52 protein-coding genes, 1 tRNA gene and 1 riboswitch (2 of these 54 running past the window's edge) are annotated in these 57522 nt (G+C 60.6%); of the genes, 25 read left to right on the plus strand and 28 right to left on the minus strand.

The features are described from left to right. The 8 genes in view from I6L47_RS12330 to I6L47_RS12365 are tightly spaced (at most 19 nt apart) and all read left to right on the plus strand, a layout consistent with a single transcriptional unit that may run on beyond the window. Positions 1-134, plus strand: partial view of a DUF2590 family protein gene (locus I6L47_RS12330; protein WP_139462135.1) — the 3' end only. The gene continues 190 nt to the left of window position 1, outside the view; 134 of the gene's 324 nt are visible here — the last part of the coding sequence; its start codon lies beyond the left edge, outside the window; its stop codon occupies positions 132-134. Next, positions 131-1318: a baseplate J/gp47 family protein gene (locus tag I6L47_RS12335; protein ID WP_216947516.1), complete on the plus strand. Its 1188-nt coding sequence runs from the start codon at positions 131-133 to the stop codon at positions 1316-1318. The genes I6L47_RS12330 and I6L47_RS12335 overlap by 4 nt, the downstream gene beginning before the upstream one ends. Further along, positions 1311-1913 carry a phage tail protein gene (locus I6L47_RS12340; RefSeq protein ID WP_216947517.1) on the plus strand — a complete coding sequence of 201 codons (603 nt, stop codon included), beginning with the start codon at positions 1311-1313 and terminating at the stop codon, positions 1911-1913. The genes I6L47_RS12335 and I6L47_RS12340 overlap by 8 nt, the downstream gene beginning before the upstream one ends. Continuing rightward, on the plus strand, positions 1910-3922 hold the full coding sequence (locus tag I6L47_RS22520; protein WP_254204739.1) for a phage tail protein: 2013 nt from the start codon (positions 1910-1912) through the stop codon (positions 3920-3922). Before I6L47_RS12340 ends, I6L47_RS22520 begins: the two co-directional genes overlap by 4 nt. A gap of 19 nt (positions 3923-3941) precedes the next feature. Beyond that, the gene (locus tag I6L47_RS12350; protein ID WP_216947518.1) at positions 3942-4466 is read left to right on the plus strand and encodes a tail fiber assembly protein; all 525 of its coding nucleotides are present in this window, start codon (positions 3942-3944) and stop codon (positions 4464-4466) included. After that, on the plus strand, positions 4463-5344 hold the full coding sequence (locus I6L47_RS12355) for a hypothetical protein (RefSeq protein ID WP_216947519.1): 882 nt from the start codon (positions 4463-4465) through the stop codon (positions 5342-5344). Before I6L47_RS12350 ends, I6L47_RS12355 begins: the two co-directional genes overlap by 4 nt. Further along, positions 5341-5901 carry a hypothetical protein gene (locus tag I6L47_RS12360; protein WP_216947520.1) on the plus strand — a complete coding sequence of 187 codons (561 nt, stop codon included), beginning with the start codon at positions 5341-5343 and terminating at the stop codon, positions 5899-5901. The genes I6L47_RS12355 and I6L47_RS12360 overlap by 4 nt, the downstream gene beginning before the upstream one ends. After that, positions 5898-7508: a hypothetical protein gene (locus I6L47_RS12365; RefSeq protein WP_216947521.1), complete on the plus strand. Its 1611-nt coding sequence runs from the start codon at positions 5898-5900 to the stop codon at positions 7506-7508. Before I6L47_RS12360 ends, I6L47_RS12365 begins: the two co-directional genes overlap by 4 nt. Before the next feature lie 877 nt (positions 7509-8385). Here the strand turns inward: I6L47_RS12365 and I6L47_RS12370 are convergent. Together I6L47_RS12370 and I6L47_RS12375 are read right to left on the minus strand one after the other, a co-directional pair. Further along, positions 8386-8886 carry a PBECR2 nuclease fold domain-containing protein gene (locus I6L47_RS12370; RefSeq protein WP_236287719.1) on the minus strand — a complete coding sequence of 167 codons (501 nt, stop codon included), beginning with the start codon at positions 8884-8886 and terminating at the stop codon, positions 8386-8388. 225 nt (positions 8887-9111) lie between these two features. Next, a tRNA-Leu gene (locus I6L47_RS12375) sits at positions 9112-9197 on the minus strand. Positions 9198-9340: 143 nt separating this feature from the next. On the opposite strand from I6L47_RS12375, the gene I6L47_RS12380 reads away from it, so the two are divergent. Continuing rightward, a complete protein-coding gene (locus tag I6L47_RS12380; RefSeq protein ID WP_005336420.1) occupies positions 9341-9874 on the plus strand; it encodes an RDD family protein in 534 nt (177 codons plus the stop codon). A gap of 74 nt (positions 9875-9948) precedes the next feature. On the opposite strand, the gene lptG is transcribed toward I6L47_RS12380, so the two are convergent. Both lptG and lptF read right to left on the minus strand, forming a co-directional pair. Next, on the minus strand, positions 9949-11019 hold the full coding sequence (gene lptG, locus I6L47_RS12385) for an LPS export ABC transporter permease LptG (protein ID WP_021231808.1): 1071 nt from the start codon (positions 11017-11019) through the stop codon (positions 9949-9951). Between the two features lie 25 nt (positions 11020-11044). Further along, complete coding sequence (gene lptF / locus I6L47_RS12390; protein WP_005356742.1) at positions 11045-12157, minus strand: LPS export ABC transporter permease LptF; 1113 nt, start codon at positions 12155-12157, stop codon at positions 11045-11047. Between the two features lie 172 nt (positions 12158-12329). On the opposite strand from lptF, the gene pepA reads away from it, so the two are divergent. From pepA to I6L47_RS12405, 3 genes are all read left to right on the plus strand, one after another. Continuing rightward, entirely contained in the window at positions 12330-13838 is a 1509-nt protein-coding gene (gene pepA, locus I6L47_RS12395; RefSeq protein WP_033138248.1) for a leucyl aminopeptidase, read from the plus strand. 174 nt (positions 13839-14012) lie between these two features. Beyond that, positions 14013-14468, plus strand: a complete 456-nt coding sequence (locus tag I6L47_RS12400; RefSeq protein ID WP_021231806.1) for a DNA polymerase III subunit chi — start codon at positions 14013-14015, stop codon at positions 14466-14468. A gap of 64 nt (positions 14469-14532) precedes the next feature. Next, positions 14533-17385, plus strand: a complete 2853-nt coding sequence (locus I6L47_RS12405; RefSeq protein ID WP_216947522.1) for a valine--tRNA ligase — start codon at positions 14533-14535, stop codon at positions 17383-17385. A gap of 67 nt (positions 17386-17452) precedes the next feature. On the opposite strand, the gene I6L47_RS12410 is transcribed toward I6L47_RS12405, so the two are convergent. Next, positions 17453-18439 (minus strand): sodium:calcium antiporter, encoded by a 987-nt coding sequence (locus I6L47_RS12410; RefSeq protein ID WP_042053581.1) that lies wholly within the window; start codon positions 18437-18439, stop codon positions 17453-17455. 88 nt (positions 18440-18527) lie between these two features. Continuing rightward, positions 18528-18634: riboswitch (yybP-ykoY riboswitch) on the minus strand. Between the two features lie 172 nt (positions 18635-18806). Between I6L47_RS12410 and I6L47_RS12415 the strand changes: the two genes are divergently transcribed. After that, positions 18807-19394, plus strand: coding sequence for a superinfection exclusion B family protein (locus I6L47_RS12415; RefSeq protein ID WP_005336432.1), 588 nt, complete (start codon positions 18807-18809; stop codon positions 19392-19394). Between the two features lie 96 nt (positions 19395-19490). On the opposite strand, the gene I6L47_RS12420 is transcribed toward I6L47_RS12415, so the two are convergent. Then, positions 19491-20351, minus strand: a complete 861-nt coding sequence (locus I6L47_RS12420; RefSeq protein ID WP_216949353.1) for a GyrI-like domain-containing protein — start codon at positions 20349-20351, stop codon at positions 19491-19493. 4 nt (positions 20352-20355) lie between these two features. Then, on the minus strand, positions 20356-20853 hold the full coding sequence (locus I6L47_RS12425; RefSeq protein ID WP_216947523.1) for a GNAT family N-acetyltransferase: 498 nt from the start codon (positions 20851-20853) through the stop codon (positions 20356-20358). A gap of 161 nt (positions 20854-21014) precedes the next feature. On the opposite strand from I6L47_RS12425, the gene I6L47_RS12430 reads away from it, so the two are divergent. Then, a complete protein-coding gene (locus I6L47_RS12430; protein WP_005336438.1) occupies positions 21015-22463 on the plus strand; it encodes a catalase in 1449 nt (482 codons plus the stop codon). Positions 22464-22772: 309 nt separating this feature from the next. On the opposite strand, the gene I6L47_RS12435 is transcribed toward I6L47_RS12430, so the two are convergent. Further along, positions 22773-23090: a YnjH family protein gene (locus I6L47_RS12435; protein ID WP_216947524.1), complete on the minus strand. Its 318-nt coding sequence runs from the start codon at positions 23088-23090 to the stop codon at positions 22773-22775. Between the two features lie 226 nt (positions 23091-23316). Here I6L47_RS12435 and I6L47_RS12440 point away from each other — a divergent pair, with 226 nt between their 5' ends. After that, complete coding sequence (locus tag I6L47_RS12440) at positions 23317-24549, plus strand: hypothetical protein (RefSeq protein WP_216947525.1); 1233 nt, start codon at positions 23317-23319, stop codon at positions 24547-24549. Positions 24550-24658: 109 nt separating this feature from the next. Beyond that, a complete protein-coding gene (locus tag I6L47_RS12445) occupies positions 24659-25435 on the plus strand; it encodes an ABC transporter substrate-binding protein (RefSeq protein WP_043821827.1) in 777 nt (258 codons plus the stop codon). Positions 25436-25447: 12 nt separating this feature from the next. Here I6L47_RS12445 and I6L47_RS12450 read toward each other — a convergent pair whose 3' ends face one another. Beyond that, positions 25448-26296 carry a response regulator transcription factor gene (locus I6L47_RS12450; RefSeq protein WP_216947526.1) on the minus strand — a complete coding sequence of 283 codons (849 nt, stop codon included), beginning with the start codon at positions 26294-26296 and terminating at the stop codon, positions 25448-25450. A 146-nt stretch (positions 26297-26442) separates the two neighbouring features. Between I6L47_RS12450 and tyrS the strand changes: the two genes are divergently transcribed. The 3 genes from tyrS to I6L47_RS12465 all read left to right on the plus strand — a co-directional run bounded on the left by tyrS (position 26443) and on the right by I6L47_RS12465 (position 29534). Continuing rightward, positions 26443-27708, plus strand: a complete 1266-nt coding sequence (gene tyrS, locus I6L47_RS12455) for a tyrosine--tRNA ligase (RefSeq protein WP_216947527.1) — start codon at positions 26443-26445, stop codon at positions 27706-27708. 168 nt (positions 27709-27876) lie between these two features. Continuing rightward, entirely contained in the window at positions 27877-28788 is a 912-nt protein-coding gene (locus tag I6L47_RS12460) for a triacylglycerol lipase (protein ID WP_136501650.1), read from the plus strand. Further along, complete coding sequence (locus I6L47_RS12465; RefSeq protein WP_216947528.1) at positions 28785-29534, plus strand: lipase secretion chaperone; 750 nt, start codon at positions 28785-28787, stop codon at positions 29532-29534. Before I6L47_RS12460 ends, I6L47_RS12465 begins: the two co-directional genes overlap by 4 nt. Before the next feature lie 36 nt (positions 29535-29570). Here I6L47_RS12465 and I6L47_RS12470 read toward each other — a convergent pair whose 3' ends face one another. From I6L47_RS12470 to sgrR, 4 genes are all read right to left on the minus strand, one after another. After that, positions 29571-30272, minus strand: a complete 702-nt coding sequence (locus I6L47_RS12470; RefSeq protein ID WP_042081272.1) for a hypothetical protein — start codon at positions 30270-30272, stop codon at positions 29571-29573. Between the two features lie 44 nt (positions 30273-30316). Then, the gene (locus I6L47_RS12475) at positions 30317-30712 is read right to left on the minus strand and encodes a thioesterase family protein (RefSeq protein WP_005336457.1); all 396 of its coding nucleotides are present in this window, start codon (positions 30710-30712) and stop codon (positions 30317-30319) included. A gap of 266 nt (positions 30713-30978) precedes the next feature. Continuing rightward, positions 30979-33156: a catalase/peroxidase HPI gene (katG, locus tag I6L47_RS12480; protein WP_216947529.1), complete on the minus strand. Its 2178-nt coding sequence runs from the start codon at positions 33154-33156 to the stop codon at positions 30979-30981. A gap of 145 nt (positions 33157-33301) precedes the next feature. Beyond that, a complete protein-coding gene (gene sgrR, locus I6L47_RS12485; protein ID WP_216949354.1) occupies positions 33302-35005 on the minus strand; it encodes an HTH-type transcriptional regulator SgrR in 1704 nt (567 codons plus the stop codon). Positions 35006-35105: 100 nt separating this feature from the next. On the opposite strand from sgrR, the gene I6L47_RS12490 reads away from it, so the two are divergent. From I6L47_RS12490 to I6L47_RS12500, 3 genes are all read left to right on the plus strand, one after another. Next, positions 35106-35282 (plus strand): hypothetical protein, encoded by a 177-nt coding sequence (locus I6L47_RS12490; protein WP_110303950.1) that lies wholly within the window; start codon positions 35106-35108, stop codon positions 35280-35282. A gap of 150 nt (positions 35283-35432) precedes the next feature. Beyond that, complete coding sequence (locus I6L47_RS12495; protein WP_216947530.1) at positions 35433-36701, plus strand: O-acetylhomoserine aminocarboxypropyltransferase/cysteine synthase family protein; 1269 nt, start codon at positions 35433-35435, stop codon at positions 36699-36701. A gap of 106 nt (positions 36702-36807) precedes the next feature. Next, on the plus strand, positions 36808-37434 hold the full coding sequence (locus tag I6L47_RS12500; RefSeq protein WP_216947531.1) for a glutathione S-transferase family protein: 627 nt from the start codon (positions 36808-36810) through the stop codon (positions 37432-37434). Positions 37435-37500: 66 nt separating this feature from the next. On the opposite strand, the gene I6L47_RS12505 is transcribed toward I6L47_RS12500, so the two are convergent. Together I6L47_RS12505 and I6L47_RS12510 are read right to left on the minus strand one after the other, a co-directional pair. Next, complete coding sequence (locus I6L47_RS12505; RefSeq protein ID WP_216947532.1) at positions 37501-38400, minus strand: DMT family transporter; 900 nt, start codon at positions 38398-38400, stop codon at positions 37501-37503. Between the two features lie 137 nt (positions 38401-38537). Next, positions 38538-38978, minus strand: a complete 441-nt coding sequence (locus I6L47_RS12510; protein WP_005355246.1) for a DUF2214 family protein — start codon at positions 38976-38978, stop codon at positions 38538-38540. 83 nt (positions 38979-39061) lie between these two features. On the opposite strand from I6L47_RS12510, the gene I6L47_RS12515 reads away from it, so the two are divergent. Continuing rightward, positions 39062-40696 (plus strand): sensor domain-containing diguanylate cyclase, encoded by a 1635-nt coding sequence (locus I6L47_RS12515; RefSeq protein ID WP_216947533.1) that lies wholly within the window; start codon positions 39062-39064, stop codon positions 40694-40696. Positions 40697-40811: 115 nt separating this feature from the next. On the opposite strand, the gene I6L47_RS12520 is transcribed toward I6L47_RS12515, so the two are convergent. From I6L47_RS12520 to I6L47_RS12545, 6 genes are read right to left on the minus strand one after another with little or no spacing between them, the layout of a single operon-like run. Continuing rightward, positions 40812-41465 carry an HAD family phosphatase gene (locus I6L47_RS12520; protein ID WP_216947534.1) on the minus strand — a complete coding sequence of 218 codons (654 nt, stop codon included), beginning with the start codon at positions 41463-41465 and terminating at the stop codon, positions 40812-40814. A gap of 39 nt (positions 41466-41504) precedes the next feature. Continuing rightward, the gene (locus I6L47_RS12525; protein WP_216947535.1) at positions 41505-42512 is read right to left on the minus strand and encodes an ABC transporter ATP-binding protein; all 1008 of its coding nucleotides are present in this window, start codon (positions 42510-42512) and stop codon (positions 41505-41507) included. Positions 42513-42518: 6 nt separating this feature from the next. Continuing rightward, positions 42519-43295 carry an ABC transporter permease gene (locus tag I6L47_RS12530; RefSeq protein WP_216947536.1) on the minus strand — a complete coding sequence of 259 codons (777 nt, stop codon included), beginning with the start codon at positions 43293-43295 and terminating at the stop codon, positions 42519-42521. Further along, a complete protein-coding gene (locus I6L47_RS12535) occupies positions 43288-44187 on the minus strand; it encodes an ABC transporter permease subunit (RefSeq protein ID WP_216947537.1) in 900 nt (299 codons plus the stop codon). Before I6L47_RS12535 ends, I6L47_RS12530 begins: the two co-directional genes overlap by 8 nt. Beyond that, on the minus strand, positions 44187-45020 hold the full coding sequence (locus I6L47_RS12540; RefSeq protein WP_216947538.1) for an alkaline phosphatase family protein: 834 nt from the start codon (positions 45018-45020) through the stop codon (positions 44187-44189). Before I6L47_RS12540 ends, I6L47_RS12535 begins: the two co-directional genes overlap by 1 nt. A gap of 9 nt (positions 45021-45029) precedes the next feature. Next, positions 45030-46091 (minus strand): ABC transporter substrate-binding protein, encoded by a 1062-nt coding sequence (locus tag I6L47_RS12545; protein ID WP_005355254.1) that lies wholly within the window; start codon positions 46089-46091, stop codon positions 45030-45032. A gap of 198 nt (positions 46092-46289) precedes the next feature. Here I6L47_RS12545 and I6L47_RS12550 point away from each other — a divergent pair, with 198 nt between their 5' ends. Continuing rightward, entirely contained in the window at positions 46290-47120 is an 831-nt protein-coding gene (locus I6L47_RS12550) for a UTRA domain-containing protein (RefSeq protein ID WP_227274335.1), read from the plus strand. Between the two features lie 40 nt (positions 47121-47160). Here I6L47_RS12550 and I6L47_RS12555 read toward each other — a convergent pair whose 3' ends face one another. Together I6L47_RS12555 and I6L47_RS12560 are read right to left on the minus strand one after the other, a co-directional pair. Continuing rightward, positions 47161-47925 (minus strand): helix-turn-helix transcriptional regulator, encoded by a 765-nt coding sequence (locus I6L47_RS12555; RefSeq protein WP_005336490.1) that lies wholly within the window; start codon positions 47923-47925, stop codon positions 47161-47163. Positions 47926-48179: 254 nt separating this feature from the next. Next, positions 48180-48380 (minus strand): hypothetical protein, encoded by a 201-nt coding sequence (locus I6L47_RS12560; RefSeq protein ID WP_139126133.1) that lies wholly within the window; start codon positions 48378-48380, stop codon positions 48180-48182. 821 nt (positions 48381-49201) lie between these two features. On the opposite strand from I6L47_RS12560, the gene I6L47_RS12565 reads away from it, so the two are divergent. Beyond that, positions 49202-49828 (plus strand): porin family protein, encoded by a 627-nt coding sequence (locus tag I6L47_RS12565; RefSeq protein ID WP_216947539.1) that lies wholly within the window; start codon positions 49202-49204, stop codon positions 49826-49828. 86 nt (positions 49829-49914) lie between these two features. Here the strand turns inward: I6L47_RS12565 and I6L47_RS12570 are convergent, their stop codons facing one another. From I6L47_RS12570 to recB, 5 genes are all read right to left on the minus strand, one after another. Continuing rightward, positions 49915-50913: a sensor domain-containing diguanylate cyclase gene (locus I6L47_RS12570; protein WP_216947540.1), complete on the minus strand. Its 999-nt coding sequence runs from the start codon at positions 50911-50913 to the stop codon at positions 49915-49917. 386 nt (positions 50914-51299) lie between these two features. Next, complete coding sequence (locus I6L47_RS12575; protein WP_216947541.1) at positions 51300-51926, minus strand: hypothetical protein; 627 nt, start codon at positions 51924-51926, stop codon at positions 51300-51302. A 505-nt stretch (positions 51927-52431) separates the two neighbouring features. Next, a complete protein-coding gene (locus tag I6L47_RS12580) occupies positions 52432-52902 on the minus strand; it encodes a hypothetical protein (protein WP_216947542.1) in 471 nt (156 codons plus the stop codon). Positions 52903-53393: 491 nt separating this feature from the next. Further along, positions 53394-55457, minus strand: coding sequence for an exodeoxyribonuclease V subunit alpha (recD, locus tag I6L47_RS12585; RefSeq protein WP_216947543.1), 2064 nt, complete (start codon positions 55455-55457; stop codon positions 53394-53396). Continuing rightward, positions 55454-57522, minus strand: the 3' portion of a protein-coding gene (recB, locus tag I6L47_RS12590; protein WP_216947544.1) for an exodeoxyribonuclease V subunit beta. It continues 1540 nt past the right edge of the window; the window shows 2069 of its 3609 coding nt (coding positions 1541-3609); its start codon lies off the right edge, out of view; the stop codon is at positions 55454-55456. Before recB ends, recD begins: the two co-directional genes overlap by 4 nt.

Genomic DNA, 57522 nt, shown 5'->3' on the forward strand with positions numbered 1-57522 from the left:
CCGAGATCGAACTGTTGGTTGAGAACGACGAGCGACTGGTGCCCGGCACCATCGTGATCCGCGAAGAAGCCCCCGAACGAGTGCTGGTCACCGCCCGCACCTATGAATTTGGCGATCTGGAGGTAACCCTGTGAACCTGCGCCCCAACGTGGATTTTATGGCCCTGCTGGCCGAGACCGGCGTACCGACCACCGAGCAGGCCATGGAAGCCGAGCTTAAAAAAGAGGTCGAGGCCGCCGGATCCCTTATCACCAACGACAGCGATGTGAGCCCCTTCTGGCGGCTGGTACGCGGCGTGGTGATCACCCCGGCGCTCTGGCTTATCCGCACCATCTTGGCCGGCCATGTGCTGCCCAACACCTTTGCCGCCACCGCCACCGATGCCTATCTCGACCTCAAGGCATGGGATGTGGACTTGACCCGCAAGGGCGCCCAGAAGACCCGCGGGGTGATCAACTTCGTCAAGGCCAACCCGAGCGAAGCGGTCACCATCCCGGCCGATATCTGGGTCAGCACCGAGCGCATCAACGGCACCATCTACCGGGTCAAGCCGTTGCAGGCGGTGGTGAGCCCGGCCGGTGAAGCGGTGGCCCGGGTGGTGTGCGAGGCCGAGTTCGCGGGCGCGGCCTGGAATCTGGCCCCGGGCTACTACAACCTGCTGAGCGAACCGGTCACCGGCATCTTGTCGGCCCGCAACGATGACAAGGAGTGGATCACCACCCAGGGCGCCGATGCCGAGAGTAACGATGCCCTGGGCCTGCGTATTCAGAACCAGTTCTCGGCGGTGGGTCGCTATCACATTGATGCCATTTACCGCTCCATGCTGGCGAGCATCGCCGGCATTCGCGCCGATCACATCTTCTTCGAGCATGAAGCGCCGCGGGGCCCGGGCACCGCCAACGCTTACATCCTGCTGGAGGTGGGAGCTACCCCGGCCAGCCTGATTGCCCAGCTTAACGACTACGTGGGCCGCCAGGGCAACCATGGCCACGGCGACGACCTGTTCGTGATGGCGATGCCAGAGACTCAGCACAGCCTCACGCTGGAGCTGTGGCCAGTGGCCAACCTCACCGACGAGCAGAAGGCAGCCCTCAAACAGGGCGCTGAATCGCTGGTCAAAGCGGCGTTTCGTCAGTCGGGGGATTTTCCGAGTGTCACTCGCACCTGGCCGCGCTCACGTTTTTCCCTCTCGCAGCTGGCCCGCGAGCTGCACAGCCAGTTCCCGCAGCTGCAAAGCCTCAAATTTGCGCAGGATGACATCGTCTCGGGCCTGGCCATCCCGCGTCTGAACACGTTGGAGGTAACCCTCTATGACTAACCCGACCCCGCTTGAACACGGTAGTCAAGCGCCGCAGCTCCCCGACGCCAGCGCCCCCTGGTGGGAGGATGGCTACACCATCAGCCCGGCCCACGCCGAGCCCAGTTTTTTGGCCAAGGGCATCAACGCCTTCTGGCAACGGCTCAAGGGGTGGCTGTTGCTGCCGCTCGCCCAGCAAGACCCGCTCACCTGCTCGGAGTCACTGCTGGCGCTGCTCGCCTGGGAGCGGGACATCAGCCGCTTTAATGGCGAGCCGCTGCCGCTCTTTCGCAAGCGGGTCAAGTTCGCCTTTGTGAATGCCCGGGACGCCGGCGAGGTGGCGGGCTTTAAGCGCATCTTCGAGCGCCTTGGCATCGGCTGGTGCGACATCCACCAACGGCAAGAGGGCGCGCCCTGGGACGTCATCACCATCGAGGTGACCGACAGCGCCCTCGCCGGCAACCAGCAACTGATGGAAACCCTGATCCAACACTATGGCCGCACCTGCCGCCGCTATCGGTTTCAGGTGGTTTACCCGGTCGCCAGTACCTTGAGCTTTGGTCGCATCGACATGAGCCAGCAGGTGTTTGGCGCGACGCTTAAGAGGAACCCATGAGCCAGATCATTACCAACGCCTTCTCCCGCTACTGGCAGGAGTGCCTTGCCAACCAGACGCCGGTGGTGCTCGATGAGTTCGTGCTGGCCAACGTGCCAGACCTCGATCCTGCCGCCCCCATCGACCCGGACAGCGGCCTGCCGCCAGCGGGCCAGATTGTGCACCGCCACAAGGTTGACCAGCGCGGGCGCATCAACAACGACTCGGTGGCCTACACCATCGTGATGGACACCACGGTCGGCGATTTTGGCTTCAACGCCATGTACCTCATCAACAGGGCCACCGGCATGGTGGGGATGATTGTGCACAAGGGGCTGGAGACCAAGCTCAAGACTGATGAGGCGGCCGGCCAGACCGGCAACAGCCTGGTCAAATCCATGCTGATGGAGTACGACCGAGCAGCGGAGGCGACCGCCACCCATGTGGACGCCAGCACCTGGCAGATTGACTATGCCGCGCGCCTGCGCGGAATGGACGACGACCTGCGCCTGCAGGCGCTGCAGTTCTTCGGGCCGGCCACCTTCTACGGAGATGGCTTTAACCTTGTTAACACATCGGGGGTCTACAAGGTACAACCCGGGGTGGCCTATGTCGGCGGCCTGCGTGCCGAGCTCAACGAGGTGAAGAAAATCACCCCGGGCGCCAAGCCAGTGGGTCTCTGGCTCGATATCTACCGGGCGGGCTCGCTGCTCGATGCCTGGGTGAACCACTTCACCCTAACCTTGAGCGTGCCGGATATGGTGGATTACCTGGACAGCAACGGCTATCAGCACCATGTTGCCAAAGTGGCGATCATCAACGCCGATGGTAGCGTGACCGACGTGCGCCGCAAGCGCACCATCGAGCTGACCGGCGATGTCACCGGCAAAGGCATTCTGGAGGATGCCAAGGGCGTCACCATCGCGGTGGAGATCAAGGACGGCAGCCATCGCCACAAATGGGGCGATCTGGACGATGTGCCGGAGCTCGCCCTCAAGCGTCACCGTCACCCTTGGGAAAATATCGACGAGGTACCGGCCGGTCTTGGTACCTATGCCGCGGCCACCACCAATGTGGCTACCCAGTTAAGAGAGAAGAGCGGGTTTTATAACGCGTCGAACGCCGCCAACGGCATGCCGTTTGGGAGCGAGTGGAAGTATTACTTCAACGCAGCCCACGCCAATGCCAGCGGATACAACGGCATGGTCGGGCTCGATTTTGCCGGCTCAGAAATGGGGTTTGCCACGGTTGAGAACGGCATTTTCAAAGGCTGGCGCCAGCTGTGGCACTCCGAAAGCAAGCGGATCCAAGTCAAGGCCGATGCCAACCCCATGTTCGAGATGCACATCCCGGGCAGACACGCCAGCGCGATGACTCTCCAACCAGATGGCTCTATTCATTGGTGGGGTACCGATGGTGCGGGGGGATGGGCAAATACAAGAGCCATCATGGCTTCAGGTTCCTTCCAGGTTGTCGGGTCTCATTGGGCGGCCAGTAACTCTCACGCCTATGCTGCCCAATGGGCAAACAATGCACCTTTTCACGTCGATTTTGGCGAAGTGCCGGGCGTGTCGGATTACTACCCGATCGTGAGGGGACGCAGCAGTGCAGCCAATGCCGGTTATCGAACCCAGGTTGAGCTCGGCATGCTGCGCTCGGGGAACGTTTGGGGGCAAGGCGTCCTTATGGTCGGAAGTGCTGAGCGAGCCACACCACAAGCAGTCTACACCTTTGACATCAACGGCAAATTTTATGCGCCGGGTGGAGTGCATGACGCAGGCCAGCGAGTCTACAGCCCAAATAATCCGCCCTCATGGTGGTCTATTACCAACAGGCCCCAGGTTGTTGAAGATATCCGCTTTACCGCCATGGTCATCAGGCAATACCCCGAAAGCGCCTCTATCTCCGAGTTTGGCAGTGGCGTCATTGTGACTGCAGCGACCTATGCCGAATTTGCCGATGTGTGTACTCAAGCGACGCGCCAGTTACAAAAGCTCATTAATGGCACTTGGGTGACGATCGCCTACTAAACCAAGGGGGAGTAAAAAATTGAAAGTTATTCACCATTACCTCGGATTTGAGACCTACCAGATTGAGCAAGGCGTGATGTTTTGCCGAGACAGTCAAAACAACGACTGGTACGACATATCCCGCACCATGTCCAACGATGTAAAGGTGCTTCATATGTTACTGGACGACAACCGGGTGTGTTCAACGTCTCGAGACCACACCATGCTCTATCCGGCTGGTTTTGACGTAGTGAGCGTTCGGTTAAACAAGTCAGACAAAGAACCTGTTTGTGGCGATTTCATTGAAATCGTCGGTGACGAGCTAACGATTGTCCCGCCGCCAATCCACATCGTTGAAGCTACCGCCAATAACGAACGAGCGCGGTTACTCAACATTGCTGATGCGTATATCGGACCACTACGGGATGCAAAAGAGATGGGACAGGCAAGCGAAGAGGAATTGGCTCGCCTGTTTGCCTGGCAGGAATACCGCATTGAGCTGATGCGCCTCCCCCAATCGGAGGGATGGCCTAGCGATGTGACTTGGCCGGACACCCCGCAATGAGTTGGACGAAAGGCATGCTGCACTGGCCTGCCAGCACCGGGACGATACATACCCGCGCCAGCGGGGTACTTGGCCAACTTCATGACAGCCAATCCGGTGCTGTGGCACGCTTGCAAGCTCTGGCGTCCAGGGCGCAATACCGCCCCACCCCCATCAGCCAGGCCGCTGCCGCGCTGGAAGGTCTGCGCGGTGAGCTCGACCGGCTGCTGGTCACCGGCCGCTGCCTGACCGTAACCCCCTATCAGCATGGGGTGGGCCAGCACCAGGGCAATCAGTACAGCCTCGCCGCCCCCAATGCAGTGGCAACGCTTGCCACCAAGCTGCAGGACGGAGCCGACCCATTGCTGCCGACTGGCCAGCTGCACGCCATCGCCTGGCTGGTCACCGGGAACAGCGAAACCGCGCTGGCCGAGGCTTTGACGCCGCTTTGCGCCATCCTGCCGCTACCGGAGTGGTGCGCAGCCCTGCGTCGCCTATCGGCCCACAACGATGCCATGAGCAAGCCTACCGCGGCCAAGGTTCCACGCTGGAAAGCAGATGAGCCGCTGGTATGGGATCCGCTGCGCTCGACTCGCTCACTGCTCGGGGCCGAGCTCGCCCAACTGGAGAGCCTGGCACAGGGGACTTCCACCCCGATCACCCAGCTGGCCATCCTGGCAGAACGCCGCGCGGCCAGACTTGCCGAGCTGCAGCAGGCTCTCGACCAACTGGCTACCATTCATGGCCAGCTGTGGCATTGGCAAGCACAAGGTGATGCAGCAAGCCTGGCCGCCCAACTGGGCCAGAGCAGCCCGCCAGACCATAGCCACAGCATGACGGTTGGCGCCCTGCTGCTCTCCTCCTCCCCGCTCACCTTCTGGCAGGAGTTAACCCGATGAGCCAAACCGCCATGCTCACCCTGGACGGTGAGCCCATTGTGATGAAGTCGATGCGGATCACCGCATCGATGCAGTTTCAGGACAAGGACAGTAGCGGCCAGACCAGCTCGACCAGCAGCTCGGAGCAAGGGGCCAAAGCCAAGGAGCTCGATATCTCGGGCCTTATCCCCTTCAAGGATGAGCAGACCCTGAGCCGGTTGTTTGAGCTGGCCGATGCCAAAGGGGATGGCGGCAAGCGCCATATCTACCGGGTCGGGTCGCTCCTGGCCAAGTCAGTGAAGGTGCGTCAGGCCAAGTTCGCAGGGCGTATCACCGCCAGCGAACAGGAGGGGCTGCTGGCGTGGCAAGTGCAGTTCACCCTGCGCGAACACAACTCGGTACCCGAGAAGCGGGAACAGCGGATGCCAAAGGCGCCCGCTACCGTGGGCCAGGGCAGCGCCAACACCAAACCGGCCAAGCCATCAGAGGGAGCGCCCGCCTCCGAGCAGGAACAGCTGAGCTCGTGGGAGCAAGCCATCAAGGGGCTGGATAACAAACTGGGAGACCTGATGGCGTGAAACTCTCGACTAACCTCACCCTGGGCGGCCAACCAGGCAACCTCATCGACCACGATATCGTGCTGGATCTCTGCGCCGGCGGCCGCGCCGCCCTCACCATCGAGGGGAGCGCGGAGAAGGGGCAAACCCTGACCGTGGATCTGGGCTACAACGGCGAGCTGCGCCGCTGGTTTACCGGATACGTCTATGACGTGCAACCCGCCAGTAATGGCGCCTGCAAACTGCTGTGCCGCGAGTTGGCCGGTATGTTGGGAAGCACGTTTCCGGTCAGCCTCCAGCATGCCACCCTGCGCGGCCTGCTGGCCTGGCTGAGTGACCAGACCCTGCTCACCTTTTTGCTGCCTGACGGGGCCGACTATACCGATCGGCCTATCCCCAACTTCACCAGCGCCGGCACCGGCTATCAACTGCTCAACAACGCTGGCCGAGCCTTTGCGGTGCCGGACTTCATCTGGCATCAGCAACCGGATGGCGCCATCTTCGTGGGCAGTCACGCCCACAGCCGCTGGGCCGATCGGGCGGTAGAGCTGGATCCGGCATTCTCCGGCCGCCAGGCGGGCAATACTCTCACCACCGCGCCAATCCCGGCCATGCGCCCAGGCGCGATCGTCAACGGCATGCGGGTTGTGCGGGTACGCCTCAAGGGCGACGAGATGACCCTCACCACGGCAACACCAGGTAAACCGGTGAAGTCGCCGGAGCGGCGCAAGATGGAGAGCGAATTCCCAGAGCTGGCCGACCAGATGCACCTGCCCAAGTTCGGGCGGGTCGAGGCCATCAGCGACAGCGCGGCCGCTGGCCAGCTTAATGATCCGTTTCGCCCGCGCTATGCGGTGGACGTGCAACTGCTGGGCGAAGATGGCCAACCGGACAAGGTCGCCCCGCTCTATCGCGCCGTACCGCTGCCGGTGATGTTCGGCGGGTCCGAGCAGGGGCTGCTGCAGTTCCCCATTGAGGGGACAATCGTCGAGCTGGGGTTTGCCTTCGGCCGCGCTGACAGGCCATTCATACGCACCGTGCTGGGTTCGGGCTGGCCGCTGCCGGATATCTCCCCTGGCGAGCAGCTCCTGCAGCAACGGGCCGAAGTGTTCAGCCGCACCGATACCGTGGGCAACCAGCGCCGCCATACCGACCGCACCCAGCATGACAAGGCGCAGCTGATGCACCGCGAGGCGGATGGCTACCAGGGCGAGTTCGGCCAGCACCGACTCACTACCCTGCAGCACAGCGTGGAGCAGATCGGGGCGATGAAGCGCATCGAGGCGCTCGGGGCCATCGAGCTGCTGGCCGGTGATGACTTGGTGGCGGGGTGCCTGGGCAACATGAGCCACACCGCAGCCGGTGATCTGGTGGAGGTGATCGGGCAACTGCGCCGCAGTGTGGCCGGAGAGCTGCAGCACTTCGAGGCGCCACGTTCATGGATAGGTAGCGAGGGGGTGAACATCTTCGGGCTGCTACTGCAGCTGATGAACCTGGTAGAGCAGCTGGCCGCAACCACCGCGAACCATACCCACGGCGGGCCAGCCCCCACCAATGCCGAGACGTTTAATGGCCAGAGCAAGCAGGCCGGCCAGTTGGCCAAGACCCTCTCCCCCATCATCGGGTAACCTGGGGGGAATTGAAAATGAATTCCCCCTGCTTATACCTTCTCCCCCATCATAGGGTAACCGACCAAGCAAAGAAGGCCCCACATCGTGGGGCCTTTTTCTATCTGCCTGACAGTACCAAAGCATGGCCAGGGAAAGGCGCCGCATGTAGGGCACCGTCAGGCAGGCGCACATCATACGTGAGGCACAGAACCAAGCACAGCAGCCAGAGCCCCACGGAAAAGCCCACGGCGGCGTCTGCGCCACGGAATCCGCGCTCATCCGCTCCCGCCTGCGGGCTTCATCAGGAAAAATTTTTGCAAAAGTGGATTACTGCAAAACCATATGCCCAGACCGCGCCAGATAAAGGATTCGCTGGACGTTGAGGATCTGCAAAGAAGGATCTTTTTTGTAGGGTTTTACAGTTTTAGAGGGCACGAACGGGAATGAGGAACAATGTAAGCCATTGAAAAAACTGATCTATAATCACTTTCCGTCAATCTGTGAGGCGCAACAATGGATCCGGTGGGGCAACAGGGGGAAAAGTGTAAAGCCTTATGAGGCAAGGCTGAACAAGGTGTTTTAGCAAGGATCTAAAATTTCCTGAATGACAATATTCTTATCTACAGCAGGAATGGGCGGTGTTCGTGAAATGTAAAAAAACGACTCATCCAGTTAGGCGGAAACCGCCTACAAATCTTGACGAAATCGTCATTTCATTATAGTGTTCTAGTCGAAAGCGCAAAGTCGGTGGCCAGTTGGGGCAATGACCGATAGAGGAACCCCGGAATGTCCAACTGCATTGTGAGGGTGAGACCTTTCCTCACCAGCTTGGGTGAGTACAAAGTACAAGCAGAATGAAAGATTCAAAATTGAGGCAACCATAGGTTGCCTCTTTTCATTTATGGCGAGCATACACTAGCTTGCCATGTCTATGTTTGTTCATCGATTTTGCTTCACTTTGCATGAAGTTCCACAAGATCTTGTCTGGTGTAATTGTGGCCACAACGAGCATCATGTTGCGCTCTTCGAAGGTACCTATGAAGGCATGCCGGTAGCTTCCATCATCATAAGCGACCTCCCAAACCTCAAAGGGGCTCTGCAGGGTTGCGATAGCATGATTTACATAACGCTCTCGGGCATGTGGCCTTTTCTCGACAATGTGTGGCAGAGAATCTCGACAAACCTGAATATCCCCGACTGGCGTAGCCATCGTCACGGATGCCTCGTTGTCAACAAAACCAAACTTACTTACCAACACCGCAACTGCGTCTTCTTGAGTAGCAGCCGGTGGTTCTTGCTGAATGGCAGGAAGCCTCTTCTCTACCCCAAGGCTCTTTAAGTCTTCCAACTCCATGCTTTTCCAATCAAGCTGATCGGGGCACTCTTTTACTGTCACGAAAAAATCTCAGTTGGATGCTCAAGACGGGGGGACATTCTAACAGAAGGCTAAAAAAAAATGGGTAGGACACACTTGGAATTGTGATTAACTGAGCCACGGGACATAAGAATCGAGCATAGGTTTGCGCCGATCATCTAAATGCCTGCCGCCATTCTGCCGCCACCAGGCAACAGAAAAACAAAAGGCCATCCGTGAGGATGGCCTTAAGTCATTGAATTCTAATGGTGCCCGGGGTCGGACTCGAACCGACACGGTTATTCACCGGCGGATTTTGAATCCGCTGCGTCTACCGATTTCGCCACCCGGGCAACTGCGAGGGATTATACGAATGGCGCGATGCCATGCAAGGTGTTTTTCGATTGAACACTCCCGTTTGTTCATTTATTCAACGCCTTGCCGATGCGGGGCCAGTTACATAGAATGCCGCCATCATCTTAATGGAATAAAAACGATGGCCAAGCCTAAAAAAGTCCAACAAAAATCCCCCTCTCCCGCCACTCAGCCATACCCGTCAGCGGGTCTGCTACGCCGCCTCGGCGCCCTCATCTATGATGCGCTGGTGGTGACTTCGCTGCTGATCATCGCCGGCTTTATCGGCATGGGTGTCGCCAAGCTGCTGCTGGTCACCGGCATGGCCAGCGTACCGGCGGGTGAAGATACCGTCTGGTTGCTGACCCGCCACCACCTGAGCCTGATCTACACCCTGTGGCTCGCCTTCGTCATCTGCGGTTTCTACACCTGGTTCTGGACCCGCGCTGGCCAGACCGTCGGCATGCGCGCCTGGCGGCTGCGTATTCAGAACGAGGATGGCAGCCACATCCGCGTTACCCAGGCTCTGATCCGTCTCGCCACCGCCGCCTTTGGTCTGGGCAACCTGATGTGCCTGTTCAACCGCCAACGTCCGCGGGCGTTTCAGGATATCTGGGCCGAGTGCGAAGTGATCGTGCTGAGCAAGCAGGAAAATCTGGAATTGTTGAACAAGTAATCCCGGATCAATGCAGCAACGAAAGAGGGCACCAACAGGTGCCCTCTTTGCATTTCCTCATAATCCCGTGCGGATTACTGCTTGCGGCTGAGGATGTAGAAGGAGATGCCGCCAAACAGCAAGCTGGGCGCGATAGCCGCCAGAATCGGCGGTACCGCATAGACCAGACTGATGGGGCCAAACACCCGATCACTCACGTAGACGGCGAAGCCGGTCATGATCCCCATCAGCATCCGTGCCCCCATGCTCACCGAGCGTAGCGGGCCAAAGATGAAGGAGGAGGCCAGCAGGATCATCGCCACCACCGAGAGCGGTGACAGCAGTTTGCGCCACATCTCCAGCTTGTAGCGACCAGCATCCTGCTTGTTGGCATCGAGATAGCCGATGTAGTCGAGCAGACCGGAGACCGAGAGGTTCTCGGGGTCGATACTCACCACACCCAGCTGTTTGGGCGTCAGCTCCGAGCTCCACTCCATCTTGTCATGCTGTTCGCTGCGGATCTGCGCCGGGTCGTCGAAGCGGGTAACCTGGGTCTGCTTGAGCAGCCAGTGGTGACGCTCGAACACCCCCTCCTGCGCCTGCACCACATCGATCAGCTTGCGCTCGGGGGTGAAGCGATAGAGGGTGATGCCGGTGAGGGCACCATCGTTACGCACCCCGTTGATATTGACGAAGTTGTTGCCATCGCGAGCCCACACCCCGTAGGCGGAAACCGTCAGACGACCTTCGGAGAGCGCGCCCGCCTTGATGTCATCTGCCATCCGCTTGGCGATGGGGGCCACATATTCCCCCATCAACCCCACCATGATCATCAGCGGGATCGCCGTCTTGAGCGCCGCCATCACGATACTGATCTTGGAGCGACCCGCCGCCTGCATCACCACCAGCTCGGAGCTGGTCGCCAGCTGACCCAGACCAATCAGGCCACCCAGCAGCGCGGCCAGCGGGAAGAAGAGCACCGCCTCCTTGGGCATGGAGAGCAGCACATAGTAGAGGGCGTTGATCATGTCGTAGTTGCCATCACCGACTGACTTGAGCTGCTCCACATACTTGATGAGTGCAGCAAGGCCAACCAGCGTGATTTCACACAGCAGGATCGACATGAAAATGACCCGACCGATATATCTATCGAGAATGCCAAACATCAGCAGAAGTTCCTATGTTGCAGCATCATGCTGATTTTCTGTTGAAATAGCGCCCTTTCACCCCGTTCCACCAGCTGGTGCCCTGCAGATTGAGGGGCAGGCCGATAAACAGCAGGTAACCGAGCGGCACCAGGAACATCCCCGGCCAGTAGGGCAGCCGACCGCTGTCAATGGCCGAACGGGCGGCGCTGAGCAGCAGGAAGTAGGAGAGATAGAGCATGATGGCCGGCAACAGCTTGGCGTAGCGCCCCTGACGGGGATTGACCCGCGCCAGCGGTACCACCAGCAGGGTCAGCACCGGAATGGAGAGGGGCAGCGAGATACGCCACTGCAATTCCGCCATCATGGCGTTGTCCTGGGTACCGAACAGTTCCATGGTCGGCTTGGCCGCCGCCTTGCGGTTAGAACGCTCCATCTCTTGCTGGCGGATCACCAGACCATATTCGCGAAAATCGGAGATCTGGAACTGCTTGCCGGAGAAGTTCCCCTCGTAGCGGGAGCCATCCATCAGGGTCAGCCACTGCAGACCGTTCTCATCGACCGTCACCACCCCTTCGGTCGCCACCACCACCGAGGGAGGATTGTTCCCCTCCGCCCGCTGCAGCACGAAGATCTTTTGCAGTTTTGAGCCGTTGTCGTTCAAATCCTGGATATAGGCAACCAGACGCCCCTTGTCGAGCTCCATAAAGCGGCCCGCCTGCAGGAAGGAGATACCCGGGTCCGACTTGAACTCGTCGATCACCTGATACTCGCGCTCCTTGGCCTGCGGGGCGATCCAGCCGGTATTGAACGCCGCGACCACCGCCGTCAGCAAGGCCAGCAACATGGCGCTGCGCATCACGAAACGGTGGCTGAAGCCAACCGCATGCATCACCGTCATCTCGCTTTCGGCGTAGAGGCGACCATGGGCAAACAAAATGGCTAAAAAGAGACTGATAGGCAGCATCAACAACGCCATATTGGGCAAGTTGAGCAGCAGCAGGGTGGAGACCAGACGTGTCGGCACCTCGCCATCGGCGGCGTCACCGATGATCTTGATAAATTGTTGGCTGACAAAGATAAGCAGCAATACGAATAACACTGCCAGCTGGGTTTTCAGGGTTTCCCTGAACAAATATCGGAAAACGATCACAGTCATTCCCAAGTAAACTTGTGTTTTTAGTCGAATGCCTGAAAAATAGGGCCGTATATTGGATTTTTACCAGTTTGAACTGCGGAGCCTGTGGCTGTTCGCTCCGCCTCTGATACCCCAACAAGCACCGCATTATTCAATAAAAGGTGCCTTTTGTCTTTAGGATGTAGGAGATTCCATGGAGTTCAGTGTAAAGAGTGGCAGTCCAGAGAAGCAACGGAGCGCCTGCGTCGTAGTCGGCGTATTTGAGCCTCGTCGCCTCTCTCCGGTTGCCGAACAACTGGACAAGATCAGCGATGGCTATATCAGTTCGCTGCTGCGCCGTGGCGACCTGGAAGGGAAACCAGGCCAGATGCTGCTGCTGCATCAAGTACCGGGCGTGCTCAGCGAGCGCGTACTGCTGGTCGGATGCGGCAAGGAGCGGGAACTCGACGAACGCCAGTACAAGCAGATCATCAACAAGACCATCACCACCCTGAACGAAACCGGCTCCATGGAAGCGGTCTGCTTCCTCACCGAGCTGCACGTCAAGGGTCGGGATACCTATTGGAAGGTGCGCCAGGCGGTAGAAACCACCAAGGCGGGCCTCTACAGCTTTGATCAGTTCAAGACCAACAAGGCCGAGCCACGTCGCCCGCTGCGCAAGCTGGTATTCAACGTGCCGACGCGTCGGGAACTGACAATTGGTGAAAAAGCCATCGCTCACGGTCTGGCCGTGGCCAAGGGTGTGCGGGTCTGCCGCGACGTGGCGAACATGCCGCCCAACGTCTGCAACCCGGCCTATCTGGCCTCCCAGGCCCGTCGTCTGGCCGATGCCTTCGACAACATCACCACCAAGGTGGTGGGCGAGCAGGAGATGGCCGAACTCGGCATGAACTCCTATCTGGCGGTGGCTCGCGGCTCCGACAACGAAGCCATGATGGCCATCATCGAATACAAGGGTCATCCGGATGCCAAGCCCATCGTGCTGGTCGGCAAGGGTCTGACCTTTGACTCCGGCGGCATCTCTATCAAACCGGCCGACGGCATGGACGAGATGAAGTACGACATGGGTGGCGCCGCCTCCGTGCTCGGTACCATGCATGCGCTGGCCCAGCTGCAACTGCCGATCAACGTCATCGGCGTACTGGCTGGCTGCGAGAACATGCCGGGTGGCAACGCCTATCGTCCGGGTGACATCCTCACCTCCATGTCCGGCCAGACCATCGAAGTGCTCAACACCGATGCGGAAGGTCGTCTGGTGCTGTGTGATGCGCTGACCTATGTGGACCGCTTCGATCCGGAAACCGTGATCGACGTGGCGACCCTGACCGGTGCCTGCGTCATCGCGCTGGGTCACCACACCTCGGGTCTGCTGGCCAACCACAACCCGCTGGCCCACGAGCTGCTCAACGCCTCCGAACAGGCGGGTGATCGCGCATGGCGTCTGCCGCTGTTTGACGAGTATCAGGAGCAGATCGACAGCCCGTTCGCCGACATGGCCAACATCGGCGGTCGTCCGGCCGGCACCATCACCGCGGCCGCCTTCCTGTCACGCTTCACCAAGAAGTACAACTGGGCCCACCTGGATATCGCCGGGACCGCCTGGAAGAGTGGCAAGGATAAAGGCTCTACCGGTCGTCCGGTGCCCCTGCTGACCCAGTTCCTGCTGAACCGGGCTGGCGTGGATATCGAAGAGAAAGAGTAACTCTCCCACCCTGTCTGATGCGTACATCAACGGGGTTGGCGTTACCCTGAACCACAAGGAAGAGGCCCGCCTCTTCCTTGTTTCATTCTTGAATCAGTGAGCTGCGGACGGGAAACGCCCCGTCAGCCTCATGAGGCGGTCAACAGTCCGTCACCGCAAAACGGGATCAACCTGATGAGCCAAGTGACCTTTTACCTGATGAGCGAACAGGATGACGCGCAGGCCTCTGCGGTCGAGCGACTGGCCTGCACTCTTGCGGCCGAGTCGTGGGGGGCGGGCCATATCTACCTGTTCTGCAACGATGAGACCCAGGCTCTGCGCCTCGACGAGCTGTTGTGGCAACTGCCGCCGGAGCGCTTCGTGCCGCACCAGCTGCAAGGCGAAAGCGGCATGGCCCCGGTGGAGATCGGCTATCAACCACCGAAACGGCGCTACGCCCGCCTCATCAATCTGGCCACTGCGACACCTTTGTTTGCAGGACACTTCGCTCAAGTGGTAGATTTTGTCCCCACTGACGAAACACAAAAGCAGCAAGCCCGCGAGCGCTACAAGCACTATCGCCAGGCAGGCCATACCCTCGAAATGAGGGATCAGCCCGTCCTTGCCGCACCGGATCCGGCGCAGCCCTGACTGCAACCAATTGATCCATAAAGAATCAACACCAGACTCCATCCATCCAGATTACGGCGAGACCATGGAAAAGACTTTTAATCACAACGCCATCGAACAGGCGCTCTATCAGCACTGGGAAGCCCAGGGTTACTTCAAGCCCCACGGCGACACCAGCAAAGACTCCTTCTGCATCATGATCCCGCCGCCGAACGTCACCGGCAGCCTGCACATGGGTCACGCCTTCCAGCAAACCCTGATGGATACCCTGATCCGCTACAACCGCATGCAGGGCAAAAACACCCTGTGGCAGGCAGGTACCGACCACGCCGGTATCGCCACCCAGATGGTAGTTGAGCGCAAGATCGCCGCAGAAGAGGGCAAGACTCGCCACGATTACGGCCGTGATGCCTTCATCGACAAGATTTGGCAGTGGAAGGAAGAGTCCGGTGGCACCATCACCCGCCAGATGCGCCGTCTGGGCGACTCCGTGGATTGGGAGCGCGAGCGCTTCACCATGGATGAGGGTCTCTCCGCCGCCGTGCAGGAAGTGTTTGTTCGTCTCTACGAAGATGGCCTGATGTACCGCGGCAAGCGTCTGGTGAACTGGGATCCGAAACTCAACACCGCCATCTCCGATCTGGAAGTGGAGAACCGCGAGATCAAGGGCCACATGTGGCACCTGCGCTATCCGCTGGCCAACGGCGCCAAGACCGCCGAAGGCAAGGATTACCTGATCGTCGCCACCACCCGTCCGGAGACCATGCTGGGCGATACCGCCGTGGCTGTGAACCCGGAAGACCCGCGTTACAAGGCGCTGATCGGCCAGCACATCCTGCTGCCGCTGGTGAACCGTCTGATCCCCATCGTCGCCGACGAACACGCCGATATGGAGAAGGGCACCGGTTGCGTGAAGATCACCCCGGCCCACGACTTCAACGATAACGAAGTGGGCAAGCGCCACAGCCTGCCGATGATCAACATCTTCACTCTGGACGCCCACGTGCGTGCCGAGGCCGAAGTGGTCGATACCAACGGCAACCCGAGCACTGCCTACGACGCCGCCCTGCCGGCCGAGTTCGCCGGTCTGGAGCGCTTCGCCGCCCGCAAGGCGATTCTGGCCAAGCTCGAAGAGCTGGGTCTGCTGGACGAGATCAAGGATCACATACTGCAACAGCCGTACGGCGATCGCGGTGGCGTGCCCATCGAGCCGATGCTGACCGACCAGTGGTACGTGCGCGTGGCTCCGATGGCCAAGACCGCCATCGAGGCGGTGGAAGATGGCCGTATCCAGTTCGTGCCGAAACAGTACGAAAACATGTACTTCTCCTGGATGCGCGACATTCAGGACTGGTGCGTCTCCCGTCAACTGTGGTGGGGTCACCGCATCCCGGCATGGTATGACGACGCAGGCAATGTCTACGTTGGCCGCAGCGAAGATGAAGTGCGCGCCAAGCACAGCATCCCGGCCGTAACCGTACTGCGTCAGGACGAAGACGTGCTCGACACCTGGTTCAGCTCCGCCCTGTGGACCTTCTCCACTCTGGGCTGGCCGAACAACACCGAGGCACTCAAGACCTTCCACCCGACCGACGTGCTGATGAGCGGCTTCGACATCATCTTCTTCTGGATTGCCCGGATGATCATGATGACCATGCACTTCATCAAGGACGAAAACGGCCAGCCGCAAGTCCCGTTCAAGACCGTCTACATCACAGGCCTGATCCGTGACGAAGAGGGCCAGAAGATGTCCAAGTCCAAGGGCAACGTGCTGGACCCCCTCGACATGATCGACGGCATCTCGCTGGAAGATCTGCTGGAGAAGCGCACCGGCAACATGATGCAGCCGCAGATGGCCGAGAAGATTGCCAAGCGTACCGCCAAGCAGTTCCCGGAAGGGATCGATGCCCACGGTACCGACGCCCTGCGCTTCACGCTGGCGGCGCTGGCCTCTACCGGTCGTGACATCAACTGGGACATGAAGCGCCTGGACGGCTACAACAACTTCTGCAACAAGCTGTGGAACGCCTCCCGCTATGTGCTGATGAACACCGAAGATCAGGATTGTGGCTTCAACGGCGGCGAGATGCAGTTCAGTCTGGCGGACCGCTGGATCCAGTCCCAGCTGCAAGTGGCCATCCGTGACTTCCGTACCGCCCTCGATACCTACCGCTTCGACATCGCGGCTGGCGTGCTGTACGAATTTATCTGGAACCAGTTCTGTGACTGGTATCTGGAGCTGACCAAGCCGGTGCTGACCAAGGGTTCCGAGGCCGAGCAGCGCGCTGCCCGCCACACCCTCGTCAGCGTCCTCGAGACCCTGCTGCGTCTGGCACACCCGATCATCCCGTTCATCACCGAGACCATCTGGAAATCGGTCGCGCCGCTGGCTGGCGTACACGCCGACACCATCATGATTCAGGCCTTCCCGGAGTTCGACGCCGCCAAGGTGGACGAAGCCGCGATGGCGGATCAGGAGTGGGTGAAGGAGTTCATCGTCAGCATCCGCAACATCCGCGCCGAGATGAACGTGGCCCCGAGCGTGCCCCTCAACGTGCTGCTCCAGTGCGATGCCAAGGATGCCCAGCGTGCCGCCGACAACGAGGCCTTCCTCAAGTCGCTGGCCCGTCTGGAGTCCATCCGCGTACTGGCGGACGGTGAAACAGCCCCGCTGTCAGTGAAGAAGCTGATCGGTGCCACCGAGCTGATGATCCCGATGGCCGGTCTCATCGACAAGGATGCCGAACTGGCCCGTCTGGCCAAAGAGGTTGCCCGTCTGGTGGGCGAGTGCGGCCGTATCGAAGGCAAACTCGGCAACGAAGCCTTCGTCGCCAAGGCGCCGGAAGCGGTCATCGCCAAAGAGCGCGAGAAGCTGGAAGATTACCGTCTCCAGCTGACCAAGCTGGAAGCCCAGCAGGCCGAGATCGCCGCGCTGTAAGCACCGCCCCAACCGATACAACAAAGCCCCCTGCCAAGGGGGCTTTTTCATATCCGCGCTTCCCACTTCAGCTCACCAGCAACCAGCCGCAAAAACCGAGATAGAGCAGACCGACCAGCGCCAACCGCCCGGCGGTCATGGTTCCCTTTCTGAACCCCCACCAGAGCAAGCCCACTGCCAGCAGCGTCACCAGCGAGGAGGCCATCATGGCACCATCCAGCAACCAGGGGGTGAAGATCAAGCAGAATGCCTTGGGGATAGTGCCCTGGATCATCATGGCCCCGGAGATATTGGCCAGCGCCAGCCGGTTCTTTCCCTGCCGCACCCAGATCAGCACGTTCATCAGCTCCGGCATCTCGGTCGCCACCGGACTCAGCAGCAGGGCCGCCAGCACCGGAGAGAGGCCAAACAGCTCGCCCATGCTCTCCAGCTGATGGACAAACAGCTGGGCCGCCAGCGCTACCACCACCAGCGCAGCCAACGTCTGCAGCAACACCTTGCCAAGGGGCGGGATCCCGGCATCGGGTGCCAATTTGAGGGGCTCCGGCAATTCGACTTCGTGGCTGTCACTCTGTTTCAGCTCGCGCCTTACATAGACGAGGTAGACCAGCAGGAAGAGCGGGGCCAACCAGCTCTTGCCAGTGAAGGCGACCAGCCCCAGCGCGGTCGCCACCAGAAAGATGCCGATAAACCAGCGCTGATCCCGGCCAATCTCGCGCTGCACCTCGCCATCGATGGCCCGTTCGGTACGCCCCATGCAAAGCAGCAGGGTGAGGCCGACTGCCGCATAGCCGATGGTCGCCAACACCAGTGGCCCGCCAAGGGCGGCACCGATGCCGATCTCCTGCTGGGCGGTTGTGTTGCCCATCAGCAGGGCGGTGAGGGTCACGATACACTCGGGCAGGGCTGTGCCCAGTGCCGCCAGCAGCGAACCGGTCGCGCTTTGGGAGAGTTTGAAGTGGTGGCCGGTCCACTCGATGCCGTTGACGAAGTATTCGCAGGCAAGGTAGATGGTGACCGCAGAGACGAGAAATAACAGCAGGGTAATCAACATAATAGATACCGCCAGGCGAGCAGAATAACCGATGGACCCGACATGGCTCGCCCGGCTGGCGTGCATATCGAGGCCAAAGGTCTTGCAGAGCGATAGCGCCTATCGCCGCCCATGCCATGGATGCGAGGATCCAAGAGTGTTGACATGGGCCCAGCCCGGAATGCGGGCGGGTTGCTACTCCCCAATGACTGAGGGGACGTTTTAGCAACTAGAGCGCCGCCTCACAAGGCAAATTAATGACAACTCATTCAATAAGTTGTAAGGGAATGTAACCTCGCCAGCCCCTCCTCCCCGCCGCTATTGCGCTGTTGGCACACCGATTGCTGTAGATAGTTCACTATCCACAACAGTTTGGGAAGGATGAACAATGAAACGGTGGATCCAACATTTCTATCAACTGAACCGCCTCAACTGGCTGATGGTCTGGTTGTTGCTCTGCTGCAGCATCATTCTGCTGTTTCCGGCCGGGCTGATGAAAGGGGCCGTCAGCCAGTGGGCTGCGGATCATGCGGCCTGGCTGGGAGTCGGCATGCTGATCGCCATCTCCTACTTCTGCAGTCAGGGCTTCCTGATCGCCTGGGAGTGGGCGTGCGAAGAGTGGCAGGCGCGCCGTCAGCAGGACCAGCTGGCCCAGATGATCGGCTTCCTAGACTTCAACGAGAAGGCGGTACTGCGCGAGTTCGTGCTGCAGCGTAAAAGCGTCATAAACTTGCCGATCACCGAGCCCGCCGTCAAAAACCTGATGGATGCCGGCGTCCTCACCTACGCCTACGGCAAGCCGACCCGGGAGAAGGATGACGAGAACCAGATCCGCGCCCTGATGATCGCCCTGCCCGCCCGACCGCTGCTCACCTACAAGGTGCTGGGACTGTCGCGCGGCAAGATGAGCGACGAGCAGGTGGAGCAGATCATGAATGCCAGACCCAAGTTCGCCCAGAAGGGGTTCCAGCGCTAACCGCCGCCCAGCCGCCAGATGCAAAAGAGCCGGACACTGTCCGGCTCTCTCGTTTCTGCGCGACGTTCTGTACCATCCCTTGCGTCTTGTTGTGCCCTACCCCTTGAGGCTGGAGCAAAAGCTGACATCGTCCTGCACCGGATCATCGCTCATGCTGTGATAGAGCTCGAAGCAGGGACCATTGCCAAACTCCAGCCCGGCAGCAACGATGTCGCCGATATGTTCCTGCCAACGTGGGCCATACTGACTGCGGTCGGTAATAAGATAACGGGACTGGGCATAACGACCGGCGGGAATAAGCTGGATCTCGACCGCTCCCATCCCCACCGTCCCCGCAGGCACCGTCACCCCGATGTCAGTGCGACACTGGGCTGGCGGAGTCACCTCGGGGTTATCGTGATAGATGAAGATCCACTCCCCACCTTCCAGACCGCGGGCGCTGACCCACTGATGCAGCTGGCTGCAGACGGGGTCATACCCCTCGCCATAGGGGCCGGTGACACGCATATAGGCCAGAGTGCGGGCGTCCATCTCGATGGTTTTCATGGTATTACTCCTTGCTGATGAGTGACCCTCAGCATAAGGATTAGGCAGCACAAGTGCGTGTCCATCCTTGCTCATCAAGTGTCCATTCTTGCTCTTGTCGCGGCGAAACTCTCCCGGCGTGCAACCATAGTAACGGCGAAATACCTTGGCAAACGCCTGGGAGCTGGCGAGCCCCGCCCCCAACGCAATGGCCGTGACACTGGCATCGGAATAGCAGAGCTGCCAAGCAGCCCGCTGGATGCGCAGACGACGACACATCTCCCCGGGCGTCTCCCCCGCCACAGCCGTAAACACCCGGTGAAAATGGTAGAAAGACAAGCAGGCACTGCTTGCCAGCGTTTCAATGGAGAGATCGGGATTCTGCTCCAGCGCTCGGATCACCGGGCGCAATCTGGCCTGATAATCGACCATACCGTTAGCGACTGACGCCCCCCGCGACTCTGGCCATATAGAGCGCATCCACATAACGCCCCTGGCGGAAGGCATAGTCGCGAGCCAGCCCCTCCTGAGTGAAACCGAACTTGCGATAGAGCGCCTGTGCGGCCTCATTGTCGGTATAGACGGTCAGCTCAATCCGGTGCAGGTTGAGCCAGTTATCGGCCAGATCCAGCGCCGCAGCCATCAGGGCAGAGCCAACCCCCTTGCCGGCCCAGTCATCCCGCACTCCCATGCCGATCCCGGCCACATGCTTGCGTCTGGGATTGGGCTCAACCAGCAGCGAGAGCTGGCCTACCAGCAGGCCGTCAACGTCGGCGACCAGTGCCACCACGCTGTCGCTCTCCAACCGCTTCTGCCACTGGCTAAGGGGTGGCATAGGCAGGTGCAAAGTGCCCGCCTGGGCATTAGGCATGGCGTAGAGATCCCGTAAGGCGGGGACATCGGTGGGTTCGGCATGACGGATAGTAATCTGCATATGAGGCTCCTTCTCGAAACCTCCATCATGCAATATCCGGCGCGGTTACACATCCCCCACCTGCAACCATTTGTCTTGCCTATCAAAGGGCGAGGAAAGGCCCATTGGCCGAGCACGGCGCAGATCCGTAGGCTGGCCCCATATCAACAAGGAGAGAAGCCATGACTGACAAGACCCTGCACAGCGCCAACGGCGCCCCCGTCGTCGACAACAACAACAGCCTCACCGCCGGTCCGCGCGGCCCCATCCTGATGCAAGACATCTGGTTGATGGAGAAACTCGCCCACTTCGACCGCGAGCGCATTCCCGAGCGGGTGGTTCACGCTAAGGGCTCAGGCGCCTACGGCACCTTTACCGTGACCCACGACATCAGAGCGTTCAGCAAGGCCGATCTGTTCAGCGCCATCGGCAAGCAGACGCCTGTATTCCTGCGCTTCTCCACCGTGGCCGGTGAGAAGGGCGCCGCCGATGCCGAACGCGATGTGCGCGGCTTCGCCCTCAAGTTCTATACCGAACAGGGCAACTGGGATCTGGTGGGCAACAACACCCCGGTCTTTTTCATCCGCGATCCGCTGAAATTCCCTGACTTCATCCACACCCAGAAGCGGGATCCGCGCACCAACCTGCGCAGCGCCACCGCCGCCTGGGACTTCTGGTCACGCCATCCGGAATCCCTGCATCAGGTCACCATACTGTTCAGCGATCGCGGCATCCCCAAGAGCCTGCGGGAGATGAACGGCTACGGCAGCCACACCTTCAGCTTTATCAACGATGCCAACGAGCGCTTCTGGGTCAAGTTCCACTTCAAGACCGAGCAGGGCCACAGCTTCTACACCGATGAAGAGGCCGCTACCGCTGTCGGGCAAGATCGGGAGACCAGCCAAGCGGATCTGTTCAATGCCATCGAGCGGGGCGACTTCCCGCGCTGGAAGGTCTATGTGCAGGTGATGCCGGAGGCCGAAGCCCAGACTTACAACATCCATCCGTTCGACCTCACCAAGGTGTGGCCGCACAGCGACTACCCGCTGATCCCGGTGGGCGTGCTGGAGCTCAACCAGAACCCGGACAACTACTTCGCCCATGTGGAGCAGGCCGCCTTTACCCCGGCCAACGTGGTGCCCGGTATCGGCTTCTCGCCGGATCGCATGTTGCAAGGGCGGCTCTTCTCCTACGGGGACACCCAGCGCTATCGCCTTGGCGTCAACCACGGTCTGCTGCCGGTCAATGCCCCGCGCTGCCCGTTCCATCACGGTGCCCATCGTGACGGTGCCATGCGGGCAGACAGCAATGGCGGCGCCAGCCCCAACTATCAGCCGAACCGTTTCGGTACCCAGCAGCCGAGCGAACAGCACGAACCGGCGCTGAGTCTGGAAGGGGCCGCCCTGCACTACGACTTCCGTGACTACGACAGCGACTACTACAGCCAGCCGGGCAACCTGTTCCGCATCATGGACGAGGGACAGCGTTCGCGGCTCGCCGCCAACCTGGCCCGCTCCCTTATCAATGTGGAGGATGACGCCATCGTCGCGGCCCAGCTCAAACACTTCGAACAGGCCGACCCCGAGTACGCCAAACGGGTCGAACTGGCACTGGCCGCCTTGCAGCGCTAAGCCGCAAGCAGGCAACATCTGCAAAAACAAAACGGGGGCCTGATGGCCCCCGTTCTCGTGATATTGACGGTGAGAAATAGAAAACGGAGCCCGAGGCTCCGTTTTTCAATGCAGTATCAATCCCTTACGGAACGCGCTTCGCGCTCTTCCCGCTCCCTTGCCAACAAGCGTTTGTACCACCAGCTACTGCGACGACGTTGTGCATTGGAAGAGCGACGAGCCATTTCTTAGGTTCCAGCCAAGAGAAGAAAGGAGCTGCATTATGCGACAGGGATCACGTCCATGTCTTTAGCTGGATCAAGAAAAGCCTCACTGACCCACGGAAATCGTCTTCTGAGCTTTCGCACCACGGGTGGCAGGCAACACCACCGCAGGAGAGCGCCAGGCCAACGGGCCATTGCTCTCGAGGTCGTTCTGCGGGCCGCACTCCAGCCAGATATCTCCCTGCAGAATGCGGGCCCCTTCGGAATATTTCTGATCCGCAAACCAGCAGACCCGCTCGGGCAATGAGCCCAGCGGCAACACCAGCTCGGGACTGGCAGACTCGCCCACCACAGTGGTTTTGGACGCAGCCAGAGCGGGGGTAAGACAGAGGGATGCCAGCAGGCAGAGCAGTACATTTTTCATGAGAGGGATCCTGTTTCGATGGGGGGCACTCTCGAAGAATCGACCAGCCCCGTGGTTTACTTGACTGACAATCATACTGCCTGCTGGCATTGTGGAACCAATATGGTAGCCTGCCAGCGCCTGCGGGCAGTCTCTCGCTGCCACGCGCAAACTTCCGGTGAATTTGTCACGTCCTGACAAAAAAACATAACCTTATTTATCAAATCGTTATTTGGATATTATCCCAATGCGTATTATGCCGTTGCTTCAGGCGGCCTGCCTGAGCCTGATGTTGTCCGCCTGCGTTGCCCCATTGCTGATGATGAGCCCCACCAGCCAGCTGATGTGGGCCCTGCTCAAGCCGCTGGTCGGCTTTGACCCGAACGAGGTCAATCTGTTCGAACAACCCCTGATCAAGGATCGGATGACCGCCATCCTTGGCCCCAACTACGACAGCACCATGCAGTTGCTCAAGACTGCCGACAAGTTACAGCAGGAGGGGCCGCTTTTCTATGTGGTCTCCGAGTATGCGCCGGTGCCGGATATCGCCAAGCAAGCGGGGATGGTGTGGAACTCGCAAACCAACCAGATGTCGGTATTGCTGCAAAAAGGGGATGGCACCACCCTGACCTTCGGCGAAAATCTGGCAGGCACGGCACCGACCTGGCCAACCGCCATGCAGGGCTGGCAGACCCCCACCAGCCAGCTCACCCCGGCGGCCAATGCCCTGACCGGCGCAGCGACCAATCAGAGTGGCGCCTCCCCCGTCTCCCTTGGCAGCGCGCTGGGCACAGTGACCCGCGGCGTCGCCGGCTCGCTGACCAACAGCGCAAGTCAGGCCATCAGCGGCACAGCCGCCAACGCCACAGGGCAGGCCACCCAAACAGTGAGCCAAAGCGCGACCGCACTTACCCGCACAGCAACCACCGCAGTCACTGCACCCGCCAAACAGGCGGTGAGCAGCTCCACCGCCACCGTGACGCAAGAGGCCACCAAGGCCGTTGCCGCTCCTGCCAAGCAAGCCGTCAGCAGCGCTGCTGCGACCGCAACGCAAGAAGCTACCAAGGCCGTTGCCGCTCCGGCCAAACAGGCAGTCAGCAGCGCCGCTGCAACCGCAACGCAAGAAGCCACCAAGGCTGTTGCCGCGCCTGCCAAACAAACTGTCAGCAGCTCAGCTACTACCGTGACGCAGGAGGCCACTAAGGCTGTTGCCGTTCCTGCCAAACAAACTGTCAGCAGTGTCGCTACGACCGTAACGCAGGAAGCCACCAAAGCTGTTGCCGTTCCTGCCAAACAGGCGGTCAGCAGCGCCGCTGCGACCGCGACCCAAGAAGCCACCAAGGCCGTGGCAGCACCCGCCCAGCAGGCCGTCAGTGCCGCATCCCATACGGCCGGAGATAGCATTGCCGATGCCGCGAGAGCGGCGGAAGCCAAGGCTCGCGCCAAGGCAGAGGCAGAGATGGAAGCCCTGCTCAAATAAACCGACAGGCCACCGCAAGGTGGCCTGTTTTTTATCCCGCTACCGGATCATGACGTTATGGAAAAGGCCACATAGACTGTTAGGTAACTACCCGCACAAGGAGTGCATCATGCGTCGTCTGCTCCCTGCTCTCGCTTCTCTCGCCCTGTTTATCGCGCTCCCGGCTCCGGCACTTATCTACTATTCGGAACAGAACATGCCGCTCAATGGCCAGGATAAAAATGGTCAGCCTGTGGGGTTGGCAGTCGAGTTGCTGCGCCTGATGTGGCGTGAAATGGGAGAGCCGGAGCAACCCATCCACTTTCTGCCCTGGGCCCGCGGCTGGTATCTGCTGACCCAGCAGCAAGAGGCCGTGCTGTTTACTACGGCCCATACCAAGGAGCGGGATCCCCACTTCCTCTGGGTCTGCCCCATCAGCCACTCCAGGGTCGCGCTGGTCGGCCGCAAGCAGGATGCCCCCAAAGTGGCCAGCAAAGCGGATCTCGCCAAGCTGCAGATCGGCGTGATGCAGGCGGATGTCGGGGAGCAGTTGCTGCTCAATCGCGGGATCAGCCCGGGCAATATGATGTCGGTGGAGCGGATGGAGCAGGTGGTGCGCCAGCTCATCATGGCGCGCACCGATCTGGTGGCGGGCAACGAGGTGATGTTGCGCCATCAGGCCAAGGAGCTGGGTTTCCCCAGCGAGGATTTTGTCACCGTCGCGATTCTTGAAGAGCAGGACAACTGCTTCGCCTTCAACCTGAGGGCAGACAAGCAGCAGGTTGCCCGCCTGCAACAGGCGCTGGACAAGGTCAGACAGGGGGATGAATACAAGCAGCTGGTGAAGCGCTACCAGTTGCTCAGTATCCTGCCCGAAACCAATCCCCCCATCCCGCGCCTCGAGTAACCCCGGCCCGCCCTATGGTGGGCTCGTTGTATCTCCCATCGATGAAACGGGGGATGCCTCCATCGGCGCCGTAATGAGGTGGTTCAGAAAGAGATTGAACAGCTCGGCCCGCGAGCCGAGCCGCAGCTTGCCATAGAGATGCTTGCGGTGATTCTTCACCGTACCGCTGCCAATCCCGAGCTCCGCGGCAATCGCCTCGGTATCCAATCCCTGCAACAGCAACTCCGCCACCTGCCGCTCGCGCCGGGTGAGCAGATCCCCCCCAACACTCGCCATCGCCTGCTCCACCGCACTCTTGAGGCTGGCGCTGTCTGGCAGTGCAGTGCTCTGGGCCAGCAGTGGCTGACTCTGCCGCCACTGCTGACGACAGAGCGAATGCACCAGCGGGAACAGCTGCTCCAGCCTTGCCTGCTCGTCACGGCTGAGGGTACTGCGCTTGTCGAGTCGCCCCAGAAACAGCATCAGCGTCAGCCCGTCCCGCACCGGCAGGATCAGCCCCACCTCCTCCTGCCAGCCGGTGGCCTGATAGAAGTGGTGGCGATATTCGGGATCGAGCCGCCCTTGGGAGACCTGCGCCAGGGTCCAGACGCCGGCAGGCAAGCCCTGTTCCAGCGCCTGCATAAAGGGATCCTGACTGAAGTGGCTGGTGAGGTAGCGGTCAAACAACAGAGCCCGCTGATGATTGAGGTTGTCGTAGAGGTAGACGGGGCGCTGCCCCACCCCGAGCAGCAGGGCGCAATCAAACGCCACCTGTTGCTGGATCAGCCGCACCAGCGCCGCCGCAAAGGCGCTGCTGTGCAGGGCATCGACCACCTCGGTCATGCTGCGGGTCAAGGCATCTGTGGTGAATGGCTGGGTCATGGTGACACGTTTCCGGTGACAGGGAGCGATTCCCCGCTATGGCTGAATGCTAGCACGAGAGTGGCAAAACTGTCCCTAAGGGGACATATCCGCCACCGGCCAGAACGGCGAGGATGACGGCTTTTCCCCCTGCTGTTGGAGAACCCATGATCAACCCCCACCTGCTCGATGAGCTGACCGAGCGCGGCCTTGTGGCCCAGAATTCCGACCCCGCGGCCCTGGCCGATCATCTTGCCACCCCGCGCACCGTCTATTGCGGGTTCGATCCCACTGCCGGCAGCCTGCATATCGGTCATCTGGTGCCGCTCTTGATGCTGCGCCGCTTCCAACTGGCGGGCCACACCCCGGTGGCTCTGGTGGGCGGGGCGACCGGCCTTATCGGCGATCCCAGCTTCAAGGCGACCGAGCGCAGCCTCAACAGTGCCGATACCGTGCAGGGTTGGGTCGCCAGCCTGTCTGCCCAAATAAGGGCGCTGCTGCCCGCCGATGAGGGCCTGTCGGCCCCGCAACTGGTCAACAATGGCGACTGGATGGGGCAGATGTCCGCCCTCGATTTTCTGCGGGATATCGGCAAGCACTTCTCGGTCAATGCCATGCTGGCGCGGGAATCGGTGCGCCAGCGGCTGGCTCGCCCGGATCAGGGCATCTCGTTCACCGAGTTCTCCTACGCTCTGCTGCAATCCTACGACTTTGCGGTGCTGCACCAGCGGCTCGGTTGCACCCTGCAGATTGGCGGCAACGACCAGTGGGGCAATATCACCAGCGGCATGGATCTCACCCGCCGCCTCCATCAGGCGCAGGTACACGGCATGACCCTGCCCCTTATCACCAAGGCGGACGGCACCAAGTTCGGCAAAACCGAAGGGGGCGCGGTCTGGCTCGATCCGGCGCTCACCTCCCCTTACGCCTTCTACCAGTTCTGGCTCGGCACCGCGGATGAGGATGTCTACCGCTTCCTGCGCTACTACAGCTTTATGTCGCTGAGCGAGATTGATGCACTGGAAGCGGAAGATGCGAAGCGGCAGGGGCGCAAGCAGGCCCAGCAGGTGCTGGCGAACGAGCTGACCGAGCTGGTGCACGGCAAGGCGGCGTTGGCGGCAGTGCAGCGCATCAGCGAGCTGCTGTTTAGCGGCGATGTTGCCCGCCTCGGCGAGAGCGATCTGGCCCAGCTGGCGCAGGATGGCATGCCGAGCAGCACCGTCAGCGGCGAGACGGATCTGGTCAGTCTGCTGGTCAGCTGCGGTCTGGCTAACTCCAGGCGTATCGCCCGCGAACTGCTGGCGGCGGGCGCTATCAGCCTCAATGGTGTGCTCAAGCAGGATGATCAGCTGAGCGCCACTGATCGGCTGTTTGGTCGCTACCTGCTGCTGCGCCGGGGCAAGAAGCAGTATCACCTGGTGGAGTGGCAATAAGCCGCAGGGCGGGGAGCTCAGCTTCCCCGCCCGCACCCTGAACCCCTTTTGAATCCCGAGTTGCGATCCCCCTCACAGCCTCTCCCGTCAGCAGCCACCATACTGGCACCGGCGAACATGGAGTACGCCACACAATCTGTTCCTCACGAATCAACAAGGATGCTGATGATGAAGAGATGGCTTCTGGTGCTGCTCTGCACCCTGCCCATGCTGGCACACGCCAGCGGATACACCCAGACCCGCTACCCCATAGTGCTGGTGCACGGCCTGTTCGGCTTCGACAAGCTGCTCGGGGTCGATTACTTCTACGGCATTCCCCAGGCCCTGAGCCGGGATGGTGCCAAAGTCTACGTGGCTCAGGTGTCGGCCACCGCCAGTTCGGAGCAACGGGGCGAACAGCTGCTCGCCCAAGTTGAGCTGCTGCTGGCGGCCACCGGCGCCGAGAAGGTCAACCTGATCGGCCACTCCCACGGCGGCCCTACCATCCGCTATGTCGCCTCGGTCGCCCCCGAGCTGGTTGCCTCCGCCACCAGCGTCGGCGGGGTCAACTATGGCTCCGAGATTGCCGATCTGGTGCGGGCCAATGCCGCCCCCGGCAGCGCCGCCGAGAAGCTGGCGGCCGCTGCGGCCCACGCCCTCTCCGGCATGATTTCACTGCTCTCGGGCGGGAGCCAGCTACCGCAAGATCCGGTCGCAGCCCTCGATGCCCTCACCAGCAAGGGGGCCAGCCAGTTCAACCAGCGCTACCCGGAGGGGCTGCCCAGCCGCTATTGCGGCGAGGGGCCGATGCAGGCCAGCAACGGCGTCTACTACTTCTCCTGGAGCGGACGCGGCAACCTGACCAATCTGCTGGATCCGGTGGATCCGGCGCTGGCGCTGACCGGCGCCTTCTTCAAGGAGCCCAATGACGGACTGGTCGGGGTCTGCAGCAGCCACCTCGGCAAGGTGATCGGCACCGGCTACCGGATGAACCATCTGGACGAAGTGAACCAGTCCTTCGGCATCCACCATCTGTTCGAGACCGATCCGGTCACCCTCTATCGCCAGCATGCGAACCGACTCAAGGAGCTGGGACTATGAAGATAGCCACCCTGCTCGTCGTGCCCTGCGCCATCACCCTGCTGCTTGGCGGGGTATTGCTCTGGCCCACGGCACCGACGGCAGACTCATCAACAGATCAAGCCAATCAGCATGCACAGAGCCACCCGCACGCTCCCGAGCAGGAGGCCGCCGATGCCCTGCAGGCGCGCTATCGCACCTTTGTCTCCGCCCAGAGCAGCCTGACGGTGCCCACCGAGATCTCCCTCGCCAGCCTGCAGATCCTGTTTGACGAGCGGGAGCAGCTGCGCCAGCAGAGCTTTACCCCGGCCGAGCAGGCCCAGCTGTTTGCCGAGGATCGGCTGATGGAGCAGCTGACCCTGCGCCGCAGGGCGCTGGCGGAGGCGAGAGACAGCGACAAGTCGCAGCTGGCCAGCGAGCTGGATCTCTGGCTGGCGGAGCAACCGGACTGGTTTCGCGAGGCGGAGGCCAACAGCCGCCTGCTTGAGGAGTTGCAAGAGCTGGCGCAGATGGACCCGGCCAAACGGGAGGCTCTGCTGCTGGAGATAGGGGGGCCGGAAGCGGTGGATCGGATGCGCCAGCTGGAGCAGAACCGGCAAGGGTTCGAGAAGCAGCTCAGCGGCTTTCTGGCCGAGCTCAGGCAACTGCCGAACGAGGCCCGGGCCGAACAGCAGCAGGAGCTGCTGGCACGCTGGTTCGAGCCCGGACAGTGGCGCCGGGTCGAGGCACTCACCCGGCTCAAACTGGGGGAGCCACAAGCCGAATGAGAAGGGGGCCCGTGATGGGCCCCCTTGCTATTACGCTTATTGCGGCTTGTTGGCACCCGGCAGCGGCTGCCAGGTGAGGCGGGTCACCTGAGTGCCCTGCACCTCGCACTTGAGGCTCAGCTCCTGCCACCCCTTCTCCTGACGCAGGGAGACCTCCCCCTCGATCCCCTGCTCGCCAATCTTCAGCTTATCCTGCTCGAAGATCACCTTGTCGCCATGGGCGAGATCCATCAGTTTGCCGTTGCATAGCCAGTGAGCGAGATCCGCCCCCTTCAGCTTGACGCCACCCTTGGCCGCCTTCTGTTCGGCCGCGCTCACCACAAACAGCTTGCTCAGCTCGGCGGCCCGCTTGGTGAGCCACTCCTGACGCTGCTGCATGCTCATCTTGCTGACGAACTCGGCGGGCTGCCCCTTCTCGTCCAGCCATTGGGTCAGCTTGCCGCTGTCATCAAAGGCAAACTGGGCGGCGGGCTCTTTGACCCCGAACAGCTTGCCGCCCTTGAAGTAGTAGCGGCTCTCCCCTTCCAGCTTGCCCAGCTCGTTCATGATGGGCACGGCGATGATGACGGGGGCGCCATCGATCCAGGCCTTGATATCGACGCCGTCATGGCTGAATTGACGGGTATCGAGGGCGCTCTCGGCCCCCTTCTCCATCAGGGTAAACTGCTCAGCGAGAGAAGCGGCCAGAGAAGGGAGGGAGCAGAATCCCAGGGTCAGCGCGATCGCTGTGTTGCGCATTGAGTTGTACATAGCACTCCTGTGATGGGCCATCCGGCCCGTGGTTAACTCTCTGTCAGCCAGGCCCGCAGCCCTTCCCGGTGAGCATCGCTCAGGGGCAGGGATTGGCGGGCCCGGTAGTCAAAATGGATCAGGGTCGTTTCGGCGGTGACGGCCAGTTCGCCGCCCTGCCAGGCCTCCTGCCAGACCGTAAATGAGCTGGTGCCAATGCGGCGCACGCCGGTCTTGATGGTGACCGGCTGGCCGTAGAACAGCTCCCGTTTGAACTGCACCGTATAGCCCGCGATGATCAGGTGCCAGTTATGCACATCCAGATCGGGGGAGAAGATCCGGAACAGGGGATCCCGCGCCGATTCGAACCAGACCGCCGGCACCGTATTGTTGATATGGCCGAGGGCATCCGTCTCCTGAAAGCGGGGTTGGATCTGCATTTCCAGCATGGGTTGACTCCTTGTCTCTTTGTTTCTGTCCTTGTCCTGTTGATTGGACATCAGTGGCCAATGGGGTGGCTGCCGGGCATCACCAGCGGATCAGCATGTTACATGATACTGCTGGGCCAAGGACAGGGATGCCCACGACCCTGCGCGACCGGCCAGCGGGTGTCGCAGCACGGCGGATTGTTGGGCTGCACAGAAAAGCGGGCAGTAAAAAGCCCCGCACATCTTGGCTGTGCGGGGCGGGTACAGATAACCAAACGGCTTGGGGACTAGCCGAGCAGATCGAAGCGATCCGCATTCATCACCTTGTTCCAGGCGGTGATGAAGTCACAGACAAACTTCTCCTTGTTGTCATCCTGGGCATAGACCTCGGCATAAGCGCGCAGCACCGAATTGGAGCCGAACACCAGATCCACCCGGGTGGCCGTCCACTTCAGCGTGCCGCTGCGGCGATCGCGGATCTCGAAGAGATTGCTCGCTTTCGGCAGCCACTGGTAGCCCATGTCAGTCAGGTTGACGAAGAAGTCGTTGCTGAGTACCCCGACCCGATCGGTAAAGACCCCGTGCCCGGTACCGCCGTGGTTGGTGCCGAGCACCCGCATCCCGCCGACCAGCGCCGTCATCTCGCAGGCGGTGAGCCCCATCAGCTGGGCGCGATCCAGCAGCAGCTCCTCCGCCGTCACTACATAGTCCTGCTTCAGCCAGTTGCGGAAGCCGTCGGCCAACGGCTCCAGCACCTCGAACGAGGCCACATCGGTCTGGGCCTGAGTGGCGTCCCCCCGGCCCAGCGCAAACGGCACGCTCACCGTCACCCCGGCGGCCTGCGCAGCCTGCTCGATGGCGAGGTTGCCCCCCAGCACGATGAGATCCGCGACGCTGACGCCACACTCGGCCGCCAGCTTGTCATAGACCGCCAACACCTTCGCCAGCCGCACCGGTTCATTGCCCGGCCAATCCTTCTGCGGCGCCAGCCGGATGCGGGCACCGTTGGCACCGCCCCGCTTATCAGAGCCACGGAAGGTACGGGCGCTATCCCAGGCGGTACTCACCCGCTCGCTGATGGAGAGGCCGCTGGCGGCGATCCTGGCCTTCACCGCCGCCACGTCATAATCGGCGCGTCCGGCTGGCACCGGATCCTGCCAGATCAGATCTTCTGTCGGCACATAGGGGCCGACATAGCGGCTCTTCGGCCCCATATCCCTGTGGGTCAGCTTGAACCAGGCGCGGGCGAAGGCGTCGGAGAAGGCCGCCGGATCATCGCGGAAGCGCTCGGCAATCTTGCGGTACTCGGGGTCGAATTTGAGCGCCATGTCGGCATCCGTCATCATGGGTTTGCAGCGGATCGACGGATCTTCCACATCCACCGGCATATCCTCTTCGGCGATATTGATCGGTTCCCACTGATGGGCCCCCGCCGGTGACTTCTGCAACCACCAGTCGTACTTGAACAGCAGCTCGAAGTAGCCGTTGTCCCATTGGGTCGGGTGGGTGGTCCAGGCCCCCTCGATGCCGCTGGTCACAGTGTTGCGGCCGATGCCGCGGCTGTGGTGATTGATCCAGCCGAGCCCCTGCTCCTCGAGGCTGGCCCCTTCCGGCTCGGGCCCAAGCTGTTTGGCATCGCCGTTGCCGTGAGCCTTGCCGACGGTGTGGCCACCGGCGGTCAACGCCACCGTCTCTTCATCATCCATCGCCATGCGAGCGAAGGTGACCCGCATATCCTGCGCGGTTTTCAGGGGATCGGGCTTGCCATCCACCCCTTCCGGGTTGACGTAGATAAGCCCCATCATCACCGCCGCCAGCGGGTTTTCCAGATCCCGCTCGCCGGAGTAACGACCGCCCGGCTTGCCGCTGGGCGCCAGCCACTCTTTCTCCGATCCCCAGTAGATATCCTTCTCCGGGTGCCAGATATCCTCGCGGCCAAAGGCGAAGCCAAAGGTCTTGAGCCCCATGGACTCATAGGCCACGGTGCCCGCCAGAATGATCAGGTCGGCCCAGCTGATCTTGTTGCCGTACTTCTTCTTGATGGGCCACAGCAGGCGACGGGCCTTGTCGAGGTTGGCGTTATCCGGCCAGGAGTTGAGGGGGGCGAAACGCTGGTTGCCGCTGCCACCGCCGCCCCGGCCATCGGCGATACGGTAAGTCCCGGCCGAGTGCCAGGCCATGCGGATCATCAGGCCGCCGTAGTGGCCCCAGTCGGCGGGCCACCACTCCTGACTGTCGGTCATCAGGGCGGTCACATCCTGCTTGAGGGCCGCCATATCGAGCCCCTTCAAGGCTTCCCGATAGTTGAAACCGGCCCCCAGCGGATTGGTCTTGGTATCGTGTTGGTGAAGAATGTCGAGGTTGAGGCTCTTCGGCCACCACTCCATTCTGGACGTCTCGACGGAAGTGGTTCCCCCGTGCATGACCGGGCATTTTCCTGCGGAACTGTCTGAATTGTTGCTCATCGTTTTCCTCATTTGCTCTGCTGTCCATAACCTGAAACAGCATGGCACAGAGGCGTGACACAAACTGTGCAGCAGCGGCCGATTTACGGATCTTTCACGCAAGCGGCCACGGAGCACTCGTCGGCCGCGACAGAAATTGGACGAACTATGGCGCCTCTGCGGGCTGATGGGGCGGCTCGGGCCGCAGCCAGGCACTGCGAAAATCGAACCAGCCGAGCGCCGTCATCCGCACCCCGTGCACGCCGACCCGGCTCTCCAGCTCCAGCCAGTGGTGAAACAGCGGCACAAACCAGCTCTGCTGCTGCACAGTTGCCAGCAGAGCGCGGGGGCCGGGCTCCTCACCGCTGGCGCGCCACTGCATCAACCCCTGCCACAACTCATGCTGACTGCTCCACACCTTGCGCAGCAACGGGGTCCCCTGCAACCAGGCGTAGGGGGCAAAGGGGCCGGCATGTTCGAGGTTGAGGGTGCCGAGCCAGAGATCCACATCCTCATCCTCGCCGCTCACCCAGCGACCGTAATCGAGGGTGCGTACCTCCAGCCGGATCCCCTGTTCGGCCAGCAGGCTGCTCATGGCGTTGGCGCACTCGTTGAATTCCAGATGCTGGTTGAAGCAGGCGAGCACCAGTCTTCCCGGCAACTGCGCCGGTGTGGGCAAGGGCGCGGGCAGCGCTTCGCGCCAGTGGGGCAGCAGGCCGAGGGCGCTGGTCCAGCCCCGTTGCAACTCGGGGGCGACCCGCCCCATCAGAGCCACCGGATTGAGCAGTTGGCCGAGCCACTGGCGCAGAGCGGGATCCTGCAAGGATCCGGAACGATCGTCCTGCAGCAGGAAGTAGCAGCCCGACTCCAGCTCCGATTCGCCGCGCATGGTGCCGAGCTCAGGGCTGTCGCGTCCCAGCTGCAGGTGGGTCTCCAATCGCTCCGCCAGCTCCGGCAGCATCCAGATATCGATCTCGTCGAGCAGGGCCCGCAGGCCGAAGTAGTCATCAAACGCCGCAAGGCAAAGATGCAGGGGATCGTTGGCGGCCACCCGGTAGGGGCCGGTGCCCACAGGTTGCAGAGCAAAGCCCGCCTCCCCCTTGAGCTCCCGCGGCAAAATGGTCGCCACCGACTCCGCCAGCAGGTGGGGCAGCCAGGGATCCGGGCTGTCGAGATAGAGATCCAGGGTGCGCGGCCAGGGGCTCTCCAGCCGATCCAGATGGGCGAACAGCGGGCGATCCCGCAGGGCCAGCAGACTCTCCATCACATCTTCCACCACCAGCTCGCGACCGTGGTGAAAGCGCACCGCCGGGCGCAGGTAGAAACGCCAATGGCAAGGGCCCAGACACTCCCAGTGGTGGGCCAGATCCCCTTCGATTTCCCCATTTTCCTCATTTCGCCGGGTAAGGCCGTTGAAGATCTGGCGGCTCAGGTGAATTTCGGAGCGGCGCATCGGGCCGGTGGGCAGCAACTGCGGCAACGGCCGGTAGTATGGCACCCGCAGGATCTGGCGCCCCTCGCGGGTGGCCTGACCGAGCTGTTCGATCAACAGCGGAGTGAGCAGATCGAGGCGATCTTCGGCCAGCCGCACCGCCTGCGCCAGCTGGCCCTGGCTGAGCAGATCCCGCAAGCGGCGCCGGGTCAGGCTCTCCTGACTGTCGAGCAGGGTGAGTCGGGAGCGCCGCCCCCGCCCCGCTTCCGCCGACCAGCTGAGCCAGCCCTGATCCTGCATCCGCCGCAGCAGCAGGCGGGCGTTGCGCGGGGTGCAGCAGAGCAGATCCGCCACCTCGGCGAGGCTGATCTCCCGCTCGTCGCTGCCAAGCAGCTGGGCGAGTCGTTGAAATTGCTGGTAGAGGCGACCGGTCGGCATAAAAGAGGAAATCCCGTTGCTGTAATTCATCAGTTTTTACTTCCGCATTTTAGCTCAATACTGCTGATGAACGTGAGAACCACTGCACAGGAGCACCATCATGAGCCACGCCAACCCCATCAAACCGAACCGGATCCAGCAGACCTTGCGCCGTTACTTCAAGCGGATCCTGCCACGCCCGCTGGCGCTCATCGAGGATCCCATGCAGCAGCTCAACCGCCTGATGCAGTGGGATATGAACCAGATCGATGACAAGGAGTATCGCCGTCGTCTCTGAGTGCGGGCCATACCAACCACTCAGGACGGGCATCCCCTGCGGGCGACATTGCTTTACCGGATCTTGCTGTTTACATCGGCCACGGGCCTGATAGATTGGACGTCTATCCATCTATAACTGCCATAAGCAACATCCAACAAGGAGTGTGTGATGAAAGATGCGACCCTGGCCCTGCACCACGGCTTTTCCAACGACCCCACCACCAAGGCGGTCGCCGTGCCCATCTACCAGACGGTGGCCTACGAGTTCGAGAGCGCCCAGCACGGGGCGGATCTGTTCAATCTGGCGGTGCCGGGCAACATCTACACCCGCATCATGAACCCCACTAATGATGTGCTGGAGCAGCGGATGGCCGCGCTGGAAGGGGGGATTGCCGCGCTGGTGGTCTCGGCAGGTTCCGCCGCCATCACCTACGCCATTCAGACGCTGACCGCCGCCGGTGACAACATTGTCTCCACACCCCAGCTCTATGGCGGCACCTATACCTTGTTCGCCCACATGCTGCCGAGCTTCGGGGTCGAGGTGCGCTTCGCCAGGGATGACAGCGCCGAAGCCATCGCCGCCCTTATCGACGACAAGACCAAGGCGGTCTACTGCGAGAGCATCGGCAACCCGGCGGGCAATATCGTCGATCTGGCCGCGCTGGCCAAGGCCGCCCACGCCCGCGGCGTGCCGCTTATCGTCGACAACACGGTCGCCACCCCGGTGCTCTGCAAGCCCATCGAACACGGCGCCGACATCGTGGTACACAGCCTGACCAAATATGTCGGCGGCCACGGCAACTCGCTGGGTGGCGTCATCGTCGACTCGGGCAAGTTCCCCTGGGCGGATCACGCCGAACGCTTCCCTCAGCTCACCAAACCCGAACCCTCCTACCACGGGGTGGTCTACACCGAGGCCTTTGGCCCCGCTGCCTTTATCGGGCGGGTGCGTACCGTGCCGCTGCGCAATACCGGCGCGGCGCTGGCGCCGATGAACGCCTTCCTGCTGCTGCAGGGGCTGGAGACCCTGAGCCTGCGCATGGAGCGCCACGTCGACAACGCCCTGCGGGTTGCCAATCACCTCAAGCATCACCCCAAGGTGGCCTGGGTCAGCTATGCCGGTCTGCCGGGTCATCCCCACTATCTGCTGGCAGAGAAGTACATGGCCGGTCGCCCCTCGGCCATCCTCTCCTTCGGCCTGAAGGATGGTTACGAGGCGGGGGTGCGCTTCTACGATGCGCTCAAGATCTTCAAGCGGCTGGTCAACATCGGCGACGCCAAGTCGCTGGCCTGCCACCCGGCCTCCACCACCCATCGCCAGTTGAGCGAGGAGGAGCAGGCCAAGGCCGGGGTGAAACCCGAGATGATCCGGCTGTCGGTGGGGATCGAGGCGATCGAGGACATACTGGCGGATCTGGATCAGGCGCTGGAGGCCTGAGTCAGTCAACGAGGGAGCGGGCATCAGCCCGCTCTTTTTTTACTGCCGGTGAACCGCCCCCCTCGCCCGCTCGTATACCCCAGCCTGCCACCGAATCGAGGTCCTTATGATAGTCCTGCACCACCTGAACAAATCCCGCTCCCAACGCATCATCTGGCTGCTCGAAGAGCTGGGCCAGCCCTATGAGATCAAGGCGTATCAGCGCGATGCCGCGACCTTTCTGGCACCGCCCGAGCTAAAAGCCATCCACCCCCTCGGCAAGTCGCCGGTCATCGAGTTCGACGGCCGGGTGCTGGCGGAATCGGGCGCCATCACCGAGTACCTGATCGCCCGCTACGCCGCCGAGCGGCTGGCTCCGGCATCAGATAGCCCCGACTATCCCGAATATCTGCAGTGGCTCCACTTCGCCGAGAGCTCGGGCATCCTGCCGCTGCTACTGGATATGTTTGTGCGCAAAGATGGCAGCCCGATGCGCTTCCTGCCGGACTACGCCAAGGCGGAGTGTGCCAAGGTGCTGGGCTACCTCAATGAGGTACTGGCGAATCGCCACTATCTGGTGGGGGATCGCCTCTCCGGCGCCGACATCATGAACTCCTTCCTGGTGGATCTGCTGGCACAAAGCGGCCAGCTGGCCCACTTCCCGCATCTGCAAGCCTACTGGCAGCGCCTCAATACCCATCCGGCTCGCCAGAAGGCCATGGAGCTGGAATGCGAGCTGGATCAGCGCCCCTGACCGAACAGCCACCATGTAAAACGCCCCGACCGTCGGGGAGTTTTTGTTATGCAGGCAGAGCGCGGTTTACTTGGCCAGCGGCACCTTGTCGCGGCGCGACTTCCACCACCAGCGCAGCCGGATCTGGGAGATCAGCATCCCCGCCAGCATCAGCGAACAGCCCGCCACCGTCTGCTCATCCAGCGTTTCGCCCAGCAGCAACACGCCACCCACGGCGGCAAAGACTGTCTCCAGACTGAGAATGATGGCGGCATGGGCCGGATGGGCACCGCGCTGCCCCAGCACCTGCAGGGTATAGCCAACCCCCACCGAGACCAGACCGGCGTAGAGCAGCGCCTGCCAACCGGCAACCGCCCCGGCCACCGTCGGCGTCTCGATGATGAAGGCGGTCACGAGGCTGAGCAGACCGCACACCACAAACTGCACGCAAGCCAGCTTGATGGGGGCCACCCGGTTGGAGTAGTGATCCACCAGCAGCAGGTGAACGGCCCAGAAGAGAGCACCTACTACCTGCAACAGATCGCCAAAGCCGATGGTGAACTCGTCGGTGACGCTCAACACATAGAGGCCCGTCAGAGCAATCAGGGCACCAATCCAGGTATTGAGCCCGCTCTTGTGGCGCAGCAGCAGCCCCAGTACCGGCACCAGAATGATGTAGAGCCCGGTGATGAAACCTGCCTTGGCGGCCGTGGTGTAGAGCAGTCCCACCTGCTGCAGGGAGGCGGCACAGAACAGCACCAGCCCGGCCAGCACACCACCGATCAGCAGCTGGCGATGGTCGCCCGCGACGGCAACAGGTTGTCGGGATTTGAGCCACCAGAGCAGCGGCAGCAGGGAGAGGGCGCCGAGCAGAAAGCGCAGGCCATTGAAGGTATAGGGCCCCATGTGATCCATCCCGAGGCGCTGGGCGACAAAGCCCATACCCCAGATGGTGGCAGCCATCAGCAACATCAGATTGGAGCGCATGGCGATTCTTCCTTAAATCGGCGCGTGACGGGTTATCCGATCCAAGATACCCGCCTCCCTATCCTCTTGTCTCCACTCTTTGTCTTCGCTCTCGCTCTCCACGCTCTGCATCGCACTGCTTTTGAGCACCGCGAGTGTTACAGCAGCGAGGGCTTGGTGAACACGGCCAACAGGGCAATCAGTAGCAGATTGCCCCGCAGGATCCACACCACCCGGAAGTGCTGCTGGATCGAGATCATCGGCGCCTTGCCCAGACGCAGGGCGCGACGCCAGCGATAGAAGAGGCGACTGGGATAAACGAGGGAGCCAACAATCAGCAGAAACAGCCCCATCTTGAGGCCGTGGGCAGGATGGGCAAAGATCTCTGCCACCGAGCTGGCATGCTCGAGGGCCAGCAGACACCCGGTCGCAAAGATGGAGAAGAGCGCCAGCGCCGCCACCCCATCTGCCAGCAGCAGGCGGCGCACTCGCAGCATGTTCAGGCCGCGCCGAAAGATCAGATACTCGACACAGAGGGCAAGGATTAGCACCGCTATGCTGCCATAATGAATCATTGAGAGCAGAGTGTGGTTCAGCATCGGAAACATCTCATTTGCTGCCTTTAGACGAGCTGCACAGCATCATATATGCTGGTGCCACCCGAGACGAAAAGGATCTGTTCATGTCCCCCGCCAAGCCCAAGAACACTTGGTCTTTGATCACCCGCATGCGGCTGGGCCTCCTCTTGCTCTTTATCCCTGTGTTGCTGCTCGGCAGCATCTACTACCTGCATATGGAGCGCACCCTGCGCCACGAGCAGCAACAGAACCTGATTGCTCGCAACACCCAGTATTTCCATACCTTGATCGAACCCTATCTGGCGACCCTCAAACGCCAGTTTACGCTCATTTATCAGCAGGTAAATTATCGGGATTTCAGCGGCCCGGAGATCCTTAACGGCGAGCGCTACCTGCAACAGTGGCAGGCCTATCACAAGGTGATGGAGCTCGATTACGTCTACGTGGGCACCGAGCATCGCAAGATGCTGATCCACCCCTCCTGGCAGGCCGACGAGAAGTTCGATCCCAGAACCCGCCCCTGGTATCTGCTGGCATCCAGCCATCCCGGACAGATTGTCTGGACCGATCCTTATTACGACTACACCTTGGGCACTCTCACCATGGCGCTGGCCCGGGTAATTGAAGATCCTGACGGCAAGAGGGTTGGCGTACTCTCGCTGGATACCCAGCTCACCCCCCTCGCCAGCTGGCTAAACAGTCGGCATGATCTGAGTCACCATCTGGGCAATGGCTATCAGATCCTGCTCAACCATGACGGGCTGGTGCTGGCCCATCCGGATCGCGAACGGGTATTCAAACCCCTCGCTCACCCCGACTGGCTGGCCCGGATGCAACTGCCGCAGGGCTTTTTCCTCGATGATGCCAGCGGCCTGATGGTCTCCTACTACCGTATCCCCGAGCAGCGCTGGATCCTGCTCAGCGTCGAGCCGACTGCCAGCATGCAGCAGGTGATCGACAGCGTCTCCATCAATGTGCAGCTGATGATTGCCGTCGCCTGCATTCTCTATCTGCTGCTGGCCCTGCTCTGGTCCCGTTACTTCCGCCGGATGCTGGGGGAGATCACCCTGCTGATCCGCGCCAGCCGCTCCGGCGGTATCGCCTACAACGGCCGCCGCATGCTGGAGCTGGCCAAGGTCTATGAAGAGATGGATGCCGCCAGCCAGGACTTTGCCCAGATCCGCCTGCAAGCCCATCAGGACAAGCTCACCGGACTCTACAACCGTCGTTTCTTCGACGAGTGCCTGCAAAAGCAGCTCAACAGTGGCGCTCCCTTCGGGGTGGTGATGTTCGATCTGGATGATTTCAAGCGGGTCAACGATACCCATGGCCATCAGGCAGGGGATGTGGTGCTCAAGCGGGTGAGCAAGCTGGGCATGAATCTGTTCCACGAGTGGGGCTGGTTCTGCCGCTATGGCGGCGAGGAGCTGGTGCTGATCTTCCGTTACGGCGAAGAGCAGCCGATGCTCCCCTCCCTGCTGGAAGCGTTCCGGCTCGGGGTGGAACAACTGGAGTGGCGCGAACCCGATCTCACTATCACCATCAGCGGCGGGGTGGCTTTCAGCCGCTCCGGGCTCTCGGCCAAAGAGCTGGTGGAGCTGGCCGACAAGGGGGTCTATCAGGCCAAGCGGGAGGGGAAAAACCGTATCTGCTTCCCGCTGCGTCACACCCCTCACCAGAGTGCCGAGGAGGAAGTGCCCGCCTTTGGCGAACCCCGGCAACAAACCAACGAGGGGTAGCCACCGCCGCCGGCATCAACCACAACGCCGTCACGATAAACAAAGAGAGAGGCTCCAGCCTCTCTCTTTGTTTATCGTGCTTCTTGCCACACGTGAAGCCAGTGTGGCGCGCGACTCAGCGCTGCCACTCCCACACCGGCCAGCCCAGCTCCTCGGCCTGCTGACGCAGTGCGGGGGCAGGATTGACCGCATGGGGATGGCTCACCGCCCGCAGCATGGGCAGATCGTTGTGAGAGTCGCTGTAGCCAAAGCTCCCCTGCCAGAGGTTGTCCCGCCCGGCAAAGAGCTGGTTGATGCGGGCCACCTTGCCTTCGCGAAAACTGAGGGTGCCGCGGGTCTGGCCGGTCAGCATCCCCTCCTCCTCATCGAGCAGGATGGCGACGCAGTGATCCATCTCCAACATCTTCGCCATGGGCGCCACCAGATGCTCGCCGGAGGCGGAGATAAGCACCAGGTCGTCGCCCCGCTCCCGATGCCATTCGATACGCGCCAACCCCTCGGGGTAGAGGCGCTCGCGCAACACCTGCTCGGCAAAGCGGGTAGAGAGCGAGTCGAGCCACTGGCGCGTCTTGCCCGCCAGCGGTTGCAGGGTGAAGGCCATGTACTGGTGCATATCCATCTTGCCCTGATGGTAGAGGGACATCATGGCCTGCTCCTCGGCGATCATGCTGGCGGGGGCCAGCTCCTCGGCCACCATGTACTCCAGCCAGAGGCTGGCGGAATCCCCGGCAATCAGGGTCTCGTCCAGATCAAACAGTGCCAGTGCCATGGGCGCTCCTCGCAGTGAAAATGGAAATGAAATGCGGCCTCATGCTACCTCACAGAGTTGATCCCGGGCCACCGCCAGGGTCACGGCACTGCCGGTTGCCAGCAGATCGCCAGCCGAGCGGTTGAGGCAATCCACCGTCAACAGCCCCGCCTCGCACTCCACCTGATAACGGATCACGTTGCCGAGCAACTGTTGCTGACGAACGATGCCGGGCAGGCTGGGCTCGCTGCTGGTCGCCCCTGCGGGCAGCAGGGTAATGGACTCCGGCCGCAGCGCCAGCTTGCCCTGAAAACGGGGGCCAAACAGTGACTTGCCCTGCTCTGTGCCAAGCAGGTTGTAGTTGCCGATAAAGCCTGCCACAAACTCGCTGGCGGGACGGGTATAGATCTCCTCCGGTGTACCGCTCTGGACGATGGATCCCTTGTTCATCAGGAAGATCCGGTCCGACATGGTCAGTGCCTCCTCCTGATCGTGGGTCACGAAGATGGTGGTGAGCTCAAGGCGCTGCTGGATCTCGCGGATCTGCTGGCGCAGGCTGCGGCGGATACGGGCATCCAGCGCCGAGAGCGGCTCATCCAGCAGCAGGATCCGCGGCTGCACCACCAGAGCTCGGGCCAGTGCCACCCGCTGGCGCTGGCCGCCGGAAAGCTCGGCCGGATAGCGGCGCTCGAAGCCGGTCAGCTCCACCAGCGCCAGCGCCTCCTGCACGCTGGCGGCGAGATCCCGTCCCGGCTGGGGCTTCATCTTGAGGCCGAAGGCAACGTTGTCCCACACCGTCATGTTGGGGAACAGCGCATAACTCTGGAACACCATGCCGATGCCGCGCTTCTGGGGCGCCTGCCAGGTGATCTCTTCACCGGCCACCCGCACCTGGCCGCCATCCACCGGAGTGAGCCCGGCCAGCGCCCGCAGCAGGGTGGACTTGCCGCAGCCGGAGGGGCCGAGCAGGGTCACCAGCTCCCCCTTGCGAATGCCGAATTCGATCCCCTCGAACACCGGCGTATCGCCGTAGGATTTGTGCAACTGATTGACTTCTAAATGAAACATCTTGGATCACCGATGAAATCTGTTGGCCGCCCAGGTGAGCAGCAGGGTCAGCAGGAAGTAGCTCATCACCAGCGCACTGGTGAAGTGGCCAGAAGTGGCGCGCATGTTGTAGAGGTAGACCTGCAGGGTCTCGTAACGGGTGCCCACCAGCATGTTGGCAAACACGAACTCGCCGAGCAGGAAGGAGAGAGAGAGAAACAGCGCCGCCAGCAGCCCCTTACGCAGACAAGGGATCACCACCAGCAGGAAGGCGCGCCGACTACTGGCCCCCAGCAGATGGGCGGCATCCATCAAATCCCTGAGCGGTACCCCTTGCAGGCTGTTGGCCAGCGCCCGGTACATGAAGGGGAGCACCACGGTGAACCAGGTGCCGATCAGGATCCACGGCGTGCCGATAATGGGCAGGACACCATCGGCGTAGATCTGCAGCAGCCCCACTGACGAGACCACTGGCGGCACCGCAAAGGGGAGCAGGATCAGCAGGTTCATCCAGGGATCCAGCTTTGGGAAGTAGTAGGCCACCACCAGCACGGTCGGTACCAGCACCACGGTGCCCAGCAGCAGGGTGGCGAAGCAGACCAGGAGGCTGCGGCCAAATGCAGCCAGAAAACGCGGGTCGCCCCACAGCTTGAAATACCAGTCGAGGGTGAAGCCATCCGGCAGCAGGGTCGCCCCCCAGCGGGTGGAGATGGAGTAGAGAAAGGTAGCCAGCAGCGGCAGCAGCAGGGTGGCGACCAGCCCACCCAGCACCCACTTGGGCCAGCGCGGCGTCAAATCATGCATGGGATTGCCCCTTGTTCACATAACTCTTTTTCAGCAGCCACTGGTTGGCGGCCGTCACCACCCCCAGCAGCACCATCAGGATCACTGCCAGCGCCGCCGCCATATTGGGTTCGAGGAAGATATCGCCGGAGACCAGACTCGCCACCCGGATGGTCACCAGATTGAAGTTGCCGGTGGTGAGGGCGTAGGCAGAGGCATAGGCCCCCACCGCGTTGGCAAACAGGATGATCAGTGTGCCGAGCAGCGCAGGCGTTAGCACCGGCAGTGCCACGTGCCACACATACTGCCCCTTGCTCGCCCCCAGCAGCGCGGCCGCTTGCGGCCACTCATCCTGCAGCGCATCGAACGCCGGGTAGAGCAGCAGCAGGGCGAGCGGGATCTGGAAGTAGGTGTAGATGAGGATAAGGCCGCTACCCGAGTAGAGATTGAAGCCGTCGATCAGTCCCCAGGATTTCAGCAGCAGAGTCACTGCACCGTTGATGCCGAGAATAATGATGAAGGCGAATGCCAGCGGTACCCCGCTGAAGTTGCCGGTCATGGTGACAAAGGCCAACAGTACCCGCTTGACCCGCTCGCCGCTGTGGCGCAGCGCCGCCGCCCCGAGGGTGCCGATGGCAAGCCCCGCCAGACTGGCGATACCGGCAATGCGCAACGAGTTGCCGAACGATTGCAGGTAGAAGGGGGAGCTCAAAATCTCCCGGTAGTAGTCGAGACCCCAGCCATCGGGGGTCTGGAAACTGCCCACCAGCACCCACACCATGGGGGCGAGCTGGAACAGGATCATCAAGAGGATAAACGGCAGTAATACCAGTGCGGGCAGCCAGTGGCGGCGCACCTTCTGCTTGGTGACCACGGGTTGATCCGCGAGGATCTCGGTGGTGGCAGGCATCATCAGTGCACCTCGCGCATAAAGGCGGCCTTGAGCAGCGGTGGCGCTGCCGGCTTGTCGTGGGGAATGCCCAACAGATCGGCCATCAGGGCGCAGAGCTGGGTCTGGGCGATCACTACCCCATCCGGCCAGCGCTCGATAAAGGCATCGCCAAACAGCCAGAGTGGCACGGTGCGCTCTTCCGGCAGGGTGCCGCCGTGGCTCAGGTCGTTGTTCATGCCGTGATCCGAGGTGATCACCACCTGATACCCCTCCGCCAGCCACTGGGGCAGCAGATCGGCCAGCAGGCTGTCCATCCGGCGCGCCTGATTGCGGTACTGGCGGGAATCGAGGCCAAACTTGTGGCCCGCATCGTCCACTCCCATCGGGTGGATCAGCAGAAAATCGGGGTCATATTGGGTTCTGAGCCATTCCCCATCCATCAGCAGATGGCTGTCGAGATAGTTGTCATCCCAGTAGAAGCAGCCGTGCTGGATGGGCAACTGCTCGTCATGAGTAAAGCGATCACGGGCAGCCAGCCAGGGGCTGCGGTTGTAGAGTTCGCTCACCCAGTAATAGGCCGCCGCTGCGGTGCGTTTGCCCGCGGCGCGGGCCAGATGGAAGATGGAGTCATGCAGACTGAGGCGACTCACCCCGTTGTGGGTGATGCCGCTCACCACCGGCGGCACGCCGGTCAGGATGCACTCGTAGAGGGGTCGGGAGAGAGACGGCAGGGCAGCATTCAGGGTCGTATGCAGGCCCCGCCCCGCCTCCACCATGCCACCGAGGTAGCCCATGGTGTGGGCTACCTCGGCTGCCAGACCATCCACAAGTACCACTATCACCTTGTGTTGCACTGGATTCCCTTACTGCATGTTGATCATGACGGTTTCTTGCCACTGGCGCGGCAGGGCTTTGGAGCTCTGCTCCCAGGCAGCGTGATCCTGCACCGGCTTGGCATTGGCATACTGCTCGGCTGGCAGCAGCTTGGCCTTCACGTCATCCGGCAGGGTCACATTGCTGCGGATCGGGCGAGCGTAGCCACGGGCCAGGTTGATTTGACCGGCATCGGAGAGGATGTATTCACGGGCCAGTTTGGCGGCGTTGGGGTTCTTGGCCCACTTGTTGATGATGGTGGTGTAACCGGCGATGACGGAGCCGTCACTCGGGATCACCACATCAAACTTCTTGGGGTCGATCTGGTCGCGGTAGTTGAGGGCGTTGAAGTCCCACAGCACACCCACTTCCACCTCACCCTTCTCGATGTTGGCGATGGTCGGATCGTTCAGGGAGAGGCGACCCTGCTTGGCCAGCTGGCCGAACAGCTCCAGCGCGGGCTTGAGGTTCTTCTCGCTGCCGCCGGTGGCATAGGCCGCCGCCAGCACGCCGTTGTTGGCCTGGGAGGCTACGCCCACATCACCCAGGGTCACCTTGTAGTCGCCACCCAGCAGGGACTGCCAGCTGGTGGGGGCGGCCTTGACCAGATCCTTGTTGATCAGGAAGGCGATGGTGCCGGTATAGGCCAGCATCCAGTGACCGTCGGCGTCCTTGGCCCAGTTGGGAATATCAGCCCAGGTGGAGGGCTTGTAGGGTTGGGTAACCCCCTGCTTGACCGCAACCGGACCGAAGGCGCCGCCCACGTCGCCGATATCGGCGGTGGCATTGGCCTTCTCGGCGGCGAACTTGGCGATCTCCTGCGCCGAGCTCATGTCAGTATCCTGATGCTTGATGCCGTAGATGCTGCCCAGCTGTTGCCAGGTATCCTTCCAGTTGGCCCAGCTGTCGGGCATGCCGATGCTGTGGAGCTGGCCTTCGCCACGGGCGGCCTTTTCGAGATCCGCGATATTTTCGGCTGCATAGCTATTTGTGGCAAACAACGGTTGGCTGATGGCCACCATGGCCAGTGCACTTGCGATCACGCTTTTCATCATCCCATCCCTCTGGACTAGGTCAGTTAAGGTTCGAGAGGGATGCTAGAGGGGAATTGTGACGGTGGCGGGGCGCTTTAATGGCAGTTTGATGACAATCACCCTGTCATGGCGCTGTCATCCACAGCAGTTACAACTCTGAACCCGAGTGAGGCTGGACTATTCCAGTAAGGGATTGGCCAGCCACCCGCCTTCTGAATAAGCAACAGGGACAAGAGTGTGACCGAGCCGAGATTGAGCGAGCAGAGAGTGAACGAACAGAGCATGGCCGATGGCCGCTCCTCCTCCAAGTGCGAACAGATTTGCCAGACCCTGCGCCGCTATATCGGCAGCGGCCAATTGGGGGCCGGGCAGCAGCTGCCCGCAGAACGGGCCCTGAGCGAGCGTTTCGCCACCACCCGCATCACCATCAAGGAGGCGCTCTCCAGCCTCGAAGCAGACGGCCTTATCTACCGGGCCGAGCGGCGCGGCTGGTTTGTGGCGCCACCCCGCCTCACCTACGATCCCGCCATCCACACCCACTTTCACCAGTGGATCGGCGAGCAGCAACGCACCGCCGAAACCCGGGTGCTGGCCCACGGCAGCGAGCTTGCCAGCAGCGAACTGTGCCGCTGGATGGGGCTGGAACCCTTCACCCCACTTTATGAAATCCGCCGCCAGCGGCTGATCGACGGCCGCCCGGTGCTTCATGTCAGCCACCACCTGCTGGCGAGCCGCTTTCCCGATATCGCCAGCGCGCCGCTGGCCAGCTCCCTCACCGAGCTCTATCAGCAGCGCTATGGCATAGGCCAGGGTGGGGCGAGTCTCGAGATCACCCCCTCGGCGGCGCGTGGCGCCATCGCCCGCGCCCTCAATCTGGCAGAGGGGAGCGCGGTGCTGCGGCTGGTGCGGGTCAACTACGACGAGCGGGGAGCTCTGGTGGATTGCGATATCGAACACTGGCGACCGGATGCCATCCGCATTTGTCTGGATACGCGAGCATTGCAGCCGCTCGCAGGCAAGCTGCAACAAACCCGGGTCGCCGATTAGACTCCAGTCAACAGAGCGGATCCCGCAGGATCCGCCGGGATCAGTTGTCGATATTGGGGATCATGTCGTCAAAGCTCTGATAGCCGCAGTCGGCCAGTTGCAGCGACATGGTGTAGGTCTTGGCGTGCTCCTGCTGGCCGATGGCGGGGCGGTTGAGCTTGATCTCCTGATGCCAGTACTCCTTCATCCGGTCGATCAGCGCCATCGCCTCTCCCTCGTTGAGGTGCAGCTGGCAGAGCGCCATATAGTTGTTCGACTTGTGCATGTTCTCCACCAGATACTCCCCCAGCACCGACATCGCCTGCCGTGCCTGCTGACGGGCGAAACGGCTGTGCTGCTCGAAGCTGATCCGCTCGCTGATGAGGAAGTGGTAACTGTTGTCGATACCGAGCTGCAAAATGCCGAGCTTCTCCAGCTTGCGCAGATAGAGGTAGCAGGAGGCATCGGTCAGGCCGTACTCCCGCTTGAGATCGATCAGCGTCTTGTCGCGCCAGAAGATATTGGCGAGAAAGGCGTAGAGCCCCGGCTCGTTGTGAAACGCCTCATCCTGCTCCTGGGTGAAGACGGCGCGGCGGCTCTGGGCGTCCTGAGTGCGATCCAGCAACTCCTCAAACGAGAGCCCCACCAAATGGCAGATCTCCAGCAGAGTATCGAACGGCAGCGAGGGCTTGTTCATCATCCGCTTCACGGTCGCGATGGAGACACCCATGGCTTCTGCCAGGGTCTGATAGCGGATCCCCTTGTCGGTCAGGGTCTTCTTCAGGGTGTCGAGAATATTGTTGGCCAGGGTCTGGCTGTAGGTCATGCCACTCTTCCTTGTTATCGCACTTTCATTGCATGGTTATGCCGAGTCAGCTTCTGACCTGTTTTTACCTTCAAGGCTCAGATATTGACACCGAAAAAACAACCTAGAGAAAAAATCGCCTACAACGCCCATCAGGACAGACCAGTTGAACGATGAGGTCGCAAAATTTGACACCAGACAGTGCATATCTTTCAACCCGCAAACATTTTGCTAGTGCTGCATAGAACATCGCGCATAATCGAAACGTATCGAATTCAAGACCCTTCCTGGTTGAGAAATCGATTGTTTGCTTCCAAATTTTTATCTTTTAAACCGTAAGGTTTTTTCTCTTTCCTGGCATTGGGCGGCGCTGATAGCACCGCCCTTTTCTTTTCCCTGAATTCGCAGGTCAGGTCAAGGGCGCCGGCAAGGGGAAGTGTCACCGGCCACCCGCCGCCAACCGATGCGCCAGCCACCACGACCTCTCTGGCAAGGTATCCTAAACGATCATCAATACCGTGTTATTGCCATTCAATATATTTAAATGGCTTGATTGGAAAGCTTCGCCAAATATGGCAACGAATATAATCAAGTTATTTAAAACGCCAAAAACCTATCTTTTAAATGGCTTCCATATATAAGACAACAAAATTAATCAATCAGTACTACCAATATTTGCTTATCACTCCCCGCACCCACCCCAACAACTGCTGCCGGGTGAAGAGAAAAGCCACCCATAAGAACCTACCCACTCATCTGGTGGGCAACATAGCCCACGTAAAAACAGCCTCAAAAGACCACCAAAACCCTCAATGGGAACAATCCCAAACCTCAAAAAGAGCAAAAAACAGGCAAAAAGATAGATTTTTTTCTCACGGTTTCACCTTGTGATGGGTTCAAAAAATCATCGAAAAGAGCCTGACGCCTGTGAGTGACATCTGAGATGCCAATTTTTAGACAACTCATCACGGCTATGCTCGAATGAAAATTTAATGTCACAGAAAATCAATCACATAGAGTCAAAAGCGAGCTCGCAGCCTGTCATTTTCCTCACCAGTTAATTATTTAAACCTCAATAAAGCTAAAACTCTAATAACACCATTTATTAAACAAAATGCCCCTGCTTGCGGCCAGTCATATTTAGAGGAATGGGGAAATCACTCTCTTGTTATTCAGAAATACGCTGACTATACTGCGGCCCCTCTGTGAAAGCAGAGCAATGACGGAAATATAAAAAGCTTCATGGATTGAGCAATATAAATCACACGCAGTTCACGCAACACAAGGTTATTTATCCATGAACAAGTTTAATAAAATTGCCGCTTTCTCCCTGCTTGCTCTGGCCATGAATGGCGGAGCCCATGCCGAAGGCTGGTATGCAGGTCTGGATCTGACCACCTCCAAAATGGATCTCGATGGTGCAGCCAAAGACGCCTATGACGACAAAGTGATCGACGACCAGCTCGACGGCGGCAGCCTGATCGTGGGTTACAGCTTCAAACCCTGGCTGGCGGTTGAAGGTGGCTTGCACGCCCAGCAGATGGATCAGCTGACCTGGGTCACCTCCCCGATTGCAAGCGGCTTTGCCGACACTACCATCGAAACCCGCAGCATCAGCCTGGCAGCCAAGCTGAGTCAGCCGCTGGCCTGGGGCTTCAGCGCCTATGCCAAACCGGGTATCGCCTACACCCGCACCGAAGTGGAAGTTGTCGGCAACGCCACACTCCTCGGTTTCAGCGGTCAGGTAAACGAGAGCGCAACCAAGAGCAAGGTACACCCCAATCTGGAAGTTGGTCTGGACTACGCCTTCAACGACCACTTCTCTGCCGGTATCGGTTACGAGCGCCAGTTCGACGCCCTGAGCCTGGGTGACGAGCACTACTCTCTGGATACCTTCAAGCTGGGTCTGCGTTACCACTTCTAAGTCGCGCCGCGTCAGTAACAATGCAAAAGGGCCGCAGGTTTCACGCCTGCGGCCCTTTTTACTGCTCTTTTTCCGTGCCCTGCGCGTTAGCAGATCTGGTCTTTACCCAGCTGCTTGGCCTGATAGAGCGCCCGATCGGCGCGCACCATCAGGCTCTCCTTCTGCTCATCCTGCTGATACTCCGCCAGCCCGACGCTCATGGTAGCGGGCGCATGGGGGCAGATGGGCTCGCTCGCCATCAATGCCTGAAACTTGCTCGCCACCACCAGCGCATCCTCGCGGCCGGTGTTGGGCAACAACACCATAAACTCGTCACCGCCCCAGCGGGCCAGCAGATCGATCTCGCGGATATGGCGGCGCACCAGCGCCACTATGTTGATCAGGGTCTGATCCCCGGCGTTGTGGCCATAGCTGTCGTTGATCTGCTTGAAGTTGTCCACATCCATGGCGATCACCGTAAACGGCTGATGGAAGCGGCGCGCCCGCTCGCACTCCAGCTGCAACGCCCGCTCCAGCCGATAGCGGCTGGCGGCGCCGGTCAGGGCATCGGTCTCTGCCAGCAGACGGTTCTCCTCGGCTTTCTGTTGCAGCGCCCCGTTGAGTCGCACCAGCTCGGCGGTGCGCTCGGCAACCTGCTGCTCCAGCGAGTGATTGCGCCGCTCCAGCTGTTCCAGCAACAACTTGCTGGCGTGGATATCGCGGTGGGCGCCGATCATCCGCGCCACAGACCCGTCGGGATTGCGCTCAATGATGCGGCCGCAATCCTCAATCCAGAGGTAACTGCCATCCCGACAGCGGCAACGATACTCGGCGCGATATTCGTGGGCGCTGCCGCTCAGGCAGAGATCGAACTTCGCCATCACCGCCGCCAGATCGTCGGGGTGGATCACGCTCTCCCAGGTGAAGACGGTATTGCCGAGGGAGTGAGGCTCGTAACCCAGCATCCGGTACCAGCCCGGGTTGCGATAGACAAAACCGGTATTGGCATGCCAATCCCAGATGCCATCGCTGGTCACCTCCAGAATGCCATGCACCACGGCTTCGCTGACATCCGAGATCCTGATCGTGTCACTGTCCTGCACCATAGCAGTTATCCTTGTTCTTCCGCCCCGCGCCACCACGGGGAATCGCGCTGTTGTCGTGAGGCGCTACCTTGGCATATTGCAACAGAACTGTCAGCCAGAACCCCACCGCACCAACGTTTCCACGGTTATCGGCCACTCACGGCGCAGGCTGAATCAGGGTGGCCATAAGTGTGGCTCAAGCGCGCCCCATTTACCGGATTTAACTCACGATTCAGTCATTTGGGGGATGGAATAATCGGGCGGCGCAAGAGGGGTGACCAAGTGCAGCATATTGTGCCAACCCGCTCCCCTCACCCAGAGGGAGAGGGGATAAAGCAGCACCGGAAATATGATCGCCAACCACACCGGTTCGATTGGAGAAACTTAATCTGGGCGCGGGAACGAGATTATCCCTTATTTACTTGCTGGAGAGCGGTTGGCGGTGAGGGGATAGAAAAATAAGATTTGTCTGGATATACCTTGTAGCTCTCCAGGTATGAACCCGCCTCGTTAACCCTAGTTTTCACCCATACCTCACCATAATTCCGAATCTGTGCCTTACCAAGCTCACTATCACTGTAACAAAGATCAAACCAATGCCCTGTATGCTTATCTTTTATTTTTAAGCCTGCCTCACAACGGCCGTATTTGCCTTTGGATGGTCCGGGATGAACCACTTTATATTCCGTATCATAACTGACCACTTCATCTGGATAATAATAGACGTACATATCATAGCCATACCATGACGTTATAAGCATCATAAAGAAGCAATTACCAAACGCTTTTGCAATATATTTTAAGGCATGACGTCTGGAACATCGCAAAGCAGTTACTATCGCACCAACCAATCCAAATAACGCACTGATAGTAATGTAGGTGAGCGATTCAGGAACCAAGTCAGCAATAAGTGTTTTATCTGATAATTTTGTCTTGAATAAGATACTTGCCAACCATAGAACAACCAGGCATATAAAGCCAACCCCAAGCAGCATGTTTTTGTGCTGTTCGCTTTTAAAACTATGAATTGTCATTTTACTGCCTGATTTTTTATTAAAAACGAAAAGTATCCCACCATTTTGCAAGATAAATATGGGCGGTGCAATTCACTTCGTTCATTGCACCCTACCCGATTTTACGAAATGGGCATTGTGTCAACCTGCTCCCCTCACCCTAGCCCTCTCCCGGAGGGAGAGGGGATCATCCAGCATCAGGGATATGGCGTTGGCAATCGCGTGTAAATTCGAGATATAGCCACGGGGCCAAACCTCCCTTCTCCCCTTGCGGGAGAAGGGTCGGGGATGAGGGGGAGGAAAAAAGATATTACGCAGCAAACGTTGGGCTTCGCTACGCTCAGCACCAACCTACACAATCGGTAGGTTGGTGCTGAGCCTGCGAAGCCCAACATACGAGACATAACATTAATGTTCACAGATTAAACTTACTTAGACATGATAAATATAAGTCGAACCAAGCGAACAATTTCAATTCCGAGTAAAAGAATAAGTCTATAATTTTCTTTCATGACTACCTCTTTATTTATTTGGCAAGATCTTTATCTGCACCGATTTCAATCGCTCTTTGTAATAGCAGGTTGAACGACTGTGTAGAAATTTCACTCTCTAACTTATTCATAATTAAGTATGGATTTAATAAAAGAATGAAATTATATGGCCCGTATGCACCAGACCTCACATCAATAAAACCAAGTTCATGCAAAGTCTTCATATGCTTACGCCAAGTACTGACATTTCTTTCGCCTAGATACCCTGCTTCTACGGCATAACTAGCTTCATTTTCAATAATCAACATATTTTCATCCCACACCCTGCACCACAGACAAAAATATGTCTTACCCGCAGGAACTGATTTCCCGGTATGTTTTTTTGCCAAGTCATCGATGATATTCATCATTATTGACATAGTTCTAGGAATAGATGAGTAACCATCATGAAGATTCCTCTGCCAAAGGATGTCCTCATCAAGATCCGGCCACATCTTTTCTCTCATCTTCATTACATTTCGATGGGCCTTACTCTTTTTTTAGTCTTCTGAGCTTTTGTAAAATTCAATAACAGAGATGGATCTAATTTTAAAGCTGGCACAGTAGCTGTGGGTTGCAGTTCTGAAGATAAGTCAGCTTGTTTGTTCGTCATTTTAATTTCCTATGTTGCGCTCTTATTGTTGGGCTCAGAAGAGGCCACTTGAGTATGTGAAAGCAGCCTGAGCCTTCTAACAACTAAGGCATTTCAAAAATACCTTCATTATCAATGACTTAGAATCTACCTTTCATGATTTACATACCCATAAATGCTTGAAACCATAACCGAGAAAGTTAACCCACCCCCAACTCATTTTTGAGTTGAAAATTTTGCCACAAACCAGCCATTTTAAATCAATAACTTAGAGACCATTTCTGTGCTCGCTGTGCTCAGCGTGCTCGGTGTGCTCACGGGGTATGGGGTAAATCTATGCAGGCTCCCACCTCATTTTTACAGTCCTCACTCCCCCAACCTCTCAGCCAATCCGGAATAACGCTCGGTCTTTTTCCGTACCGCCTGTGCCAGCAGGGCGCGATCGCCGTAGAGATCGAGTTTCGCCTTGGCGCGGGTGATGCCGGTATAGACCAGCTCGCGGGTCAGCAGCGGGCTGGGGCTGTCGGGCAGCACCAGCACGGTATGGGCAAACTCCGAACCCTGGGATTTGTGGATAGTCATGGCGTAGACCGTCTCGTGGGGCGGCAAGCGGCTTGGCAGCAGGGCGCGCAGAGTGCCATCCGGCTGCTCAAACCAGACCTTAAGCCGCCCAGTTTCATCGGGCAGGCAGAGCCCCATATCACCGTTGTAGAGGCCGACGCCGTGATCGTTGCGCACCACCATCACCGGACGACCGGCATACCAGTCGCCATCGCGGGCAATCAGGCCTGCCCGTGACAGGGCCAGTTCCAGCCGCTCGTTAAGCCCCAGCACCCCGAACGGGCCATCACGCAAAGCGCAGAGGATCTGGAAGCTGTTGAATGCCTTGAATACGGCGGCGGGCGCCTCCCCCGCGCGGGCCGCCTTCAGATAGCTGCCGTAACCGGCCACCCCCTGGGCAATCAGGGCGTCATAGGCCTCCCCGGCCCAGGGGTGCAGGCTGATATCCCTAAAGCCCATGCCCCAGACCGATTCCACCGCCGTGGCATCGCCGCTGTTGCAGGCGCGTGCCAGCTGGCCGATGCCCGAATGCTGATCAAAGCGCCAGCTCTTGGCCAGCAAACAGAGGCTGTCACGCACCGGTGCTCCTGCTGGCGTGCCCTGCAAGCGGTAGCCGGTCTGGCGGGAGAGCCAATCCGCCTGCGCCGGGCTGATGCCCTGTTCGATAAAGCTGCAGATATCGCCGAGCACGGCCCCCGCCTCCACCGAGGCGAGCTGATCCTTGTCGCCGAGCAGGATCAGGCGGGCGTGGCTCGGCAGCGCATCGAGCAGGCGCGCCATCATCGGCAGGTCAACCATGGAGGCCTCATCCACCACCAGCAAGTCGAGGTGCAGCGGGTTGCCCGCATGGTGACGGAACTGGCTGCGCCCCGGAATGACCCCGAGCAGCCGGTGCAGGGTGCCCGCTTCGGTGGGGATCGCTTCGACCCACTCGGGGGGCAGATCGAGGGCCTGCAGGGCAGAGCCGATACTCTCGGTGAGGCGCGCCGCCGCCTTGCCGGTGGGGGCCACCAGCCGGATCGCTGGCGCCTTGCCTGCTTGCAGGCCGGTCTCCACCAGAATGGCGAGCAGTTTGGCGACCGTGGTGGTCTTGCCGGTGCCGGGGCCGCCGGAGATCACCGCAAAGGGGCGCGCCGCCGCGGTGGCCGCCGCCAGCTTCTGGCCGTTGCAGCAGAGCATCTCGGGCACCAGCGCATCCAGTTTGCTCAAGTCGCTCGCCGCCTGGGCGCTGGCCAACAGCCCTTCGATGGCGGGCCAATCCACTTCATTGGGGAACACCAGATCCAGATACTTTTCGATAAAGTGGCGGGCCGAGAAGTCGGGGGCGAGGCGGGCTTTGAGCAGCGCCGCGAACACCAGCCCATAGTCGCGGGCAAACAGCCGCGACAGGGCGGGGGCTATCTCCGGCCATTCGGCTCGCTCGCTCAGGGCGCGCAGATGGCGGGCTACTCCCTGCTCATGATCGTGGTAGCGAGTGAGGTAGAGCCGCCCGTGCCACAGCCGCAACGGCCAGCGCGGGGCAAGCCCCTCATTCTGTTCGGTGCCAACCAGGGGGCTGGCCGCAAACAGGGCGGGCCAGCGGGCAGGATCCGCCAGATCCCCCAGCAGATCCCGGCTCTGCTGGGGATCCAGCCCGAACGGCCGCAGTGATCCGGCAGTCAACATTTCAAGCGGCAAACAGACATGGCCACGCCCCAGCTCGAAGCAGGTGAGCGCCGCCCCCAGCACCAACTCGGGGCTGCCGCCAAGGTCGGCCACCAGCTTGGCAAATTGCAGATCCAGCTGGCGGATGCGGCCAGCCAGCGCCAGTGTTTTCAACCGTTCAACCATCATTGCGCTGGTTGCGGTGCTGATCATGGTGCCGCTCATGCTTCTACCTCGTTCAATGCTTGGGATCCCGCTGTTGACGGCTCACTGCCTTCGCTAAACAACTTATCCAGCCCCAGCACCAGTTCACGGCTCGGGCGGGTATGGAAAATGCCCCCCTTCGGCATGCCACGCAGGAACAGATAGAAAACGCCGCCAAAATGCTGCTCGAAGTCGTAGCCCGGCAGGCGCAGGGTAAGCAGCCGGTGCAGCGCCAGCGAGTAGAGCTGGTATTGCAGGTCGTAGCGGTGCTCGGCCATCGCCCGCTCCAGCGCCGGACGACTGTAATCGGCGGGGCTCATGCCGAGGTGGTTCGATTTGTAGTCGAGCAGATACCAGCGCCCCTGCCACTCGAACACCAGATCGATAAAGCCCTTGAGCATCCCCTGCACGGTGGCAAAGCTGAGCGGCTTGTTGCCCCGCGACAGCGGATCGTGCTGCTGGCAGAGCGCGGTCAGCGCCGGTGCCGTCACCCGCCCCATTGGCAGGAAGAACTCCAGCTCCACCTGTTTGCGCTCGGGGGCCAGATCCCGCAGCCGCACCGGATCACCAAAGCCGGTATCGAGCGGAGTATCGAGCACCGCCTCCACCTGCTGTTGCAACACGGGGGCCCAGCTCTCGTCGAAGCCATCTTGCGCCAGCAGGGTGGCGATATGCTCTGCCAGCGGCTCGCCCGCGGCGCTTTGAAAGTCGATGGTCTCGAACAGACTGTGCAGCAAGGTGCCGGGGCGCGCCCCTTTCGGGAAGGTGAAGATGGAGGGCTGGGGCGCCTCGTCCGGTTGCTCGGCAGCCAATGCAGCCGCCTCGGTGACGACCTCGTCATCGAAGCCGGGATTGGCGAGTACGCCCTTGCTGTGGCCGTGACCCTGCGCCGCCAGCCCGGAGTAGGAGCTGATCCACCAGTCCCGCTCAAGGGAACCGCTAAAGTGGCGCACCTGCGGCTCGCCCAACTGCTCCTCCTCTGGCGGCAGCGGGGCCGGACGGGTAAGCGAGGGCTCACCGACGGCCACCCCGGGCAGCGCCTGCGCCAGCTCGGTCAGAGCGGTCGCCAGCGTCTGCGCATCCCCTTCTTCTCCCTTTTGCAGCAGGTAGCCGATGGCGGTGTGGTGCAGATCGGTCTTCTCCGACTTGCCTGCACCCGCCCGCACCGGCGCCAGCCCCAGCCAGGTGGCGTAGACGCCCCGGGTCAGGGCCACATAGAGCAGCCGCAAATCTTCGGCAAGGCGCTCCCTGTCCGCTTCCGCCAAGGATCCCTCGGCGCCGGTGAGATCGAGAATGGTGCGATTGCCCGCCTCGTCCGCCTCGTGATAGAGCGGGGTCTCGGCGGTTCTGTGGCTGCAGATAAAGGGCAGGAACACCAATGGGTACTCCAGCCCCTTGGATTTGTGGATGGTGACGATCTGCACCAGCTTGCGCTCGGATTCGAGGCGCAGTACCTGCTCAGCATCCTGCCCGTTGGGGCGACTCACCGCCTCCCCCAGCCAGCGCAGCAGGGCGTACTCCCCGTCCAGCTCGCTGCTCACCTGTTGCAGCAGCTCGCCGAGATGGAGGAAGTTGGTCAGCCGCCGCTCGCCATAGGGGCTCGCCAAAAGCGAAGAGGCGAGATTGCGCCGGTGCAGCAGGGCCCGCAACATCGCCAGCACGCCGCGGCGGTGCCAGATCTTGCGGTACTCCATAAACTCCTGCACCGCGCTCTCCCACGCTCGCTCGTCGCTGGCCAGCCCATCGAGCGCCTTGGCATCGAGATCAAACAGCCCGGTCGCCAGCGCCGCCCGCAGGCTGCGCTCTTCGCTCGGGTTCTGGCAGGCGTGCAGGATCAGCAAAATCTCCCGCGCCTCCACCTGTTCCAGCACGCTCTCGCGGTTCGACAGATAGACGGAGGCGATGGCGAGGCGCGCCAGCTCCTGCTGCACCAGCTTGCCCTCGGCGCCGGTGCGCACCAGCACGGCGATATCCCCTGCCTTCACCGCCTTATCGCCGATCAGCGCCTTGCCCTCGCGGGCCAGCGTCAGCAGGCGGTGGATCTCGGCGGCGGTGGCGCGGGCCATCTTGCTCTGGTAATCCCCCC

The organism is Aeromonas sp. FDAARGOS 1417 (genome assembly GCF_019046985.1).
Lineage (GTDB): Bacteria > Pseudomonadota > Gammaproteobacteria > Enterobacterales > Aeromonadaceae > Aeromonas > Aeromonas veronii.

Excerpts from the sequence above, each read along its gene's own strand:
- I6L47_RS12400 (WP_021231806.1), top strand. The coding sequence starts at position 14,013 with ATGAGCCAAGTGACCTTTTACCTGATGAGCGAACAGGATGACGCGCAG.
- I6L47_RS12515 (WP_216947533.1), top strand. The coding sequence starts at position 39,062 with ATGTCCCCCGCCAAGCCCAAGAACACTTGGTCTTTGATCACCCGCATG.
- I6L47_RS12570 (WP_216947540.1), bottom strand. The coding sequence starts at position 50,913 with ATGGTGCAGGACAGTGACACGATCAGGATCTCGGATGTCAGCGAAGCC.
- I6L47_RS12440 (WP_216947525.1), top strand. The coding sequence starts at position 23,317 with ATGCGTATTATGCCGTTGCTTCAGGCGGCCTGCCTGAGCCTGATGTTG.
- I6L47_RS12520 (WP_216947534.1), bottom strand. The coding sequence starts at position 41,465 with ATGGCACTGGCACTGTTTGATCTGGACGAGACCCTGATTGCCGGGGAT.
- I6L47_RS12545 (WP_005355254.1), bottom strand. The coding sequence starts at position 46,091 with ATGAAAAGCGTGATCGCAAGTGCACTGGCCATGGTGGCCATCAGCCAA.
- I6L47_RS12415 (WP_005336432.1), top strand. The coding sequence starts at position 18,807 with ATGAAACGGTGGATCCAACATTTCTATCAACTGAACCGCCTCAACTGG.
- I6L47_RS12410 (WP_042053581.1), bottom strand. The coding sequence starts at position 18,439 with ATGTTGATTACCCTGCTGTTATTTCTCGTCTCTGCGGTCACCATCTAC.
- lptG (WP_021231808.1), bottom strand. The coding sequence starts at position 11,019 with ATGTTTGGCATTCTCGATAGATATATCGGTCGGGTCATTTTCATGTCG.
- pepA (WP_033138248.1), top strand. The coding sequence starts at position 12,330 with ATGGAGTTCAGTGTAAAGAGTGGCAGTCCAGAGAAGCAACGGAGCGCC.
- I6L47_RS12530 (WP_216947536.1), bottom strand. The coding sequence starts at position 43,295 with ATGCATGATTTGACGCCGCGCTGGCCCAAGTGGGTGCTGGGTGGGCTG.
- recD (WP_216947543.1), bottom strand. The coding sequence starts at position 55,457 with ATGAGCGGCACCATGATCAGCACCGCAACCAGCGCAATGATGGTTGAA.
- I6L47_RS12505 (WP_216947532.1), bottom strand. The coding sequence starts at position 38,400 with ATGCGCTCCAATCTGATGTTGCTGATGGCTGCCACCATCTGGGGTATG.
- I6L47_RS12535 (WP_216947537.1), bottom strand. The coding sequence starts at position 44,187 with ATGATGCCTGCCACCACCGAGATCCTCGCGGATCAACCCGTGGTCACC.
- I6L47_RS12470 (WP_042081272.1), bottom strand. The coding sequence starts at position 30,272 with ATGCGCAACACAGCGATCGCGCTGACCCTGGGATTCTGCTCCCTCCCT.
- I6L47_RS12445 (WP_043821827.1), top strand. The coding sequence starts at position 24,659 with ATGCGTCGTCTGCTCCCTGCTCTCGCTTCTCTCGCCCTGTTTATCGCG.
- I6L47_RS12525 (WP_216947535.1), bottom strand. The coding sequence starts at position 42,512 with ATGTTTCATTTAGAAGTCAATCAGTTGCACAAATCCTACGGCGATACG.
- I6L47_RS12355 (WP_216947519.1), top strand. The coding sequence starts at position 4,463 with ATGAGTTGGACGAAAGGCATGCTGCACTGGCCTGCCAGCACCGGGACG.
- I6L47_RS12490 (WP_110303950.1), top strand. The coding sequence starts at position 35,106 with ATGAGCCACGCCAACCCCATCAAACCGAACCGGATCCAGCAGACCTTG.
- tyrS (WP_216947527.1), top strand. The coding sequence starts at position 26,443 with ATGATCAACCCCCACCTGCTCGATGAGCTGACCGAGCGCGGCCTTGTG.
- katG (WP_216947529.1), bottom strand. The coding sequence starts at position 33,156 with ATGAGCAACAATTCAGACAGTTCCGCAGGAAAATGCCCGGTCATGCAC.
- I6L47_RS12475 (WP_005336457.1), bottom strand. The coding sequence starts at position 30,712 with ATGCTGGAAATGCAGATCCAACCCCGCTTTCAGGAGACGGATGCCCTC.
- I6L47_RS12565 (WP_216947539.1), top strand. The coding sequence starts at position 49,202 with ATGAACAAGTTTAATAAAATTGCCGCTTTCTCCCTGCTTGCTCTGGCC.
- I6L47_RS12425 (WP_216947523.1), bottom strand. The coding sequence starts at position 20,853 with ATGCAGATTACTATCCGTCATGCCGAACCCACCGATGTCCCCGCCTTA.
- I6L47_RS12575 (WP_216947541.1), bottom strand. The coding sequence starts at position 51,926 with ATGACAATTCATAGTTTTAAAAGCGAACAGCACAAAAACATGCTGCTT.
- I6L47_RS12555 (WP_005336490.1), bottom strand. The coding sequence starts at position 47,925 with ATGACCTACAGCCAGACCCTGGCCAACAATATTCTCGACACCCTGAAG.
- I6L47_RS12420 (WP_216949353.1), bottom strand. The coding sequence starts at position 20,351 with ATGGTCGATTATCAGGCCAGATTGCGCCCGGTGATCCGAGCGCTGGAG.
- I6L47_RS22520 (WP_254204739.1), top strand. The coding sequence starts at position 1,910 with ATGAGCCAGATCATTACCAACGCCTTCTCCCGCTACTGGCAGGAGTGC.
- I6L47_RS12435 (WP_216947524.1), bottom strand. The coding sequence starts at position 23,090 with ATGAAAAATGTACTGCTCTGCCTGCTGGCATCCCTCTGTCTTACCCCC.
- sgrR (WP_216949354.1), bottom strand. The coding sequence starts at position 35,005 with ATGCCGACCGGTCGCCTCTACCAGCAATTTCAACGACTCGCCCAGCTG.
- I6L47_RS12460 (WP_136501650.1), top strand. The coding sequence starts at position 27,877 with ATGAAGAGATGGCTTCTGGTGCTGCTCTGCACCCTGCCCATGCTGGCA.
- I6L47_RS12500 (WP_216947531.1), top strand. The coding sequence starts at position 36,808 with ATGATAGTCCTGCACCACCTGAACAAATCCCGCTCCCAACGCATCATC.
- I6L47_RS12405 (WP_216947522.1), top strand. The coding sequence starts at position 14,533 with ATGGAAAAGACTTTTAATCACAACGCCATCGAACAGGCGCTCTATCAG.
- I6L47_RS12510 (WP_005355246.1), bottom strand. The coding sequence starts at position 38,978 with ATGCTGAACCACACTCTGCTCTCAATGATTCATTATGGCAGCATAGCG.
- lptF (WP_005356742.1), bottom strand. The coding sequence starts at position 12,157 with ATGACTGTGATCGTTTTCCGATATTTGTTCAGGGAAACCCTGAAAACC.
- I6L47_RS12450 (WP_216947526.1), bottom strand. The coding sequence starts at position 26,296 with ATGACCCAGCCATTCACCACAGATGCCTTGACCCGCAGCATGACCGAG.
- I6L47_RS12430 (WP_005336438.1), top strand. The coding sequence starts at position 21,015 with ATGACTGACAAGACCCTGCACAGCGCCAACGGCGCCCCCGTCGTCGAC.
- I6L47_RS12580 (WP_216947542.1), bottom strand. The coding sequence starts at position 52,902 with ATGAGAGAAAAGATGTGGCCGGATCTTGATGAGGACATCCTTTGGCAG.
- I6L47_RS12340 (WP_216947517.1), top strand. The coding sequence starts at position 1,311 with ATGACTAACCCGACCCCGCTTGAACACGGTAGTCAAGCGCCGCAGCTC.
- I6L47_RS12465 (WP_216947528.1), top strand. The coding sequence starts at position 28,785 with ATGAAGATAGCCACCCTGCTCGTCGTGCCCTGCGCCATCACCCTGCTG.
- I6L47_RS12380 (WP_005336420.1), top strand. The coding sequence starts at position 9,341 with ATGGCCAAGCCTAAAAAAGTCCAACAAAAATCCCCCTCTCCCGCCACT.
- I6L47_RS12495 (WP_216947530.1), top strand. The coding sequence starts at position 35,433 with ATGAAAGATGCGACCCTGGCCCTGCACCACGGCTTTTCCAACGACCCC.
- I6L47_RS12360 (WP_216947520.1), top strand. The coding sequence starts at position 5,341 with ATGAGCCAAACCGCCATGCTCACCCTGGACGGTGAGCCCATTGTGATG.